This is a genomic window from Hydrotalea sp. (assembly GCF_049968455.1).
In the GTDB taxonomy this organism is placed as follows: Bacteria; Bacteroidota; Bacteroidia; order Chitinophagales; family Chitinophagaceae; genus Hydrotalea.
The window spans coordinates 26,987-84,657 of sequence record NZ_JBMFQT010000012.1 but is presented as its reverse complement, the minus strand read 5'-3'; the positions used below and the strand labels follow the sequence as shown (position 1 = coordinate 84,657).

The window sequence follows — 57,671 nt, the reverse complement described above, 5'->3', positions numbered from 1 at the left end:
TCCATAAAAAAGTTCAATTCACTTTATAATCTTTTATACAATCCCAATCAACATATTTCCATCCTTTCGTTTAATGCATTAAACGTTTACATTTCCCGTTCAGAAAAATTGCCAATTCGGTTTAAGGCTGATATATTAGTGCCTCCTCCCAACGCTTAGTAGGCATATAATCCTGCTTAATGGAATTGTTCTCCAATTATAACCAATGGGGTATGCCATTTTGATGTATGCCTATAAGATTTCGCAACAACCAACATAAACTTTTTTAAAACATTAAAAGTTTTCAATATGAAAACATATTTTCATTCCTTAGGGAAAGATTTCCCTGCTGCTATTGTAGTAGTATTAATCGCTTTGCCATTATGCTTGGGTATAGCTTTGGCTTCCGGTGCGCCTTTATTTTCCGGTATTATTGCCGGTATTGTAGGGGGAATTCTAGTTGGTATATTGAGTGGCTCACAATTAAGTGTAAGTGGTCCGGCTGCCGGATTAACAGTAATAGTTGCTGCATCTATTGCTAAAATTCAATCGTACGAGGGTTTTTTACTGGCAGTGGTTATAGCAGGTTTGTTGCAATTGTTATTCGGTTTTTTAAAAGCCGGTATTTTAGGCGATTATGTGCCAAATGCGGTTATCAAAGGAATGCTTTCAGCTATTGGGTTGTTACTAATATTAAAACAACTACCACATTTAGTGGGTTATGATGCCAACTTCATGGGCAATGAATCATTCAAAGAAAAAAATACAGAAAATACCTTTACTGCATTTGAACATTTTGCTGCCAAAATTAATGAAGGGGCATTATTTATAGGTTTAATTTCATTAACCATTTTAATTATTTGGGATGGATGGGTTACTAAAAAAATTAAAAAAATTCAATTATTGCCCGGTGCATTAATTGCTGTTGTTGTGGCTACTTTTTTAAACGAATATTTTAAAACAGCCATGCCGAGTGTTGCATTGCAGCCAAACCATTTGGTATCATTACCTATAAGCGCTGAAGAAAAAGGCTTTCTTACATTTTTTACATTTCCCGATTTTACATTTATTGGAAATAAGCAAGTTTGGATAGCTGCCGTTACATTGGCTATTGTAGCATCATTAGAAACTTTATTGAGTATTGAAGCTGTTGATAATTTAGATCCCCTAAAAAGAGCAACACCTACCAATCGGGAACTGAAAGCGCAAGGTGTTGGAAATTTTATTTCCGGATTAATAGGTGGAATACCCGTAACCTCGGTAATTGTTCGCAGCTCGGCTAATGTTTATGCGGGTGCAAAATCTAAAACCTCAACTATTTTGCATGGTTGTTTGTTATTATTATTTGTATTGTTTATTCCTCAAATAATTAATCTAATTCCTTTAAGTGCCTTGGCTGCCATTCTAATTTTTACAGGCTATAAATTGGCTAGTATCGGAGTATTCAAGCAATTTTATAAAAAAGGATGGGATCAACTAATACCTTTTGTAGTAACTATTCTTGCTATATTATTAACCGATTTATTGGTGGGTATTTTAATAGGTTGTGTAGTAGCTTTATTCTCTTTAATCAGCAGTAATTTTCGCTCTGCAGTTATTGTAGTAAATGATACCAATAATTATTTAATACGTTTACAAAAAGATGTGTCGTATTTAAATAAGGCCATTATTAAACGTAAGTTGGAAGAAATACCTGAAAACGCATATGTATTAATTGATGTTACACGTGCTGATTTTATTGATAAAGATGTTATTGAAGAAATCAATCATTTTATGCAACATGCGCATCTTAAACAAGTAAAGGTTGAGGTGAAGAAAAGTAGACATAAAAGTATGCATCAGCTATTTAAAACACCTAATATTTCGAAGTTATCAGTTGTGTAATAAATAGTTGAAAAATATTTTTGAATTATTTTATAGGTATTCTTAATACGAACAGGTATTAAAACAATTATGTGTTATAACAATCAATATATATCTTTAACGCAATCATTGTTTCATCCCTTAAAAACATAAGTATATGCAAGCTTACCAACAACTATTACATAATAATGAAAATTGGGCAAAGAAAAGAGTAGAAGATGATCCTGAGTTTTTTTCTCGTTTGGCTCATATACAAAAGCCGGAATTTTTATGGATTGGTTGTAGTGATAGCCGTGTGCCTGCTGATATGATTACCGGAACGCAACCCGGCGAAATATTTGTACATCGGAATATTGCCAATATGGTAATACATACCGATGTAAACTTACTAAGTGTATTGGAATATGCGGTAAACCAATTAAAGGTAAAACATATTATTGTGTGCGGCCATTATGGTTGCGGTGGTGTAAGAGCAGCCATGACAAATCATAGTTTAGGCATCATTAATAAATGGTTGCGTAACATTAAAGACGTGTATAGGTTTCATAGAAATGAGTTAGATGCTATAAATAGTGAAGATGAACGTGCTAACCGACTTACTGAATTAAACGTACGTGAACAGGTAATGAATTTGGCTAAAACTTCTATCATTCAAAAAGCCTGGAAGTATGAACAAAAACCTCATTTGCATGGATGGGTTTATGGTTTAGCCGATGGTATCATACATCCCATTTTTGAAATGCCCGCCGGAACACATATTGATCCGCTATATGAATATGACGATTTGTAAATAAATTAAAAAAGCATGGCAAGCAACGTAAACATTTCAATATTAAGTGCAGTAAAAAAATTTTTTGAAATTTTAAAATTTGATAGAAAAGATATTTCCGCAATTTACTTTTTTGCCATTTTGGGTGGGTTAATTGCACTTTCTTTGCCATTAGGAATACAGTATATTATCACCTTTGTGCAGGCAAATAGTATTTCTGTTTCAATTGTTGTATTAATTACAATTGTACTAATTGGCGTATTTGTAAATGGGTTATTACAAATACGCCAAATGGAAATTATTGAAAAAATTGAACAAAAAATTTTTGTTCGTTATGCCTTTGAATTTGCTGACCGCATTCCTAAGTTTGATGTGGAGCAATTAGATCAATACCATTTACCCGAATTGGTAAACAGAATTTTTGATAGTACCGCATTAATAAAAAGTATCGAAAAAATTTTACTAGACATTCCCGCAGCCATAATTCAAATATTTTTTGGGCTGGTGTTATTGTCGTTTTATCATCCGGTGTTTATTGCATTTGGTGCTGTATTGGTAATTGTATTGGCTATTATAATTAAATATACATCGCCACGAGGTTTTGAAACTAGTTTAACTGCCAGCGACTACAAGTATAGTATTGCAGCTTGGTTGCAGGAAATAGCTGCAGAAATAAAAACTTTTAAGTATGCGAGAAAAACCAATATTCATATTCATAAAACGGATGAAGATGTAACCGGTTATCTTCTTGCTCGTACAAATCATTTTAAAATTTTAGTGATGCAATATTGGAGTTTTATATCCTTTAAAATTATCATTATTGCTACCATGTTAATTGTGGGTTCTATTTTGTTGGTGAACCAACAAATAAATATTGGACAGTTCATTGCATCGGATATTGTAATTATATTAATTATTAATTCAATTGAAAAATTGATTCAATCATTCGATAAAGTATATGACACACTTACATCGGTTGAAAAATTAAGTAAAGTAGTAAATGCACCCATTGAAACCGATGGCTCTGTGCATTTGCCTAATACCAATAAGGGTATGCAAATAGATATGAAGCAGGTTAATTTCCATTATGTTGATGGCAAATTGGCTTTAAAAAATATTAATCTGCATATACCTGCAGGCTCCTTGGTACAACTTTCAGGTGCATCTGGTTCTGGTAAATCATCTTTCTTGCGCTTATTAACAGGTGCTTTTAATAATTATTCGGGAAATGTTTTGGTAGATGATATGCCTATACACAACTATGTGCTGGCCGATTTACGTGGGCAAACAGGTATATTATTCGGACGGCAGGAGGTATTTAAAGGCACATTACTTGAAAACATAGCAATGGGTGATGATAGTATTACGCCACAAAGTATTTTACAGTTAGCAGAACAAATTGGATTTCATACTTACATTAATGATTTGCCTAATGGTTTGTACACACAAATTGATCCAATCGGTAAACGTTTTTCGCAAAAAGTAAGAAAAGACATTTTATTAATGCGTTCGTTAATTGGTAATTCTCGTTTGTTGTTATTGGAAGAGCCATGTTCGCACCGCTCTGAAAAAGAAATACAAATGTTAATTGAATTTTTACGAAATAAAAAACAAAATGCAACCATTATCATTACTACTGAACATGAAGTGATGAAGCATTTATTCGACATGTTTATTGTTTTACAAAATGGTGAAATTGTTTTAAACGAAGTGAAATGAACAATAAAAAATCAACCTACTTAAATATTGAGATAGAACGTGAATTAGCACAACATCCCTTTGAAGCGTTTAATGCTATTTATAAAATTCACAAAAGGAAATATATAAAAAAGTGGATTTTAGGCATTTTAGCCTTTTGTATAATTGTGCTTTTTTTACCGTGGACACAAAATATTCGTACCAAAGGCAAAATCACTACGCTTCGCCAGGAAGCAAGGCCACAACAACTGAATACCATTATATCCGGTAAAATTGTAAAATGGTATGTAAAAGAAGGTGATATGGTTCAGCAGGGCGATACTATTTTGCAATTAGGTGAGGTAAAATCTGAATACTTCGATCCTCAATTGTTGGAACGAACCCAGCAACAAATTATTGCTAAAAAACAAAGTATTGATGCATATAATGAAAAAGCGGCTACCGCTACTACGCAGGCAAATGCTTTACGTGAGGGAATGCAACTAAAGTTGGCTTCGTTGGATAATAAAATAAATCAACAACAACTAAAAATTGTTAGTGATAGTATGGATGTGTTGGCTGCTATCAATGATTTAAATATTTATAAGCGCCAAATAGAAGCCGCTAAAGTAATGTTAGATAGTGGAGTTATTGCCTTAACGGAATTTGAGAAACGTAAAGCCAACTATCAAACTGCACTTGCTAAAAAAACTAGTGCTGAAAATAAATTTTTGCAAAGCAAGCAAGAATTGTTGAATCTTAAAATTGAAAAAAATAGCACTGTACAAGATTACACTGACAAGATTTCGAAAGCAGAAGGAGATAAATTTAGTGCCTTTTCGCAAGCGGCATCAACTCAAGCAGATGTTAGTAAATTAGAAAATATTTACGCAAATTATGATATAAGAAATAAACTGTATTATATAACAGCACCACAGTCTGGGCAAATTACCAAGGCTAAAAAAGCAGGTATTGATGAAGTGGTAAAAGAAGGCGACATGATTGTTGAAATAGTTCCGGCTATTCGGAATTATGCGGTAGAAATGTTTGTATCACCAACAGATATTCCACTTGTTTCTAAAGGACAAGATGTTGCCCTAATTTTTGATGGTTTTCCGGCTATTGTCTTCAGTGGTTGGCCACAATCATCCTATGGAACTTTTACAGGAAAAGTTGCCGCAGTTGAAAACAATATTAATACAAATGGGAATTTCAGGGTTTTAATTGCCCCAGATACAACTAAGCGGAAGTGGCCTGCTCAATTAAAATTGGGAGGTGGTGCCAAGTGTATTGCATTGCTTAAAAATGTACCCGTTTATTATGAATTGTGGCGGACGATTAATGGATTTCCGCCGGAATATTATACCGCTGAAAACAATACCGATAATTATAAAAGTAAGTAGTAGAAAGTAAATGTAGCCGCATGTGTATGAAATCATATTTATTTTGGGTATGTAGTATTATAGTTTCGCCATTGAGTCTTTTGGCGCAAAACGAAACTGTGTTTTCAATAAACGATTATTTACAATCAGTAAAAAAGAATCATCCTTTGGCAAAGGTTGCCTCACTTTCGGTAACCGGAGCGGAAGCAGAAATTACAAGTGCCAGAGGAGAGTTTGATCCTGTTATTCAATACAACAACCATCAAAAAACTTTTAATAATACCAACTATTATTATTATAACAATGCCGAACTAAAAGTGCCCCTACCTATAGGTATGGACATAAAGGCAGGTGCTGAAGATAATGGCGGTAATTACATTACCCGCGAAGTTACTACCGGTCAAACCAGTTATTTAGGGGCAGAAGTAGCTGTTCTAAAAGGAATGTTGATGGATAAGCGAAGAGCCGCTTTACAACAAGCTAAAATTACGGCTAAACAAACACAGCAACAGCGCAATGCTGCTATCAATGATTTGTTGTTGGATGCTGTAAAGCAATACTGGCAATGGTATTCGGCGTTTGCACAAAAAAAATTGTATGAAAAATTTTTGAGCATTGCCAAAAACCGATTGCATTTAATGGTTATTGCTTACCAGCAAGGTGATAAAGCTTTGGCTGATACAATTGAAGCGAATGCGCAAGTACTAAATTATATTGCTTTACTAAATGATGCAGATGTAAAGCTGAATAAAGCAATATTACAACTAACCGATTATTTGTGGGATGAAAACGAAATGCCTTATCTGCTGCCGCAAAATTATGTGCCCGACACTACTGCATTACTCGATTATAATGTTACTATTAATTTACCTGAACTCATTACTGCCGCTATCAATAACCATCCGGAAATTAGAGCATATGCATTTAAGTTAGATGGCTTAGAGGTAGAACGAAAATTAAAATGGCAGAATTTTTTACCTACACTTAACTTAAAAGCAAACTTATTAAATAAAGGTTATAATGCATTATACAAAGTGAATGATGTAGCTTTTTTGGAAAACAACTATAAGTTTGGAATTGATTTTAAAGTACCCTTGTTTTTAAGAAATGCCCGGGGCGATTACAAAAAAACACAAATAAAAATTGAACAAACGCAATTGAATGTAACTGCTAAAAAATGGCAATTGCAAAATAAAATAAGCATGTACTATAACCAAAACCATTTGTATGCAGAACAGTTGCAGCAAATAAATAGTTTGGTAAATAGTTTTGAAATATTACTTCGTAATGAATTATTGAAATTTAATAACGGTGAAAGTTCCTTGTTTTTAATCAATGCTCGTGAGTCTAAATTATTGGAAACCAAACAAAAATTAATTGAACTTCAAACCAAGTTAATTACCTCAAAATATGAAACTGAGTGGGCCGCCGGTATTATTCAATAATGCTATTATTTTTTGTTGTTTTTAAAATGTTGAATGAATTGTTTGGTATGTTCGCTTAATACTAATTTCCCACTAACGGCAGCGCGTTGGTGCAATAGCTCATCCCAATGTGAAGTGCCTTGCCAAAAAATATGTTTCAATTCCTTAATAGCATCAAAATTGCTGTGAGCCAAAAAATTACTTAAGCGATGAATGCTTTCATCCATACCTTCTTTATCGGCATGTAATTCAGCATAAAGCCCTTTTTGTTTGGCCCATTCTGCCGGACGCCAGTTGGTGGCATCAATGGCTAATTGTGAAAAGGCTGATAATCCAATTTTTCTTTCAACAGCCGGCCCAACTACAAAAGGTCCAATGCCAACTGCTAATTCACTTAATTTAACATCAGCACCGGAAGTGGCAATGGCATAATCGGCAGCGGCTGCAATGCCTACTCCTCCACCTACACATTTACCTTGAATGCGGGCAATAATTAATTGCGGTGCTTTACGCATGGCATTAATAACATGTGCAAAGCCACTGAAGAAACGATGGCCGGCTGTTTCATTTTGAACGGCTGCTAATTCTTCAAATGAAGCCCCTGCGCAAAATGCTTTTTCGCCACCGGAACGTAGTACAATTACTTTTATATCTGCATTAATACTTTCGTTATGAATGGCTTCGGCTAACTCATTTAAAAGATGACCGGGCATTGCATTGCTTTGTGGATGAAAAAATTCAATCATGCTAATGCCATTGCTGTGATGTACATGTACATATCCTTGCTCGTTATTCATATAAGCTGTTTTATTGTTCTAATTTTTTTACCATAGTAAGTATTGTAGCAATGCCAATAAGTTCATCATTTTCATCATCAATCATTTCAACCAGCCATTTCACAATGCCACGTGCAATGTCAGTAGGTTCTTTCTTATCCTGACTAATTTTTTCTTTACAAGTAAAGCGAACATGAAAACTCATGCCCGGATATACCGGTTTAGTAAAACGAAGTTCGTCAATTCCATAATTCAACAATACCGGATTTTTTTCATAACTATCTACAAATAAACCAGCCGATAAACTTAATAATAAGTAACCATGTGCAACTTGCTGTGTAAACATTGTTCCTTCAAAATTGGTGTTTCGTAGGTGGGCATAAAAATGATCGCCTGAAAGGTTGGCGAAAGCATCAATTAACTCCGAAGTCATGGTCATGCTTTTGGTAATGAGTTGATACCCTATTTCCAGTTCTTCGAAATGTTTTTTAAAAGGATGAATGGTAGCTGCAATTCCGGTAGCATTGGTTTGATATTGCTGTAATACAGCGGTTAGCATATCGGGTGAGCCTTGTAGGGCAACACGTTGCATATAATGGTGAATACCTCTTAAGCCACCCATCTCTTCGCCACCACCAGCACGACCGGGTCCTCCATGTACCAACATTGGTAACGGTGATCCATGTCCGGTATTTTCTTTTCCGCATTGTTGGTTCAATATTAAAATTCTTCCATGGTAAGTACCGGCTTCTATTACATATTCTCTTGCCGTATTTCGGGAAGCAGTTACAATGGTAGATACCAATGAGCCTTTGCCTAATTTAGTAATGGTAATTGCTTCTTCTAAATTTCGGTAAGGCATTAAAGTGGAAACAGGGCCAAAAGCTTCAATATTATGTACTTCTGAAGTATGTAAAGGTTGGTTATTACGCAATAATAAAGGACTGACAAATGCGCCGGCTTTCGCATTTGCATCTACTATCTCAACTGTTTCTAAATTGCCATATACCAATTCACTTGTTTTCAATAATAGGCTAACTTGTTTTAGTACTTCTGCTTTTTGTGTTTTTCCTGCCAAACTTCCCATTCTCACTTTTTCATTCAGCGGATTGCCTATAACAGTTTGTGATAATGCTTTGGATAAATCATTTTGTACTAAATCTATTTTATTTTCAGGAACCAAAATACGGCGAACACCCGTGCAACGTTGCCCACATTTTAAAGTCATTTCTCTTCTAACTTCTTTAATAAATAAATCCCATTCCGGCATACCGGGTTCAACATCTTCAGCTAGAACAATGGCATTGAGTGAATCGGCTTCCATTGTAAAAGAAACATTGTTTTGCAAAATGGTAGGATTACTTTTTAACTGAAGACCTGTGTGTGCACTACCAGTAAACGTAATGGTATCCTGTGCATTTACTTCATTTAATAAATTGCCTGTACTACCGCATAATAGTTGTAAAGCCCCTTCGGGTAGTATTCCTGAATTCACCATATGCTTTACAACAGCCTGGGTTAAATAGCAGCCCACTGTAGCAGGTTTTACAATAGCAGGTACACCCGCCATAAAATTAACCGCAATTTTTTCCAGCATTCCCCAAACAGGAAAGTTATAGGCATTTATATGTATGGCAACACCCTCTTTAGGCAGTAGCAAATGGTGCCCCATAAAAGTTTTGGCTTTACCTAGCATATGAGCTTCCCCTTCAGGCCAATAAGGTAAATCGGGTAATTTGCGGCGTAATGAAGCATAAGAAAAAAGATTGCCAATACCCCCTTCAATATCAACCCAACTATCGGCTTTGGTTGCTCCTGTTTTATAGCTTAAACTATATAATTCCGGTAAATGTTGCTGTAAATGTAAAGCCAGCGCTTTTAACATTAAGCCACGTTGTTGAAAGGTCATTTTACGTAAAGCTTTATTCCCTTTTTGGCGAGCAAAGTCAAGCAGTTCGCCCATATTAAACCCTTCCGTACTGGCTGAACCAATATATTCTCCTGTAACTGCATGGTATAAAGGTTGGCCTTCCCCTTTGCCTGTTATCCAACGGCCTAAAATATAACTTTCTATTATCATATGAATGATTGAAAAATATAATTAAATGAGTGCTTCAAAAATAAGTAAAAAGCAGTTTGAATACTAATGGATGTTAGTTTGTAAGGGTAAGGAATAAAAAAACCCACTAAAGTTTATTATACTCAAGTGGGTTAGCAGTTGGTTTTGGTAGCCAATATCGTACTACTAAGACAAGCGTTTGTTAATTTCGCTGCACAAACTGTTAAAAATTTCTTCTACAGTTCCTTCACCCTTTACTTCAACTACTTTTTTAAATTTGGTATAATAGTCTTTTACTGCAGCCGTCTTTTTATTGTATTCTTCAATACGTGCTTTAATAATAGCCTCATTGGTATCATCGCTTCTACCACTGGTTAAACCGCGGTTTAATAGGCGTTTTATTAATTCGGCTTCACTTACTTCTAAAGCCAATACAACGTTAATTTGCGTGTGTTTTAGTTGCAATAAAGCATCTAATGCTTCACATTGTGCTTTGGTTCGGGGAAAACCATCAAATAAAAAACCCTTGGCATTGGGGTTTTGCTCTAAAGCGGAACTAATCATTCCAACCACTACTTCATCTGGTACCAATTGGCCCTTATCCATTAAACTTTTCGCTTCTAAACCTAAAGGGGTTTGGGCTGCAATTTCACTTCGTAGTAAATCGCCGGTGCTTAAATGTTTTAATTGGTATTGCGCCACTAATTTTTCACTTTGTGTACCTTTTCCACTACCGGGAGGGCCAAACAGAATAATATTAAACATAGCCTCGCACTCAATTTATTGTGAGGAACAAATATAAGTGTTGCACTTTACATTTCCTTAACAATTGAACAATGATATTGAATAACTGTTATTAAAATTTGCTAAGTATTATACAAAATCCAATACTAATAGCTTTTCGTAACTTTATATACCTTTTGTAAGAAATTGAATGTTGTTTATTTTTTAAAATTTATAAAATGAAGCCCTTTTTATCTTTTGTAGTGTTGTTAGTGCTTTTAACAAGCATGCTGAGTTGTTCAGGGCAACCAAAAACAAAAATTAATCATATGGATAGTGTAACCAACCAATCACAACTTGGAGGCGATTCAAACAATTACAACAAAACCGATGCTGAATGGAAAAAAATTCTTTCGCCGGAAGTATATTACATTGCCCGCCAAAAAGGTACGGAACGTCCTTTCACAAGTAAGTTTGAAAACTTTCATGAAGTGGGCACCTATTATTGTGCTGTTTGTGGTAACCCCTTATTTAGAAGCGATACCAAATTTGATAGTGGTTGTGGATGGCCCAGTTTTTACGAGCCAATCAGTAAAACATCTGTGATATATCTACCCGATAACAGTTATGGCATGAAACGAACTGAAGTGGAATGTGGTCGTTGTAAGTCGCATTTAGGACATGTTTTTGAAGATGGTCCTCCGCCCACCGGTTTACGCTATTGTATTAATGGTGTTGTTCTTGATTTTAAAAAAGCGCAAGAGGCAGAAAAAAAATACAACGCAAACCATTGATAGAGTGAAAAATTAGTGTAAAGGCTCCCATTGTCGGAGCCTTTTTTTATGGCAAAGCGGGATTAAAACCTTAATTTTGCTAACAATTGTAAGCTTTTTTATTTATAAAACAATAGTAATGACAAAAGTGAGTAAACTGGCTGAAAGCCTTATTGGAAGCGAAATAGTTAAGTTGGGAAATGCCATTAGCGAAAGAATGAAGCAAGGCGAAAAAATATACAATTTTACTATTGGCGATTTTGATTCATCCGTATTTCCAATTCCTGCAGAATTGGAACAATTAATTATTGAAAGCTATCAACAAAAATATACCAACTACCCACCAGCAGATGGTATAGCCTCTTTAAGGAAAGCGGTGGCAGCCTTTATTGCTAAGTATGAAGGGATAAATTATCATGATAATGAAATACAAATTGCTTCTGGAGGACGACCATTAATTTATACTTTATTCCAAACATTGGTTGATGCAGGTGATAAGGTAATTTATGGGGTACCCTCATGGAATAACAATCATTATGTGCATTTAACAGGAGGGCAGCATTGTACAATTTATTGTACTCCTGAAAATAATTTTATGCCTACTGCCGATGATATTGCTAAACACATAAAGGGGGCTACGTTACTTTGTTTATGCACTCCTCAAAATCCTACAGGTACAACATTATCAAAGGAAGAACTAGAAAAAATATGTGATTTGGTGATAGCCGAGAATAATAGCAGACCTGCCGATGCAAAAAAATTATACGTAATGTTTGATCAAATGTATTGGACACTTACCTATGGGGCCATTCAACATTATAACCCTGTTACATTAAGGCCTGAAATGCGAAACTATACTATATTTATTGATGGTATTTCAAAAGCATTTGCTGCTACCGGTGTTAGAGTAGGTTGGGCATTTGGTCCTGCTGCCATCATAGCTAAAATGAAAGCTATTTTAAGTCACCTGGGCGCATGGGCACCCATGGCTGAGCAACAAGCTGTTGCCAAGTATTTACTTCAACATGAAGCGATTGAAAAATATTTACAACAATACAAGCAAGCTTTAGCATTAAGGTTAAACCGAATTTATGAAGGAATAAAAAGCCTACAACAAAAAGGGTATACCGTTGATGCAATTGCACCACAAGCCGCCATTTATTTAACAGTTCAAATAAATTTAGTGGGTAAAAAAATGCCTAATGGCGAAGTGTTAAAAAATCAGGAAGCAGTTACCAATTATATTTTGTCGGAGGCTAAAATTGCTATTGTTCCCTTTTATGCTTTTGGTGCAGATGTAAATAGTAATTGGTATAGATTAAGTGTAGGAACCTGTCGTGAAACCGATATTGAACCTATGCTCACCGGTTTAGAAAAAGCACTGGCTTCTCTTCAATAAATGACAAAGTTTGTACCATATAAAAAGGCTGCGATTGTTTGCAGCCTTTTTTGAATTTTTTATGTAAGGAAGATAAGATTTAGCCGTGTAAATGAGTAAAGCAGAACTATTTTTAGTTTTTGTTGCAAATAAATACAAATGGTTTGTGCAAACGATCTTTAATGGCTTGTTGCATTAAATGTTGCGAACGAATAATTTTCGATCGATTAAGATCAATTAATTCGTTGGCTATGCAATAATTCCTAAAGTTTTCGGCACGGTGTAACAATAGGTTTAACTGTGCAACTTCATTGGCAAAGTCATCGGGGCCAATAAATTCACTTTTAGAAAGTACTAAAAGATCTCTGCTGCCGTTTTTCATATTTATCTCATTCGTTTGGGGGGTTAAAAGAAATATTTATACGGGTTTATATACCGGACACATGCAATGCTTTTTATAATTTGATTTGCCTAAAATTCCACACGATGCTAAAGCCATCATCATTATTATTAACAGAACAAGTTGTATTTTGTTGCGCTGTTGAAACATAAGTTAACATCTAGGTGTGAAAAATTAAAAATACGGTATAAATTGGGAAAAAAGAACAGCCTTACCAATTATTCGGTAAAAATTTATGGAAAAAATGTGCTGGTAACCCCACTCGATTGGGGACTTGGCCATGCCACCCGCTGTATTCCCATTATTAAAGCATTGATAATCAATGGATACCATGTAACTGTGGCAGCTTCCGGAAAATCAATTCAATTATTACAAGCCGAATTTCCTGAAATTACAATTGTAGACATCCCCGGTTATTCTGTTCAATATGCAAAAAATGGCTTTATACTTCCTTTTAAATTAATGTTGCAAGTGCCTAAAATATTGAGGGCTATTCGACATGAAAACCAATTGCTTAAAAAACTGGTAAAGCAATACCAAATTAATTGGGTAATTAGTGATAACCGGTTTGGAATGTACCATGCTCAAGTACCTTGTACATTCATCACGCATCAGTTAACTATCATGGCACCCTACAATTGGTTACGTAGTTTGTTACAAAGCATCAATTATAGGTATATTCAAAAGTTTAATGAATGTTGGGTGCCGGATATGGGTTTGAATGGTGGCATTGCTGGTATGCTTTCACATCCTAATCATTTGCCCAGTGTACCTGTCAGTTATATTGGTTTATTGTGTCGGTTTAATTTGACATTGCCTCAGCAACAGAACTATCAATATGATTATTGTTTTTTATTATCTGGACCAGAACCGCAACGTAGTTTGTTGCAGGCAATGATAATTGAGCAAACACAAAACATTCATGCACGAATCGTTATTTTATTAGGGCAGCCTCAAATACCCGGTGCAAAAGTTAAATCAAAACATAGAGTTTTAAACCACGCCTCTGAAAATGAATTGCAACAAATTATACAATCAAGCCGTTTTGTAATTGCCCGAAGTGGTTACACTTCCGTTATGGAATTACTATGCCTTCAAAAAAAATGTTTATTTATTCCTACACCCGGCCAAACAGAACAAATGTATTTGGCGGAAAGATTACACGCATTAAAAATGGGGTTAATGGTGCCTCAACATTCTCTTGAATTAAGTAAACAATTGCCCTTGTTAGAGCAATATGATTTTGCTGCCATTCAGCCTGAAGTATTTGCTCCACAAAAATTAATTGAGCTGCTGCCTACTTAATTGAATAAGCAATACCCTTACCGTTATATTTGCAATATGTTTGTGAACAACAAGTGGAAAGCACAAGGTGCAGTAATTATTACCAATTTGCTATTTGGTGTAAATTATGCTGCTGTTAAACACATAACGCCCCAGTATATTTTACCATTCGGATTGAATTTTGCAAGGGTAATCACGGCATTACTATTATTTTGGTTGTTATACATTATTAAACCTGTAGGAAATGCAGGTATTCAACGTAAGCATGTGCCTTTGTTTATGTTATGCGGACTAACCGGTGTTACAATTAATCAGTTGTTTTTTATAAAAGGGTTATCACTTACTTCTTCCATTCATGCTTCTTTATTAGCACTAGCAACGCCAATATTCATTACATTTATTGCTGCCTGGATATTGCAAGAACGGGTAACTGTTGTTAAAATTTTAGGATTGATTTTAGGAGTTGGTGGCGCTGCCATGTTGATAGTATTAAAACAAAATACACCTAACAAGCAAGATAGTTTGTTAGGCGACATGTATATTCTGATTAATGCAATTTCTTATGCTTTTTATATGGTTTGGGTAAGACCATTAATGCAAAATTATTCTCCATTGCATGTAATGCGTTGGGTATTTACTTTTGGAGCAATTTTTTTAATACCTTTTTGTTGGAACGATTTTTTTAAAACCAATTGGCAATTGTTTGGTGCATTTGAATGGTTGATGTTGACATTAATTTGTGTTGGAGCAACTTTTGTAGCCTACTTGTTTAATGTGTATGGCATTTCTAAAATTGGTGCATCGGCTACCGGTAGTTATATATATACACAACCGGTATTTGCGGCTATAATTGCTGTTTGGTTATTGGGCGAACAGTTTACCTTAATAAAGTTATTGGCCGGCATTTGCATTTTTGCCGGTGTGTTTTTGGTGAATGCTAAAAAAAATATATTTAATTTTTTTGGGGGGCAAGAAAAAACAAAAATTGCTTAGCTGCAGTACCAAAATGCTGCCAACTTTTCGTATTCACTTGAATGCCTACCATACCACATGTTGGTAACGGTACAATGTCATTTCTATAGTTCGAACATTTGTATGCAAACTCTGAGATGCCGGTGTTGTGTGAAAAAAGTGCAATGGATTGTATGTTGTCATCTAATCCTTCTACTACTTCAAAAAATGTGGATACATCAGCATTGTACAGTTCTGGTGCTTCAATGATGGATTGATTTAACAACATTCCATTGTGTTGATATGCCTTTAAAAAATGCTTTGCAGTGCTTAAAGCCCTTAATGCATTACTTGATATGATGGCGTCGAGCTTAATATTTTCATGCAACAATTTTTGCGCCATTTCATCCGCTTCTTTGTGGCCTTTTTCGGTTAATGTTCTTTCAAAATCTGTTGGGGCATCAATGTTGGTTTTTGCATGCCTTACAATGATGAGTTGTTTCATAGTATTGGTGTGGTTTAGTATCCTCGAATGTTTTTACCCTCCATATAATTCATAAATGCTCTATTGCAAACCCTATTTCCACCAGGGGTTGGGTAATTACCGGTAAAGTACCAATCGCCGGTGTTGGTTGGGCATGAATGATGCAAATCTTCAATGGTTTGAAAGATAACTTCAACCGAAAGGTTTAATTCCGGAGGTGTAATTAATTGGGCAATTTCAGCTGATATTTCTTCTGTTGTGAAAGGTTTATATACCTGCCTAACCATATTTTCAGTATGCAATTGATTATTCCTTTCCATTTCTTTGCAGGTATTGAATAATTCTATCAAATTGCTTTCAATACCTCTTTTTTTGTGTAATGAAAGCGCTGCTTTAAACGCAATAAAATCGCCCATTTTGCTCATGTCAATGCCATAGCAATCAGGGTAACGAATTTGTGGAGCTGAAGAAACAACAATAATTTTTTTAGGCTCCAACCTGGCTAACATACGGATAATACTTTCTTTTAAAGTGGTACCTCTAACAATGCTATCATCAATTACAACCAGGGAGTCTTCATTTTTTTTAACAGTGCCGTAAGTAATATCGTAAACGTGTTGCACCATTTCATTCCGGTTATTGTCTTCCGTAATAAAGGTGCGCAGCTTAACATCTTTAATGGCTATTTTTTCCTGGCGAATTTTACGGTTAATCATTTCTTGTAACTTCTCTTCCGTAACATCGGTACCCCAGCTTAAAATGCGTTGTATTTTGATTTGGTTTAAATATTCTTCCATGCCTTTTACCAAACCATAAAAGGCTACTTCAGCAGTATTGGGTATATAGGAAAAAATGGTTTGCTTTAAGTTGTAATCAATAGCTTCTAAAACGGTTTTACTCAAATGGTGACCTAAAGCAATTCTTTCTCTGTAAATTTTTTCATCGCTACCGCGAGAAAAATAAATACGTTCAAACGAACAAGCACGGCGTTCTTTAGGAGGTAAAATTTGGTGAATTTGGAATGCTGCCTCGTTGTTTACTATTAAAGCACAACCGGGCATTAATTCTTTTACTTCATTTTCACCAACATTAAATGTAGTTCGAATGGCTGCTCTTTCACTGGCAGCAACAATAAACTCATCATTGGCAAAATAATAAGCGGGTCTTATGCCATGTGCATCGCGCATTACGAAACTATTGCCATTACCGGTTAAGCCGCCAATGGTATAACCCCCATCAAATAAAGGTGTGGCTTTTTGCAGCACATCTACAATTGATGCATTATTGGGGTTGGCTTCATCTTCTTTTACTAAAAAATGATGCACTACTTCCATCATGGCCGCTAAATCGCTTTGCTTTTGAAATTCGCCGGGCTCAATGTTTAGTAATTGATATAGTTCATCTGTATTGACCAAATTGAAGTTGCCGGCCAAAGCCAGGTTACGACCGGGTATTAAATCGCGTTTTATAAACGGGTGACAAAATTCAACATTGTTTTTCCCCTGTGTGCCATAGCGTAAATGCCCCAACATTAATTCGCCCAGCATAGGCAAATGACCTTTTAATAATTCGGGGTGCTGACTAATGTCTTTCTGGTATTTTTCAAGTTCTTTAACTTCTAAACCTATTTTTTGAAAAATTTCGGCTATTGATTGGGGAATTGCACTGCGCATTCTGTTTAAAAATGCATAACCATTGGGTACATTTAGTTTTACGGAAGCAATGCCGGAACCATCTTGTCCACGGTTATGTTGCTTTTCCATTAAAAGGTACAACTTATTAAGGCCATACAAAGCCGTACCATACTTTTCTAAATAATAAGGCAATGGCTTGCGCAACCGAATAAAAGCCAAGCCACATTCATGTTTTATTTCGTCGCTCATGTAATGCGTATAAAAAGAAGTGGCGAAGTTACAACTCCGCCACTGTATTGAAAGGTTAATTATAGGAAGTTACCTGTTCCGGATGCAAACTTTCTGCTAACCAAAGAAATTCCTTAATGAAAATGTCAATATTTTTCTGGAATGCAGGGTCTAATATTTCGCCTTCGGCACTAAATTTTTGATCAACAAAAGGAGTTACTAATAAATAGGGTGAAGCAATACCAAATAATGCGGCTACTAAAAGTAATAGTTGCTGTGCACTACGCATGCCACCCAACGCACCTGTTGAGGCCGTTACAATACCAAATGGCTTATGTGTTTGCTTAGGAAAATGATCTAATAAATTTTGCAATGCTGCAGAATAACTGCCATTGTATTCCGGTGTAACCAAAATAAACGCATCGGCAGCAAACATACGTTTGGCTAATGGTTTTAAATGTTCCGGTGCGTGTTCTTCAATGGTAAATACTTGTTGCAATAAACCAATTTCCCAATCCTTAACGTCAATAATTTGTACTTGGTGTGCAGTATGAGTACTTAAATAATTTTTTAAGAAAATAGCTAATCGTTGTGTAACGCTGTTTTTTCTTGGGCTGCCTGCTATAATTTCAATATTCATGTTTATAATATATTCATTTTACAACACCAAAGGCACAAAATAGTTGCCTAAAGTGTTGTTGAATTTGGGAAAAAGCGGGATGGTTTTTGGTTGAAATACCTTCATCCCGCTTGAAAATACAACTATGCTTGCTTGGTCAATTCAATATTTAAATGAAGTTTTACTTCATCACTTACAACAATGCCCCCTGTTTCGGTAGTTGCGCTCCAGGTAAGACCAAAATCTTTACGGTTGATTTTACCTTCAATTTCAAAACCTAATTTAGTTTGTCCCCATGGGTCAATAATTTGTCCGCCATAAGTAACTTTTAATGTAACGGGTTTGGTTACATCTCTAATGGTTAGGTTACCAGTTAAATTGTAAGTTTCTTCATCTAATTTTTGAATAGCAGTGCTTTTAAATGTAAGCTTTGGGTATTTTTCTGCAGCAAAAAAGTCATCACTTTTTAAATGTCCATCTCTTTGATCATTACCGGTAGTAATGCTATTTACCAATGCTTCGAAATCAATAGATGCATCAGTAAAATCAGCTTTTTCTGCTGTCATTGATCCATCAAATTCTTTAAATTGCCCTGTTACACTGGCAATCATTAAATGTTTTACTTTAAAAGCTACTTCGCTGTGTGCAGCATCAATTTTGTAAGTTGCCATTTTTTTTGTTTTTAATGTTGAATGAATATTTGTTTAGTTTAATTTGCTTCTTCAATTAATACGCCCATTTTACCCATCTGGTAATCTTTAAAAGCTTGTAAAATTTCTGTTTGGTTATTCATTACAAATGGTCCGTGAGCGTAAATGGGCTCATTTAAAGGCTCGCCACTACCAATGAATAATGCACTATTTTCTAGAGCTTCAATTGTAAACTCGTTGCCTTGCTTTTCCAATAAAGCCATATGCTTTTTATTGATTGTAGTTTCATTGTTGTAAACAACACGCCCATTTAAAACGTAAACAAGTGATTGGTGTTTAGCAGGAATGTGGAAAGTATATTTTCCACCTGCTTTTATGTTTACCATAAAAGTATTTACCGGCGTAAATGTTGGAATAATACCCTTTTTACCCTCCAGCTCACCGGCAGGCACTAAAATCTCTACCAATCCGTCTTCTGTTGTAATAGTTGGGGTATCGGCCTTTGTAGCGGGATAATAATGCGGTTGGTCCATTTTATGAGCGGCCGGGGTATTTACCCAAACTTGCAATAATTCTTGTACACCTCCATGTTCAAAAATGTTAGCGGGTACACGTTCGCTGTGAATAATGCCCATTCCGGCATGAATCCATTGTGTTCCACCTTCATAAACAATGTGGTTATTGCCCCTGCTATCTTGATGATGGACCCCTCCTTTATAAATAAAGCTGATGGCTGAAAATCCGCGGTGGGGGTGAGGGCCAACACCTTGTATATGTGTGGGAATATTGGGATCGGCTTTGGCTATGCCATGGTGAAAAACCAAAAATGGGTCATAAAAGCCTTGCTCATATGGTAATAATTCCTGCACATCAATACTGCCCACTTTAGTGGGTGAACCTGCTATGATGCTTTGTATTTTTTTTATTGACATTTTTTTCGTTTTATTCAGTTATCATGGGTACTTCCATTAATAAAATATGCGAGCCTGCTTCTATTTGAATGGGTATTTCAGAAGCTTCAGTAATGCCCATGGCATCACGGTTATTTAAAGTAGTGTTATTGATTGTTGCACTTCCTTCAATAACAAAAACATAAACACCATTACCAGGTTGGTGAAGTTGATAATTTATGTTAGTTGTAGCATCAAATTTGCCTAAACTGAACCATGCATCCTGGTTAATCCATAAAGCTTTGTCATTATCGGGTGCAACAATAGTAACTAATTGATTTTTTAAACTGTCACTATTCAGTGTTATTTGCTGATAGCGGGGAGTTATATTTAATTCTTTGGGTAAAACCCATATTTGCAAAAATTTTACTTGCCTGTTGTGGTTAGCATTGGTTTCACTGTGCACAATACCGCTGCCTGCACTCATAATTTGTATATCGTTTTCTTTAATTATAGCATCGCGTCCGGTATTGTCTTTGTGGTGCAAGTCGCCAGAAAGTGGAATGGAAATAATTTCCATATTTCGGTGAGGGTGAGCAGAAAAGCCCATTCCGGGTGCAACTGTATCATCATTCAATACCCTCAATGCACCAAAGTGCATTCTTTCAGGGTTGTAATAATCAGCAAAACTAAAAGTATGGCGGCTATACAACCAGCCATGTTGGGCTATGCCTCTTGAATTTGCTGTATGTATTATTGTATTCATGAAATATTATTTAGATTATCGGTGTATATACATATATTTAGTTAAAAAAATTATTTTTCTTTCAATCTTATTTTTTCCAGCAGTGCATTTAGTTGTTGAGCCTCTTCAGTGCTCAATAAAATTTCAGCTTCATGATATGCATCCATTGCTTGCCTGCTTCTTTCCAATAAATCAATACCTAAGGGTGTTAAATGAATAACAGTTTCCCTTTTGTCAATTTGCGACTGGTTGCGTTCTACCAATTTTTTAAGTTCCAAGCGGTCAACAATTCTTGGTACGTTCGAATTTTTTTCTATCATTCGCCCAGCAATGTCGCGAACACACATGGACTTCGGGTGTTTACCCTTTAAAATTCTTAAAACATTAAATTGTTCTTGGGTAATTCCGTATTGTTTTAAAATCGCTGCTCCTTTGGTTTTAAGCCACCAGGCAGTGTATAAAATATTTAATGTTGCCTTATGCACTTCGCTTTTAAAATTTTCACTTTGTATGGCTTGTTCTAGTTTCACAACACAAATGTATGTACATACATGTAATTTTTCAAATTTTTTAAAGGGGTATAAATTTTGGTCTGCAATGGGTAGTTACGACAAGCGGAAAAATCGACATTCTGTTTATACTATTTTGTACAAACAGAAAAAAGCAGTTACCTTTGTAGCTGAATTTGAATTGCATTTCACGAAAAAATAAGCAGAATGAAAGAAGAAATTGATGTGCTGGAGCAGGCCATAGGTTCTGAATACAAGTATGGATTTGTTACAAACATTGAAACGGAAACGGTTCCCAAAGGTTTAAATGAAGATATTGTAAGGCTTATTTCGCAAAAGAAAAACGAGCCGGAATGGATGTTAAATTGGCGCCTTAAAGCATATGCTCATTGGTTAAAAATGGAATCACCCGACTGGGCCAATATTAAATATCCGCCTATTAATTTTCAGGACATAATTTACTATGCCGCTCCCAAAAAAAAGCAGGCTTTAAATAGTTTAGATGAAGTTGACCCAGAGCTTTTGAAAACTTTTGAAAAGTTGGGTATTTCTCTTGCTGAGCAAAAAAGGCTAACCGGTGTGGCGGTTGATGTGGTAATGGATAGCGTTTCGGTAGCTACTTCATTTAAACAACAGCTTGCAGAAGTAGGTATTATTTTCTGCTCCATGAGTGAGGCTATTCAAAATCATCCCGATTTGATACAAAAGTATTTGGGTTCGGTAGTACCTATGACTGATAATTACTTTTCTGCTTTAAATAGTGCCGTTTTTTCTGATGGCTCATTTTGTTACATACCCAAGGGGGTACGTTGCCCAATGGAGCTATCTACTTATTTCCGTATTAATGCTGAAAATACCGGACAATTTGAGCGTACTTTAATTGTTGCAGAAGAAGGCGCCTATGTAAGTTATTTGGAAGGTTGTACAGCGCCCAAACGTGATGAAAACCAATTGCACGCTGCAGTAGTAGAATTGGTGGCACATAAGGATGCAGAAATTAAATATTCAACGGTGCAAAACTGGTATCCTGGTGATGCTAACGGAGAAGGAGGTATTTATAATTTTGTTACCAAACGGGGTATTTGTTTAGGCGAACGTTCAAAAATTTCGTGGTCGCAAGTGGAAACCGGTTCTGCCATTACCTGGAAATACCCAAGCGTAATTTTAAAAGGTGATTATTCTGTTGGGGAATTTTATTCAGTTGCGCTTACCAATCATTTACAGCAAGCCGATACCGGTACCAAGATGATTCACATTGGAAAAAATACCCGCAGCCGAATTGTATCTAAAGGGATTTCTGCAGGCAAAAGTCAAAATAGTTATCGTGGCTTGGTAAAAGTGGCTAAAAATGCAATCAATGCTCGTAACTTTTCACAATGCGACTCCTTGTTATTGGGCGATAAATGTGGTGCCCATACTTTCCCATACATAGAGGCTTCTCATCCCTCTGCTATTATTGAACATGAAGCCACTACTTCTAAAATCGGTGAAGATCAATTGTTTTATTGCCGCCAACGTGGTATTGACACGGAAGCTGCTGTTGCATTAATTGTTACCGGTTTTGCCAAAGAGGTAATGAACCAGTTGCCCATGGAATTTGCTGTGGAAGCACAAAAACTTTTAGCTATTAGTTTGGAGGGAAGTGTAGGTTAAATTAAATTTTTCATTAATTATATTTTATTAATATGTTATCTATTCACAACATTCATGCTGCTATTGAAGGAAAAGAAATTTTAAAGGGAATTAATTTGGAAGTTAAAGCCGGTGAAGTACACGCTATTATGGGTCCCAATGGTTCCGGAAAAAGTACTTTGGCATCAGTTTTAGCCGGTAGGGAAGAATATGAAGTAACGGATGGTTCTATTACTTTTTTGGGAAAAAATATGTTAGACCTATCGCCCGAAGATAGAGCCCGCGAAGGTTTGTTTTTGGCTTTTCAATACCCTGTTGAAATTCCCGGTGTAAGCACTACCAATTTTATTAAAACAGCAGTGAATGAAAAAAGAAAATACCATGGTTTAGAACCTTTGGATGCTGTTTCTTTTTTGAAATTGATGAAAGAGAAAATGCAGTTGGTTGAAATAGATAAAGCCTTACTTACCCGTTCAGTGAATGAAGGTTTTTCGGGTGGTGAAAAAAAGAAAAATGAAATTTTTCAAATGGCCATGCTCGAACCCAAATTAACTATATTAGATGAAACCGATTCGGGTTTGGATATTGATGCTTTACGTATTGTTGCCAGCGGTGTTAATAAATTACGTAGCAGCGAAAATGCCATTATTGTTATTACCCACTACCAGCGTTTGTTGGATTATTTACAGCCTGACTTTGTACACGTATTGTATAATGGACGCATAGTGAAATCGGGTACCAAAGATTTGGCACTTACCTTAGAAGACCAAGGATACGATTACATAAAAGAAGCATTCGGTGCTACCGCTCAATAACATTGATTTTAAATTTTTAAAAGAATATGGCAATTTCAGAATCGGCATATATACAGGAAAAGTTTAGTGCATTGCAAACGCAGCAAGCAGATGCTGTACTAAACGAAATTCGTTTAAAGGCATTTGAAAATTTTCAGGTAAATGGTATTCCTTCTTATAAAAATGAAGAATGGCGTTATACACCTGTTAGCCAGTTGTTCAAAAAGCCCTTCGAATTAAGTGAAAATACTGTTTCAATTGAACAGCAATTTTTGCAACAGATACGTTTGCCTAATAGTAACGAAGTTAATGAGTTGATATTTGTAAATGGTATTTATAATGCTTCACTTTCAAACATTCGCTCAAAAGAGTTGCTGGTGCTGCCGTTGCAAAAAGCACTGTCTGATACAGCATATGCCGAGTTGGTAAAAGCACATTTAGGTAAAAGCAGTTTGTATATTAAAGATGGTGTACATGCTTTAAATACCAGTTTTATCAATGGTGGTGTGTTTGTGTATGTTCCTAAAAATACACAAATAGATTTACCATTTTATGTTTATCATTTGTGTAACACACAAGTAAATCCGGTTTTAGCACAACCGCGTAGTTTGGTATATGTTTCTGAATCTGCTTCATTGAAAATTGTTGAACATTATGCTACCATCGGTAATGCAGATAGTTTTATTAATGAAGTAATGGAAGTAGTAGTGGCTGAAAATGCAAATTTTGAATATTACAAGTTGCAGGCAGATGTTGCTAATGCTAATCAAGTAAATACCACACATATTCGTCAAATTGGTAAAAGCTTTGTACACACGGTAGTAGCTACATTAACCGGGGGTATGTTGCGTAATAATACCAATATTATAATGGAAAAAGCCGGTAATGAAGCGCACATGTATGGTTTGTATTTGTTAAATGGAAGTACACATGCCGACAATCATACCTTGGTAGATAACCGTGAGCCTAACTGTTTTAGTAACGAATTATATAAAGGAATTTTAGACGGTAACAGTACCGGTGTCTTTAGTGGTAAAATATATGTAAGACCTCAGGCACAAAAAACCAATGCTTACCAGAGTAATAAAAATATTTTGCTAAGTGATTATGCTTCGGTAAACACTAAGCCACAATTAGAAATTTTTGCTGATGATGTAAAATGTTCACACGGATGTACTGTGGGAAGATTAGATGAGGAAGCTTTATTTTATTTACGTTCACGTGGAATTGATACCGCACAGGCAAAAGCCATGTTGTTGTTGGCATTTGCCAATGATGTAATTGATAAAATAAACATTGAATCATTGCGTGAGCATATTGAAGATATTATTGTAAACAGGCTGGCTGTGCAAACCAGTTAATATGATTATGGAAACCGCAAGTGCAATATTAAATACTTTACCTGTAAGTGAAGTTCGTTCACAATTTCCTTTATTACAGCGTACTATAAACAATAAGCCCATCGTTTATTTAGATAATGCGGCAACTACACAAAAGCCTTGGCCAGTAATTAATGCTTTGCGCGATTTTTATGTGAATACAAATGCCAACATACATCGTGGCATACACACTTTGGCTGAAGAAGCTACCACAGCTTATGAAGCTACCCGTTTAGCGGTTCAATCTTTTATTGGTGCAGCAGCACCCGAGGAAATTATTTTTACCCGTGGCACAACTGAGTCAATTAATTTGGTTGCCAATACTTGGGGTAAGCAAAATATACATGAAGGAGATGAAATAATAATTTCTGCTATGGAACACCACTCTAATATTGTTCCATGGCAAATTTTATGTGCTGAAAAAAAAGCTGTTTTAAAAGTAGTTCCCGTAAATGATGCCGGTGAACTAATTATGGAAGAATTTGAAAAGCTGTTATCGCCTAAAACAAAACTGGTAGCAATTACTTATGTGTCTAATAGCTTAGGTACTATAAATCCCATAAGCGATATTATAACTATGGCACATAACGTAGGTGCATTGGTGTTAGTTGATGGTGCACAAGCAACTGTTCACTTAAATATTCAGGTGCAGCATCTAAATTGCGATTTCTATGCTTTTTCAGGCCATAAAATTTACGGGCCAACCGGAGTGGGTGTACTATACGGCAAACAAGCATTACTTGAAAGCATGCCGGTTTTTATGGGCGGTGGGGAAATGATTAAGGAAGTGAGTTTTGAAAAAACTACTTATGCTGTTCTGCCCTACAAATATGAGGCCGGTACGCCTAATATTGCTGACACCGTTGCTTTGAAAGCCGCTATTGATTTTATGCAGCAAACCGGTATTGAAAAAATTCAAGCGCACGAAAATGCTTTATTGGCTTATGCCACCGATAAGTTGTTGCAAATAGATGCTTTACATATTTATGGCACTGCCAAAAATAAAACCGGCGTAATATCATTTTTGATAAAAAATATACACCCACAGGATATGGGGGTTTTATTAGATAATCAGGCAATTGCAGTTCGTACTGGTCATCATTGTACACAACCATTAATGCATCGATTTGGGATACCCGGCACGGTTCGTGCTTCATTTGCCATGTATAATACTTTTGAAGAAGTGGATGCTTTAGTAAAAGGAATTGAAAAATCAAAAAAAATGCTTTTATAGTATGAGTGAATCCAATACCATAGCGGCCAGAGAAGCAGAGATTGTTGAAGCTTTTTCGTTGTTAGACAGCTGGGAAGAAAAATATGAATATATTATAGAGTTAGGTAAACAACTGCCACCCCTTGATTCAAAATACAAACTGGAAGAAAATATAATTAAAGGTTGTCAGTCAACTGTTTGGTTAGTGGCCAACTTTGAAAATGGTAAAGTGTATTTTAAAGCGGATAGTGATGCCGTTATTGTAAAAGGTTTGGTAAGCTTGTTAATTAAAGTATTATCGGGACTTACACCTGATGAAATTTTACAAGCTAAGTTGGGCTTTTTGCAAGATATTGGTATGATGTCGCATTTGGCACAAACTCGTTCAAACGGGTTAAGGGCTATGATTCAGCAAATGAAAAATTATGCTTTGGCTTTTCAATCTATACATTCTTAAAATTGTATACACATGGAACCTGAAGTATTGCGGGAAAAAGTAATTGAAGTACTCCATCAAATTTATGATCCGGAAATTCCGGTGGATATATATGAGCTGGGATTGATTTATGAGGTGAAAGTATTGCCGATTAATAATGTTCAAATTGTAATGACATTAACAGCACCAAGTTGCCCTGCTGCACAGGAATTGCCTATTGAAGTTGACCAAAAAGTGAGAGCAATTGAGGGTGTAAATGATGTACATGTTTCTGTGGTTTGGAATCCACCATGGGATAAAAGCATGATGAGCGAAGCAGCCCAATTAACACTGGGTTTCTTATAATTTTGATTATTTAGCCATAAAAGTATTCTGTTAATTGAAAAATTAAATCAATCAATCAACATGAAAATAACCGCACAGGAAGAATATGGTTTAAGAATATTAATACGTATTGCCCGTTGCAAAGACAATGAGGGCCTAAGCATTCTTGCGTTAAGCCAGGCAGAAGGCTTAACGAAAGCATATATAGCAAAGCTAACCCGTTTGTTACGGAAAGCCGGTTACATAAATAGTACACCTGGTAACGTAGGTGGCTATGTGTTAGCACGACCTGCTAAAGAAATTAATGTTAACCAGGTACTTAAATCCCTGGGGGGTGCCTTATTTTCAAAAGAGTTTTGTGGCGACTATAGTGGTGCCATGCGCTTTTGTAATAATTCGGTTGATTGTTCTGTTCGTTCATTGTGGCAAATGGTACAGTTTTCAATTGATCAATTATTAGATAAAGTGAGCTTACAAGATTTAATTGGAAGTGAACAAAGCTCAGAAAACCTACTCAATAATCTTTTTCAAGCACATTTGCAATTATTGAAAGAGGCAGAACCCGCTTAGTTTATTTAATCAATATAAACAACGGTAACACACTTGTATATTCAGCATTTTACTGTGCTGTTTAAATCAAAATATTTCAAGTAAAAAAAGAGGCTGTATATAGTTTATACAGCCTCTTTATATTTTCAACAAAACAAATACAGCAAAAATGATTCATGCTGTTTGTTTACTGCACTAAACTATATCACCATTAAATCAACAAACTCATTTACGTGGGTATTGATAAGCGTGTTGTAGTTTAATGCAATGTTCAAAATGTTTTGCTGTTGTTTCTCAGGGAATTTGCGTGCCAAATTAATTTTAAACTTTTTCAATAATTCAGGAATACCTTCTTCTCTTCTGCGCTTATGGCCTATGGGGTATTCTACCACAACTTCATTTAATTTGGTTCCATCATTTAATTCAACTCTAAGTGCATTTGCAATTGACCGTTTTTCCGGATCGTGGTAGTCTTTAGTAAATTGAGGATCTTCAACACAAGTAATTTTTTCGCGCAAAGCATCAATTCTGCTATCAGCAGCTACATTGTCTTCATAATCGGCAGCTGTTAGGCGGCCAAAAATAAGTGGAATGGCAACCATGTACTGAATACAGTGGTCTCGATCGGCCGGATTATTCAATGGGCCTTTTTTATCAATAATGCGAATGGCAGCTTCATGTGTACGAATTGTTATTTGTTTTATATCATTGGATGATTTGCCCATTGCGTTTAACTGTTTGTGAATAGTCATTGCCGCTTCAACCGCAGTTTGGGAATGGAATTCAGCAGGAAATGATATTTTAAATAAAACATTTTCCATTACATAAGAACCATAGTCGCGTTGAAATTGGAATGTATTTCCTTTGAATAGAACGTCATAAAAACCCCATTTGGGCGCGGTAAGTACAGAAGGATATCCCATTTCTCCCGTTTTAGCAATTAGTGCCAAACGTACAGCCCTTGACGTAGCGTCACCGGCTGCCCATGATTTACGACTTCCGGTATTGGGAGCATGGCGATAGGTGCGTAAAGAATGACCATCGAGAAATGCATTGGAAATGGCGTTGATTAATTCATCACGAGTTAAACCAATAAGTTTACCCACTACAGCAGTAGAAGCCACTTTCACCAATAAAACATGATCTAAGCCTACTTTGTTGAAAGAATTTTCTAACGCCAAAACTCCCTGAATTTCGTGGGCTCTAATCATGGCATCCAATACATCTTTCATTAATAAAGCAGGTTTACCTGCTGCAACATAAGTGCGAGAAAGCCAATCGGCTGTTGCCAAAATACCTCCTAAATTATCAGATGGGTGTCCCCATTCTGCAGCTAGCCAGGTATCATTAAAATCGAGCCAACGTATCATGGCACCAATATTAAATGCTGCTTGAACCGGATCTAATTGAAATTGAGTTCCCGGAACTTTTGCACCGTTGGGTACAATTGTACCATGTACAATAGGGCCTAATAGTTTAGTACAGGCAGGATAAGTAAGTGCTTCAAATCCACAACCTAAAGTATCTAGTAAACAATAATGAGCAGTTTTCCAAGCAAGCTCATTTTTAATTTCATAATTCAATACATAATCTACTATATCGGTTAATACCTTATCAGGTTGCGGACGTTCATTACTAATATGTTGTGACATTCTATAATTATTTTATTTATTACGAATAGGATTAACGTTTTTCTATGGTTACAAAATCTCTGTTTTCAGGGCCTGTATAATTGGCACTTGGACGAATGATTTTTCCATCTTGCCTTTGTTCAATAATATGTGCGCTCCAACCGGTAACTCTTGCAACAACGAACAAAGGGGTAAACATGGCAGTAGGTACGCCCATTAAATGATAAGATACTGCAGAAAACCAATCGAGATTGGGGAACATTTTTTTCTCATTCCACATTATGGTTTCAATGCGTTCAGCAACCTGATATAGCTGCATGTCATTGGCTTCTTTTGAAAGGTCGTGTGCAATTTTTTTAATCACCACATTGCGCGGGTCGGAAATGGTGTAAACAGGGTGGCCAAAGCCAATAATCACTTCTTTATTTTCCAATCTTTTTTTTATGTCTTGTTCTGCTTCATCGGCTGATGAATAGCGGCTTTGAATATCATAAGCTACTTCATTCGCACCACCATGTTTGGGTCCACGTAATGCGCCAATGGCTCCTGTAATGGCCGAATAAAAATCAGAGGCAGTTCCAGCAATTACGCGTCCGGTAAAAGTAGATGCATTGAATTCGTGTTCGGCATATAAAATTAATGAAGTATGCATTGCTCTTTCCCAATATTTACTTGGTTTTTTGCCATGTAATAAATGTAAAAAATGTGCACCGATGCTATCATCATCTGTTTCTACATCAATTTGTTTACCGTTGTGTGAAAAGTGGTACCAGTATAATAATGCAGAGCTAAGTGATGCTAGCAATTTATCAGCAATATCTTTTGCGCCTGCTACGTTGTGGTCTTCTTTTTCGGGTAATACGGTTCCCATAACGGACACGGCTGTTCGTAATACATCCATTGGGTGTGAAGACGCAGGAATTTGTTGCAATATTTGTTTTACAACTACAGGTAAACCTCTTAACGATTTTAATTTAATTTTATAGGCGGCCAATTGTGCTTTATTTGGTAATTCACCATAAATCAGCAAATAAGCTACTTCTTCGAATTCTGCTTTTTCGGCTAAGTCAAGAATATTATAGCCACGGTAATGCAGATCGTTTCCACTTTTACCAACTGTGCAAAGAGCCGTATTACCGGCAACAATACCAGAAAGCGCTACGCTTTTTTTGGGTTTTGGTGTAGGTGTTGTATTGTCTGTCATTGTTTATTTTTTTTAAAAAGGTTATCAATTTTTTGTTCATATTCATAATAGCCAATGCTTTTATACAGTTCATCTCGGGTTTGCATGGTATCTAAAACATTTTTCTGTGTGCCATCGGTACGAATATGTTGGTATACGTTTAAAGCTGCTTTATTAGCAGCTCTAAATGCAGATAACGGATACAATACCAATCCAACGCCGGCATCACGCAATTCCTGTACTGTATATAATGGTGTCATTCCAAACTCTGTCATATTGGCTAATACCGGAATACCGGTTGCATCAACAAATTTCTGATAATAACTAACATTCGTTATTGCTTCGGCAAAAATAAAATCGGCCCCTGCTTCTTTATAAGCAACAGCTCTTTCTAAAGTTTTTTCTAAGCCTTCATTGGCTAAAGCATCTGTACGGGCACCAATTACAAAGTGTTCATCGGTTTTTGCATCCACTGCAGCCTTTATACGGTCAACCATTTCTTCTTTACTCACCACTTCTTTACCGGGTCTGTGTCCGCAACGTTTAGCACCTACCTGGTCTTCAATATGCAATGCAGCGGCTCCTGCTTTTATAAGCGATTTCACTGTTCGTGCAATATTAAAAGCAGATGATCCAAATCCTGTATCAACATCTACTAATAATGGTGTATTGGTAACATTGGTTATTCTGTTTATATCAATTAAAACATCTTCTAATGTAGTAATGCCTAAATCGGGAATACCCAAAGAACCGGCTGCTACACCACCACCTGACAAATAAATAGCTTTAAATCCGCTTTGGGTAGCCAATAAAGCATGGTTAGCATTAATGGTGCCTACAATTTGAAGCGGTTTTTCGTTTTGCATAGCTTCTTTAAACCTAAAGCCGGGCGAACCTGATACAATTGACTGCTGCATGATGAAAAGTTTAAAAAAAATTGTATTAAGCAATAAGCACAAAATAATATTTTATGCAGCCACAAAAGTACAGCCTGATGCTCTTATAAAGTTTTGACAGGGAATATTTATTTACCTATTTTTTATTTAAAATTTTATCTATTTGTTTGGCCTTTTTCTTTTTCATTAATAAGCGGATAAGGAATGTTTTAGTAGGGTGATGTGTTAGCTAAATAAAGCATGGTATACCTTTTCCGTGCCAATGAAATAATATTTTTTAAGGTAAAACGGTTAGTTAATGCAATAAAAAAGCCCCTATTTCTTAGAATGAGGGGCTTTTTAAAATAACAATACGGATTTAATTTTTAGCAGCATATTTCCACCATTCATCTAGTGATTTGCAGCCTTTAAATTCTTTATCAATGGTAATATAGAATGAAGGTAAATGATCATTGAACCATTGTTCCAATTTTTGTTGTTTTTTATCTTCAAGGGCTTGTTGCGCAATTTTATTATAGTCTTCCTTTAAATTTTCACGATGCGGTTCAGTTCTAGTTTTTAAATATACCAAACGTACCATTTTTCTACCTCTATCATCTGTGTATACTTGTGGTTTAGAAATGTCGCCTGGTTTCAAATTTTTAAGTAAAGGAATGAGTTCTTTGTCAGGTAATTGGTCAATGGTAATGTATGAGCTTCCATCTCTTCCTTGAATTTGGCCACCGGTGAATTTGCTATTTTCGTCATCGCTAAAGCGGTTAACAGCTTCACCAAAAGTAATTTGTTTGGTTTCTATTAAATTTCTAATAGAATCTAATTTGTCTACCGCTAAATTAATTTCGGTTTGTGTAACTGGAGGAATTTTTAAAATATGGCGAACTACTGCATCATCACCAGAACGGCTAACCAACTGAATAATGTGTAATCCAAATTTTGATTTGATAACCGGAGAAATTTGTCCTTCTTTCAGTTTAAATACAGTTGAAAGGAATGTTGGGTCCCAGAATTTATCGTTTCTATTTAAATGTAATAAGCCACCTTGTTTTTCTGTTTCTACGTCGTCGGAGTATAATTTAGCCAATTGATCAAATCGTTTTTGACCGGTTTCTACCTGATTTTTATAACTATATAAATCTTTCGATACATAATCTTCCACCTCCTTATTGGCTTTAGGTTGAATTAGAATCTGGCTAACTTCTATTTCGCTTTCAAAGAAGGGTAAGCTATCTTTTGGAATTTTATCGAAATAGGCTTTTACTTCATTAGGAGTAACTTTTACGTTATCCAAAATTTTGTTGCGCATTTGGTCGGCCAATTTACGATCGCGGAAAGCAGGTCTAAAATCTTCTTTAATTTGATAAATGGTTTTACCGGCGATTTCTTCCAATACTTCTTTAGAACCATATTCGCGGATAAAGCCTCTAATTTGGTTATCCAATGCAGCATCCAAATCTTCATCTGATACAGTCAGTGAGTCTTTTTCTGCTTGCAAAACCAATGCTTTTTGTATAAGTTGTGCTTCTAAAAATGCGCATTCCGGATGAGGAGGTAAGGAAGCCTCTTGTCCTTGTCTTTTGGCATCGGAAATAGCATTCATCACATCAGAGCGTAAAATAATTTTATCGCCTACTTGCGCCACAATTTTATCTGCTACAACCTTTTGAACCTGTGCGTTTAATGCGGTTAAGGATGTGCATACAATCAAACTAAAAATTAAAAAATGTTTCATAAGTTAAATATGCTTGTAATCTGCAATAAAGCCGAAGGAAATTCCTTTTAAAGGCCCAATCACTTTTTACAAAAAAGTATTTCAAATGTACTTCTAAACTTTTGCAAACTTTAAGCCGAATAAGCTTTTAACAAAAAAATTTGCTTCAGGGGGGGTGTTCAATAACCTATTCTGAAGCAAATTTTTTATTTGGGTTTATTTATAGTGTACGTTTAATTTCTAATTCTTCGTAAGCTACTATGGTGTCTCCAACTGCCAAATCGGCGTAGTTTTTAATGGTTAAACCGCATTCCATGTTTGAGGGTACTTCTTTTACATCATCTTTATAGCGTTTTAAACTTCCTAATTCTGCAAAAGCTCCTTCTTGGCGTGGGTAAATAAGAATACCATCTCTAAACAAGCGTATTTTAGCATCGCGTTTTATGCGGCCTTCTACTACAAAACAGCCAGCAACGGTTGCTTTATCGAATTTAAATACTTCACGTACTTCAACCGTAGCCACCTCTTTTTCCTGAATTTTAGGCTCCAGCATACCTTCCATAGCGCTTTTAACTTCCTCAATGGCATTGTAAATAATAGAGTACATTTTTATTTCAACGCCTTCGTTCTGAGCTAATCTAGCTGCTTGTGCTGATGGGCGAACATTGAAGCCAATTAAAATAGCATCGGAAGCGGTAGCCAATAGTACATCACTTTCAGAAATTTGTCCTACTGCTTTGTGAACCACATTTACAGCAATTTCATCAGTAGATAGTTTTTGTAATGAATCGCTTAACGCCTCTATTGAACCATCCACGTCACCTTTAATAATAATGTTAAGTTCTTTGAAATTTCCTAATGCAAGGCGGCGGCCAATTTCATCTAAAGTGATGTGTTTACGCGTTCTTAATCCTTGTTCACGCATTAATTGAGCTCGTTTATTAGCTGCTTCTTTTGCTTCAGATTCATCTTGGTATACCTTGAATTTTTCGCCGGCTTGCGGTGCACCATTCAATCCCAATATTACTGCGGGAGTAGAAGGAGGGGCTTCATTTATTCGCTGATTGCGTTCATTAAACATAGCCTTTACGCGTCCATGGTATTGTGCACTTACAATAATATCACCTTGTCTTAAAGTTCCATTTTGTACTAAAATAGTGGCAACATAACCACGGCCTTTATCCAAAGTGGCTTCAATAATTGAACCGGATGCTTCTTTTTTAGGATTAGCTTTTAAGTCGAGCAGTTCAGCTTCCAGCAATATTTTTTCAAGTAATAAATTAACATTCAATCCTTGTTTGGCACTTATTTCTTGGCTTTGATATTTACCACCCCATTCTTCCACCAAAATATTCATTTGCGATAGTTGCTCATAAATTTTTTGAGGGTTAGCGCCTTCTTTATCAACTTTATTAATAGCAAATATCATGGGTACGTTTGCCGCTTGTGCGTGGCTTATTGCTTCTTTGGTTTGAGGCATCACTGCATCATCTGCAGCAATTACAATTACCGCTATATCGGTAACTTTTGCACCACGAGCACGCATGGCTGTAAAAGCTTCGTGACCTGGAGTATCTAAGAAGGTAATATGTTTTCCACTTTCAGGCAAAGTAACTTCATAAGCACCAATGTGTTGAGTAATACCTCCGGCCTCACCTGCCACTACGTTGGCATTTCTAATATAGTCTAGTAAAGAAGTCTTACCATGGTCAACGTGTCCCATTATAGTAACAATGGGTGGGCGGCTTTCCATGTTTTGACTATCTTCTTCTTCCTCTTCTTCATTTAGTTCCTCTACATCATCCACACCAATAAATTCAACTTCATATCCAAACTCACTGGCTACTAATTCAATTACTTCCGCATCAAGGCGTTGGTTTATAGATACCATGATGCCTAAGTTCATACACTTAGCAATTACATCGGCAAAACTTACATCCATTAAGTTGGCCAATTCGCTTACGCTAATAAATTCAGTAACCTGTAACTTGTTGTTTTCAGTGGCTTCGCCCATTGATTCGGCTACTTCATCGCGTTTAGCACGGCGGTATTTGGCTTTTAAACTTTTGCCTCTGCCACCGGCTCCGGCCAATTTGGCTTGTGTTTCCTTTATTTTTTCCTGAATATCTTTTGCGTCAATTTCTTTCTCTTCTTTTCTATGATCGCGACCACCATGTTTTGGATGTGGCGCATTGCGGAAATTATTTCGGTTGCCCCCTGCATGTTGGCCTTGGCCACTTTGCTGTTGGTTATTGCGGTTATTGGCAGGCTGTACGGGTCTGTTAGGACCGGTAAGCGGAGCATTACCTCCGGGTGCATTGTTACCATGGCGTTGTTGTGGATTGCCGGCCTTCGGTTCACGGTTAAACTGACCGCCAGGTTGATTACCACCTACCTTATTTAAAGGGATGCGTTTGCGTTGTTTGCGGTTTTCTTCGCGAGAAGTTGGTTTCGGTCTTGTATCGCTGTCAATGGGCAATTGAATTTTACCTAATATTTTAGGCCCGGTTAACTTTTCAACTTCAATATTTTCTATAATTGGGTTGCCATTATCTTGTTGGGTAATGCTTTCCGGTAAAGTTTCTGTATGCAATTCCTGAGGTTCAATGTTGGATGGAGTGTTTTCCGGTGTAGTTTCAGCCGCAGGTGCTACCACTTCGGGTGCCGGTGTTGCTGTTGTAGAAGGGCCGTTTTCATCTTCTAATTTTGCTGCCGTTGGTTCTTCTTTTTTCTTAACCTGTTTTTTAGGACGAGTTGAATTTTCTATGGCATCAATATCAATTTTGGCAATTATTTTTGGTCCTTCAATTTCCGGAACTTCTAGTTTAATAAACTCAGGTTCAGCAGGAGTTGCAGGAGGTGTTGTATTTTCGGGCTCAACAAATTTCTCTGCAACAGTAGGTTCGGTAATGTCATTGGGTTGTTGTGCAATAGCCTGATCTTCTTTTTCAATAATAGCAGTTGGTTCATTTGTTGCTGCTATCATTTCCGGTTCTTGTACTATTTCTTTTATCTCTTCTTTTGGGGCTTTTTTATCCTCTTTTTTAGCAGTAGCTTCTTCTTCTTCTTTATCCTTTCTTTTACGGGCATCAGGTGGTACAATTTTTGGAATTTCAACCTGATCGGCTTTGTTTTTAGCCTGTTTATCACTTTGAAATTCTGCCTGAAGCGCTAGGTACATTTCGGCTGTAAGTTTGGCTGTAGGTTTTAATTCATCTTTATTAAAACCTTTCTTGCCTAAAAATTCAATAATGGTTTCTTGGCCAACATTAAACTCTTTTGCGGCTGCTAATAATCTTGGTAATTTCAGTTCTGACATTCCGTTTTATTTAATCCATCTGTTCCCTTCGTTTAAAGGCAACGCTCAAATGTATACATAAGACTGTTTATAGCCTAATATATTGCTTTAAAATACCCCTTGTTTTTATTTAAACTTTGTTTGTTGGCATAAATGGGGTTGTTTATGCTTTTATTCATTATCGAATTCAGCTTGCAAAATTTGTCTAACTTCTTCAATGGTTTCTTTTTCCAAGTCGGTTCTTCTTTCCAATTCATCATTGCTTAGGTTAAGCACGCTGCGGGCAGTGTCGCATCCAACTTTTTTAAATGCTTCAATTACCCAAGGTTCAATTTCATCGCTAAATTCTTCCAAGTCAATATCAAACTCATCAGTTTTTTCTTCATCTTCTCTAAATACATCCAAAGTGTAACCGGTAAGTTCAGATGCTAATTTAATATTCACGCCTCTGCGACCTATGGCTAGTGAAACCTGATCGGCCTTCAAATAAACATCGGCTTGTTTCTTTTCAGAGTCAATGTTCATGAAGCTGATTTTAGCAGGTGTTAAAGAGCGTTGAATTAATAATTGAATATTGTTGGTGTAATTAATTACGTCAATATTTTCATTTTTTAATTCGCGAACTATGCCATGAATACGGCTACCTTTCATACCCACACAAGCACCAACCGGATCAATTCTATCGTCGTATGATTCAACAGCTACTTTGGCTCTTTCACCCGGTTCACGAACAATTTTTTTAATAGAAATTAATCCATCAAAAATTTCCGGTACTTCTATCTCTAACAATTTAGCCAAAAACAACGGGCTGGTGCGAGAAAGAATGATAACGGGTGAATTGTTTTTTAAATCAACTCTTGCTACTACAGCACGAACGGTTTCGCCTTTGCGAAAGAAGTCTTGCGGAATTTGTTCTGATTTGGGTAGAATTAACTCATTACCTTCCTCGTCCATTAATAAAACTTCTTTTTTCCAAACCTGGTGTACATCGGCAGAAATGATTTCGCCAATACGGTCGCTGTATTTTTTTACAAGAATATTCTTTTTTAAATCGTTAATACGGCTGGCTAAGGTTTGTTTAGCGGCTAAAATGGCGCGGCGTCCAAAGTCAAGCATATCAACTTCTTCATATAATTCTTCGCCTACTTCAAAGTCGGGTTCAATTTTAACAGCTTCAGTGTAGCTAATTTCGGCAAGTGGATCGTTTACTTCTCCATCTTCTACAATCATTCTGCGACGAATAATTTCTAAGTCGCCTTTTTCTGCATTTACAATAACGTCAAAATTTTCGTCGCTACCATATTTTTTGCGTAGTAAGGTTTTAAAAACATCTTCTACCACTTTCATTAACGTGGGTCTGTCAAGGTTTTCAGTGTCTTTAAATTCCTGAAATGCGTCAATGAGGTTAATACTTGCCATAATTCAATGATTTTGTCTTGCTTCAGGCAATAAGCCTTTATGCCCGATGGTGGTTAAAATTTAATTTGAACGGTTGTTGTTTTTATATTATTAAATGGTATTAAAACCTGCTGGGTTGTTGCTTTTTTGCCTTTCCCAATGGTTTGTTCTATTAAAATATCATTATCTGTAACTGCCAGCAAAGTGCCGGTTTTCATGGTATCATCTTTAAAAACAACTTCTACTTTTCTGCCAATATTTTTTACATATTGCCGATGTAATTGTAGCGGCTCACCAACGCCGGGCGAGGAAACCTCCAAACTAAATTCGCCTTCCGGATAAATGCCGGCTTCAGTTATTAACTGATAAAGTTTTCTATTGAAATAAACGCATTTTTCAATGGGTAATCCGTTATCGCCATCTAAAAATACTTTTATGTTTTGTGTGGGTTTAATTTTAACCGATACACAAAAATAGCCTGGTTCCGATTCCAGCATTTGGTTTACAATGCCGGTAATTTGTTCTATGGGTGATTCTGTTAACATACCTATAAAGCAGAAGGGAACGTGCTCGTTCCCTTCCTTTTGTTTTTTTTCCAATGCAAATGTAATGAATAAAATGTTTATTCACCAAATAAGTATCCGTTAAAATGGAAATGGTTAAAAAATGCCGGTGTTTTTATACTTTTCAATCATTCGTGTAATTTTGTCATTATGCTTAAAATTATTCTTTGGGGCTGTGTACTTTATTTGCTGTACAAATTTGTTTTTGATTTAGTTGTTCCCATCGGCAAAGCAACATCACAAATGAAACAAAAAATTAATGCTATGCAACAGGAAGAACAGCAATTTAGTTCGAACAACCACCCATCTACTTCTAGTACTAAAAATAATGCCTCCAATGAGGAGGGAGATTATATTGACTTTGAAGAACTAAAAAAATAGGCCAAGGTTAATCTTTATTTTTAAGTTATTAACCAATTCAGCAAAATCTTCCCGCTAATATGAAAAAATATATTGCCGCCATAGCAGTTTCTGTTTCTTGCTTATTGGCCATCCATACACAAGCACAAGTAGAAAATAATAAAGAATCTGCTTCGCCCAAATGGTGGAAGAGTGCTATTGTTTACCAAATTTATCCTCGTAGCTTCAAGGATAGTAATGGTGACGGCATTGGCGATTTAAAGGGAATTATTTCAGAATTAGATTATATAAAAAGTTTGGGCATTAATGTGGTTTGGTTAAATCCCATATATCAATCACCTAATTTTGATAATGGCTATGATGTTAGTGATTACCGAAAAATAGATACGGAGTATGGTACCATGGCCGATTTTGATTCTTTATTAAATGGGATGCATCGCCGTGGTATTAAATTGGTGATGGATTTAGTAGTAAACCATAGTAGCAGCGAACATGAGTGGTTTAAAAAAAGCCGCAGTTCGCGTAAAAGCCCCTATCGTAATTATTATCATTGGTGGAATGCAGAAAATGGAAAGCCTCCCTATCGCTTTAGTTTGTTTGATATTAACCATGATGCATGGAAATATGATTCGTTAACCAATGCATATTACTTACATTACTTTTCTGACAAGCAGCCCGACTTAAATTGGGAAAATCCGGAAGTGCGTGAGGAAGTATATGATATTATGCGCTTTTGGGCCGATAAAGGTATAGATGGTTTTCGGTTAGATGCTTTTCAGTTTGTGGCAAAAGATACCACCTTCCCAATGTTTCCCAAAGGGTTTGAAAAAGACTTTAACCGTTATTATGCCATGCAGGGAAATTTGCACGGATATCTGCAACAAATGAATCAACAAATTTTTAGCAAGTATGATGTAATGAGTGTTGCTGAGGGAGCCGGTAATACATTTGAAGATGCACATAACTTGGTAGATAGCAATCGTCACGAATTGAATTTAGCTTATGCTTTTAATGGAGTAGATATTGCAAAACCCAACGGATATAGCTTGCTGCATTTTAAAACCGTTTTTTCACAATGGGATAGTGCTTTTGAACATAGCGGTTGGTTAGCGGTATTTTTAGCCAATCACGACCAAGCAAGAATGGTTAGTCGTTTTGGTAATGATGCTCCAGCCTTTCGTGCGCATTCTTCACAAATGTTATCAACCTTTATTTTAACCATGCGGGGAACACCTTTCTATTATAACGGGGATGAACTGGGCATGACGAATCCTAATTTTACTTCCATCAATGACTATCGCGATAAAGTAATTTTAGATGCATACAAGCATACAGTGTTAACCGGAGGAAATGTACAAGCTTTGTTAAAAAATTTTGCCTTTGGTGCCCGTGATAACGGCAGAACACCTTTTCAGTGGAATACTTCATCTAATGCAGGCTTTACTACCGGTACACCTTGGATTAAGGTAAATCCAAATTACAAAACCATAAATGTTGCTGTTGAAGAAAAAGATCCTAACAGTTGTTTGAATTATTTTAAAAAGCTGGTACAGCTTCGAAACACACATACAACTTTGATATATGGAAAATATACTTTATTGGATAAAAACAATGACCAAGTATATGCGTATACTCGTGAGGATGGTGCCGGTAAATTTTTAATACTACTAAATTTTTCAACCAAGAATGCTACGTTTAATAACAACCATATGAAAGGGCAGGGAAAAGTGGCTTTAGCTAATTATACCGATGTTGGAAAAACAATAACATTACAGCCTAAGATAAGCTTACGTCCATATGAAGCAATGGTTATAGAATTATAAACGCAAATCCAATACCGTTTGTGGTGCTGTTAAATGAATGGTTTGAAAGCCCAAAGCATTAGCAGTATTAATATTGGCTAATGTATCATCAATAAACAAAGTTTCTTCGGGTTTTAAATTGTTTTGTTGCAAAATATATTCAAAACCATCTACATCGGGTTTTCGCATGCCCATTTCATGGGAATAATAGGCTTTTACAAACTGCTCATTAAAGTTCTGCATTCCAATATCGCGTTGAAACAACTGCATAAAACTATTGTAGTGAATAATATTGGTGTTTGAAAACAGATAAACGGGATATTGTTTGTTTATTTTATTCAGCCATTCAATTCTTTCCGGTGGGAAGTTTAAGAGCATGGCATTCCATGCCTCAGTTATGGTTTGATTGTCGGCATTAATACCGGTTGTTTTTCTAAGCGACTCAAAAAATTCATTTGGTGTAATTTTGCCGGTTTCTAAAGCTATAAACAATTCATTAGAATGATTTTGTGAAAAAAAATGTTGGAAGTTTTGAATACCTAATTGTTGAAAAGCTTGTGTTGTTTTCTGAAAATCAAGATTAATAAAAACACCTCCCAAATCGAAAATAATATTATGCACTTTTTTCATGCTACAATATTACAATAAATTAACCGCTTCGTTAATTGTTAGCAATTTGGAAATTAAGCAGCCTTTTCAATAGCCATAAAGTTGACCAATTTTCCACGTGTATCAAAAATTGGGAAACCTTCAATATGACAAGTATACTTGCTGCCATTTTTTTTGTAATTGATAATACTGGTATTAAAAGGCTGTAATGCTTCAATTGCCATTTTAATTGTTTTGCGGGTTTCTACTGAGGTTTCGGGGCCTTGAAAAATGGCGGGACGTTTGCCAACAACTTCCAATGGATGATAGCCATTCATAGCCAATAAATTTTCCGTAGCGTAAATGATTTGTAGTTGGGTATTGGTAACAATAATGGTTTTATTTTCCCAAATTAATGCCTCATGGTAAGCAAACTGAATATGACTCCAGTTATTCAGCCGATGTATTTTTCTCAAAGCTTGTAAATCTTTGTGTAATTGACTGCGGCGTGCCATACCCTCTACTACTATATCCCAGCATAATAATGGATGCGCTGCGTTAGAATAATTCATTGCTTACAATTTGATGCAAGTAAAGTTGCTTGATGTTTTTCTATTCTGTATGCTTTGTTTGTACTAAACAAGCTAAATATTTGAAATGATTGAACAAAAGAAGTGATAAAAACAAAAAACCCGCTGTAGTAATTACAACGGGCTTTTATTATTCGCAAAATTTTATTTTAAGAACCACAGGTAATACAACCTTCTTGCATAGTGCATACGGCACCTTCTGTTACAGTAGCTGTAACATCTGATTCAGCTGGATTTTCTTGAACAGGAATAACAGGTTGAGCAGTTACTTCGGCCTGTTTTTCTACGGTAAACTGAACAGCTTGTGTGGCTGCTTGAGAACGCAAATAGTACATGCCTGTCTTCAATCCTTTTTTCCATGCATAGAAGTGCATAGAAGTTAACTTCGCCATATTCGGTGCATCCACAAACAAATTAAGCGATTGTGATTGGCAAATAAAAGCGCCACGGTCGGCAGCCATATCAATAATAGTGCGTTGTTTTATTTCCCAAACGGTTTTATACAACTCTTTTATATTTGTCGGAATTTCAGGTATGTTTTGAATAGAACCGTTATTGGCAATTATTTTATTCTTCATGGTGTTGTTCCACAAACCCAATTGTATTAAATCCTTCAACAAATGCTTGTTTACAATAATGTATTCGCCACTTAAAACCCTGCGGGTATAAATGTTAGAAGTATAAGGTTCAAAACATTCATTGTTTCCTAATATTTGTGAAGTAGAGGCTGTAGGCATGGGCGCTACCAGTAAAGAGTTGCGAACACCATGTTGTTTAACCTGTAGCCTTAGTTCTTCCCAATTCCAACGGTTAGAAGGTGTAACATTCCACATATCGAATTGGAAAATCCCTTTTGATAGTGGTGATCCTTCATAAGTGGCATAAGTACCTTCTTTAATAGCCAGATCCTTACTAGCCGTCATGGCTGCAAAATAAATAGTTTCAAAAATTTCTTTATTTAATTTTTTTGCTTCTTCACTTTCAAAAGGTAATCGTAATAAAATAAATACATCGGCCAAACCTTGCACACCTAAACCAATGGGGCGGTGTTTTAAATTGGAATTACGGGCTTCTTCAACGGGGTAATAATTATGGTCAATAATTCTGTTTAAGTTAACAGTGGCGGTATAAGTAACTTCAAATAATTTATCGTGGTTAAACTGCCCATCTTCTACAAAACGTGGTAAGGCTAATGAGGCAAGGTTACAAACAGCAACTTCATCTGGTGAAGTATATTCAATAATTTCTGTGCATAGGTTGCTGCTTTTAATGGTGCCTAAATTTTGTTGATTGCTTTTACGGTTGGCAGCATCTTTATATAACATATAAGGAGTGCCGGTTTCAATTTGCGACTCCATTATTTTAAACCATAATTCCTGTGCTTTTACGGTTTTACGTGCACGGCCTTCTGCCTCATATTGGGTATATAATTTTTCAAATTCCTCTCCCCAGCAATCGCATAAACCAGGGGCTTCATTGGGGCAGAATAAACTCCAATCTTCATTGGCTTCTACGCGTTTCATGAATAAATCTGAAATCCAAAGGGCATAAAACAAATCGCGGGCTCTTAGTTCTTCTTTACCATGATTTTTCTTTAATTCTAAAAACTCAAACACATCGGCATGCCAAGGTTCTAAATATATGGCAAATGCCCCTTTTCTTTTACCACCACCTTGGTCAACATAACGGGCTGTATCATTAAACACCCTAAGCATGGGAACAATGCCATTGCTGGTACCATTAGTGCCACCAATATAACTTCCGGTAGCGCGAATGTTGTGAATGGCCAACCCAATACCTCCGGCACTTTGTGAAATTTTTGCTGTTTGTTTCAAAGTATCGTAAATGCCATCAATGCTATCTTCTTTCATGGTTAGCAAAAAGCACGAACTCATTTGAGGTTTGGGAGTGCCGGCATTAAATAATGTAGGTGTTGCATGGGTAAACCAACGTTCACTTAATAAATGATAAGTTTTAATAGCACTTTCTACATCATTTTTATGAATGCCCAAAGCAACACGCATATACATGTGTTGAGGACGTTCAGCAATTTTACCGTTTATTTTTAACAGGTATGATTTTTCTAATGTTTTAAAGCCAAAATAATCAAAAGCGAAATCTCTATCATATATTATTGTACTATCTAACAATTCAGCATTGGCTTCAATTACTTCCATAACATCATCAGCAATCAATGGCATTCTTTTGCCGGAGTGACTATCAGTGTAATTGTACAATAAACGCATTGTAGCCGAAAAGCTTTTAATGGTATTCTTGTGTAAGTTACTTACAGCAATGCGTGAAGCTAAAATTGCATAATCAGGATGTGTAATGGTAAGCGATGCGGCTGTTTCGGCAGCTAAATTGTCTAACTCTTCTGTTCTTACACCATCATAAATACCTTCAATAGTTTTTTTGGCCACATCAATTACATTCACCATAGGACTAAGGCTATAGGAAAGTTTTTGGATGCGGGCTGTTACTTTATCAAACTTAACTGTTTCTCTTCTTCCGTCTCTTTTAATTACATGCATATATATAATATTTTAATTATTTTCAAAAGGATATTAAAAATCTTCATCTAACTTGAAAGCTTGAGCATTGATGTTGCTGCTCATAACACCGGCTTTTTGATAATCACCTACTCTTTTTTCAAAAAAGTTAGTTTTGCCTTGTAGTGAAATCATTTCCATAAAATCGAAGGGGTTGGTGGCATTGTAAACTTTTGAATAGCCTAATTCAACCAACCATCTATCGGCAACAAATTCAATGTATTGTTGCATTAGTTTGGCATTCATTCCAATTAAATCAACCGGTAAGGCATCGGTAATAAATTCTTTTTCAATGGTTACGGCATCGGTTATAATATTTTTTACTTGTTGTTCGGTTAATTTGTTGGTAAGCATTTTGTATAACAAACAGGCAAATTCGCAGTGTAAGCCCTCATCGCGTGATATTAATTCATTACTGAAGGTTAAGCCCGGCATTAGTCCGCGTTTTTTTAACCAGAAAATAGAGCAGAAGCTGCCACTAAAGAAAATACCTTCAACTGCTGCAAAAGCAACTAACCTTTCAGCAAAACTGCCATTGGTAATCCAACGTAGTGCCCATTCTGCTTTTTTCTTTACGGCAGGTACGGTATCAATGGCATGAAATAAACGGTTTTTTTCTTCCGGGTTTTTAATGTAGGTGTCAATTAACAAAGCATAGGTTTCAGAATGAATATTTTCCATCATAATTTGAAAACCATAAAAACATCTTGCTTCAGGCAATTGTACCTCACTCATAAAATTTACAGCCAGGTTCTCATTTACAATACCATCACTGGCAGCAAAAAAGGCTAATACATGCGATATGAAATGTCTTTCACCATCATTTAAACTATCCCAATCTTTTAAATCGGCACTTAGGTCAATTTCTTCTGCAGTCCAAAAACTGGCTTCATGTTGTTTATATTTTTCCCAAATAGTAGGGTAGTTAATGGGTAAAATAACAAACCGGTCTTTGTTTTCTTTCAATAACACTTCATTACTATTGTCCATAGCATTCAATTTTTTAAATAATACAATAACATATTTTATATTAGGGCTGAAGAGGGGAAGCGTATATTACTTTTTTGTAGTATACTTGGCTACACCCGCTTTTCGCCCGAAAGCGTTTTGTTTCATTGGTAAAAGGCAGGTCTTCTGACTTCCCATGAATTGGCAACCTTCCCATTTTTTTAAAACAGTGGTTTTAAAACGCCAAAGCATGTTTAATTGGGTAACAGCTACGGGGATAGTTCAGGATTTACACCTGATTCCCTTTTCATTCCATATCAAAGGAAACCTTAAACCGGGCAGCAAAATAATTAAGGTTTTGCATGAAGTACAAAATTGTTATTAACCCTATGTTGAAAACATATTTTTTTCAGTAATGAAAAAAATACTCTTAAGTTTTTTTGTTAAATGATAATCATACTAATGAATGAATTTTATTCAACATTGCGTAATTGTGGGTGTTTTGTGAAAAAAAACAGTATACTTTTTTAAGGTACTAATTAAAAAAGGGTGTATATAAAGGATTAAGAAGGTATACAAAATTCTAATGCACTAATTATTTGTTTCATTTCATGAATATCAATGTGTTTTGCTGACATTTGAATTAATAACCTTTCGTTGTTAAAAAATGTTAATTCATGCTGATTCAATTTTTTTTGATAAGATGCTATGGCTTTTTGACCGAATAAGTCAAATTGTTTGGTATAGCCATCATTTGTTTCAGATTGAATATTTAACCGGGTTAAATATTGTAAGTAGTAAATGTTGGCTCCTGTTTCGCCGGCGCAATCAATAACTGTTAATTGAAATGCTTTGTTTTGATTGGTATTGTAAAAAGTGAATTTTGCGGTTGAGTAACCGTTTTGATTAGTAATCTCAAAATTAGTTTGATGATATTGTAATAATTGCTTGGGTAAAATGCTCTTTAATTGTGCAGGAGAAAAAGGCGTTAATTTTTTTAATGCTGCTACTCTATCAAACACAGATGGCTGAACTTGTTGTGCTTCATCAGTAGGAATGGTATTGGCTATAGTATCTAAATCAATCGCTTTTATTTGTTGTGATTGGTTATTGCAGGAATAAAGCAATAATAAAATGTAGATAATCAATATTTTTTTACTGCCCATAATTACCGGCCATGATTCTATTTCAAAAGTACGCCAATAAAGTAACGTTGTAGGCTTAGTAAAACAATTTACAACTTTTGGGCTATAAGCCTAAGTACATCAGCAGTGCCATTGTGAAATTTTCCTTCTGACAATTGAATTTGTTTTTGGCCGCAACTTATAATGTGTAATAATTGAAAGTCGGCGCATAAGGATGGTGCATCATATAATAAAGCAGGATCTGCAGGGCCGCCACTTTTAAATTGAATTTGTTCTTTGCTAAACGCTTCTAAAACCAAGTAGCCGCCCGGCTTTATAGCGTTTACTATTTTGCTGTGAAAAGCTTTTCGAAGCGGTTCGGGTAAATGCACGTAAATAAGAGCCACTGCATCATATTGTTTTGTTGGTTCAAAATCGGCAATATCTTTTACTTCGTAATGAATATTAGATAATCCCAACGCTTCAGCCTTTTTTAGTGCTTTATTGCGCGCCACTTCGCTATAATCAAAGGCGTCAACGGTATACCCTTTTTGTGCGGCATAAATGGCGTTTCTGCCTTCCCCTTCGGCGGGTAATAATATTGTGCCCGGTTTGTTTGTATCGATAAATGATTTAAAAAATAAATTGGGTTCATCACCATATACAGTTTCATTTTCACTATAACGTTGATCCCAAAAATTTTTTATCATAGCTTAACTGTTTAAACGAATGCTTAAATACAAATAAATGTCGGGCACAATGGTTATTAATCAACCGGGTTTTTGCTTGCTATTTTTCTGCTTGTGTTACAGGTAATAATTCTTCATCAATTACCTGTTTAAATACTTTTTTAGGTAATGCGCCTGGCTGCATCATGGGCTGACCTTGTGCAGGAATGAATAAAAAAGTAGGAATACTTTGAATGCCGAATACTGCGGCTAATTCTTGTTCCTTTTCAGTATCCACTTTAAATATATTCAATTTTCCGGCATATTCATCTGATAATTCTTCCAATACAGGTGCTACCATTTTACAAGGACCGCACCAATCGGCATAAAAATCAATAATTGCAGGTAATGTTCCTTGGTATTTCCATTCCTGCTCTTTTGTATAATCAAAAATTTGATCTTTAAATTCTTGAGTGGTTAGGTGTTTTGTTGCCATTGTATCAATTTTAAGCAAAATTACTTCATTTCATACTATGCTTTAGTGATGTTTATCACATAAGCCCAATTGTTGCATTGTTGAATAATTATTGGGGTTTAAGGGTGATATATGTCACAGTACAGGCTAATTGCGCAGAATAATTTTGCAATAAATTTTAACGCAATGCTAAGATTGAACAGAATGAAGTACTTATTAAATGCCTTTATTGGTCTATGTTTTCTTTTATTTCAGCAAACGGTATTGGCACAGGATAGCACACAGCTGCTAACACTTACCGATGCTATTGCACGGGCTGAAGCCAACAATAAAGCTATACAACTGGCCGGTATTGACGAACAAATTGCTCAAAGTAATTATAAGCAAACTTCGGCCATTTTTTTACCTCAGGTTGGCTTATCCTATACAGCTATGAGCACCAATAATCCTTTAAATGCCTTTGGTTTTAAGTTACAACAAAAAACCATTACGCAAGCTGATTTTAATCCGGATTTATTGAATCATCCTTCCGGCACACCCGATTTTTCTACGCAATTATCTGTGCAGCAGCCATTGGTAAATTTAGATATGCTTTATATGCGTAAAGGTGCCGAAAAGCAAACAGAACTTTATCAGTTTAAAACAAAGCGCACTAAAGAATATATTGCTTTTGAAGTGCAAAAAGCCTATTTGCAATTACAATTGGCATACGATGCCGTAAAAGTGTTGAAAGAAGCGGAGCAAACGGCGCATGCTATGTACCAATTAACACAAAACTATTTTAATCAGGGATTGGTACAAAAGTCTGATTTGTTGAATGCACAGGTACATGAAAACATGGTAACTACACAATTGGCTAATGCTAAAAGCAATATTAAAAATGCCAGCGATTATCTTAGTTTTTTAATGGGCGCCCCAACCGGAACTACCTATACCATTGGTAAAGTTGTATTTGATAATACATTATCCGGTGATTCTATTACTAAAGTTCCTGAAGCACGTGCCGATTTTATGGCCATGCAAACTGCTATTGAAGCAAGTAACCTGATGATTAAAAGCAGTAAAATGAGTTATTTGCCAAAACTAAATGCATTTGGTAATTATCAACTTAATGACAAAAGTATGTTTGGTTTTGGTGCCAATGCTTATTTAGCCGGTGTGCAATTATCATGGAATTTATTTAATGGTAACCGAACTAAAAATACTATAGTAACACAAACACTTGAACGTAATAAGTTGCAACAACAATTATCTCAACAAAAAGAACAAAGCCAACTTGAGTTGAACAAAACTTATCGCGACTTGCATGATGCAGGCTATCAAATTTCTCAACAACAATCTGCCATACAACAAGCAAGTGAGGCTTTGCGAATTTTACAAAATCGCTATGAACAAGGATTGGTAAAGACTACTGATGTGCTAATGGCTGAAACGCAGTTGGCACAACAAAAATTAGGCTTAGCCCAAGCACAGTTTAATTATCAAACTACGCAAGCTTATTTACAATTTTTAACCCAAACTTCCAATAACACTAAAAATTAATCAACAATTAAACCTGCCTGACAATAAAATATACAATCAGGTTTTATACAATCAGGTTTTATACAATTAAAAAATTATGCAGATGAATAAAAATGTAAAAACCACTACCGTTATGTTGGCATTAACAGGTATATTATTAACTGCCTGTTCTTCCAATGAAAAAAAAGCTGAAACAACTACTGTTGTTACTCCTATTGAGGTAAAACTTTCTATGCCTAATGCTGCAACACAAAATGCATTAAGCTTAGGCGGACAAATTGAAGCGGTACAAAGTGCCAATATTAGCACAAGGGTAATGGGGTACATTACATCCATGCGTGTAAAAGTGGGCGACCATGTTTCACAAGGTCAATTACTTGCTACCATTAGTAATCAGGATATATTGGCTAAACGTGCACAAGCCGATGCTATGATTGCCGAAGCTGAAGCTGCGTTGCGTAATGCCCAAAAAGATTACGATCGTTTTACTGCTTTATACCAACAACAAAGTGCATCTGCAAAAGAATTGGATAATGTAACCCTGCAATACAATGCTGCAAAATCAAGAGTAGATGCTGCTAAGCAAATGCGTAATGAAGTAAATGCCATGTTGGCTTATACCAATTTAACTGCACCTTTTAGTGGTGTGGTAACTCAAAAAATGGCTGATGCCGGAAGTATGGCAAACCCCGGAATGCCTTTGCTTACTATTGAAAAATCAGGCAGTTTCCAAGTTAGTATTGCAGTTCCCGAATCGCAAATTAATTATGTAAAAATGGGTAACGTAGTACCATTATACATTCAAGCCATTAATAAAAGTATTAAAGGTACAGTAACACAAATCAGTGAAAGTGCGCAATACACTGGTGGTCAATATATGGTTAAGGTAGCTATACCCGAAAATGAGAAAGCAGGTTTATATGCCGGTATGTATGTTACTGCACAGTTACCGATCAAAGGTAATGTTTCTGTTGTTAATACCGGCAGTGATGCGGTTATGGTGCCTGTATCTGCTATTGTAACAAAAGATGAATTAACCGGCTTATATACCGTTTCCGCCAATCACACTGCTTTATTGCGTTGGGTTCGTTTAGGTAAACAAATGGGGAATGAAGTTGAGGTGTTGTCAGGTTTAAGCAAAGATGAACCCTTTATTCTATCTGCCAACGGCAAATTAGCCGATGGTGTTCCGGTAAAAGAAATTAAATAACAATTGAGCAATCATTGAATAGTTTTTTAAATTATTAAATATTATTATGGAAAAAGGATTTGCGGGAAATATTGCCAAAGCATTCATACAGAGTAAGCTAACTATTCTGTTAATGATTGCATTTTTATTGATAGGGGCTTACAGTACCTATTTAATACCGCGGGAAGAAGAACCCCAAATTGAAGTGCCAATGGCTGATGTGTTGGTGGGTTTCCCCGGTGCTGAACCTAAAGAAGTTGAAACAAAAGTAACTGCCCCTTTAGAAAAAATTATTTCGAATGTAAAAGGAGTGGAATATGTTTATTCAACTACCATGCAGGGTAGGGCTATGCTGATTGTTCAGTTTTATGTGGGTGAAGATGTAGAGCGCTCATTAGTAAAATTGTATAATGAGTTAATGAAGAATATGGACAAGTTGCCGCAAGGTGTAACACTGCCGTTGGTAAAAACTCGTGCCATAGATGATGTGCCTGTGTTAGGGCTAACCTTGTGGAGCAATAAGTATGATGATTATGCACTACGACAAATGGGTGAGGTTTTAACCAATGAAATAAAAAAGATACCTGATGTGTCTGCTGTTAATATTATTGGCGGACGTAGCCGTGAGGTGAAAGTACTGTTGAACAAAGATAAAATGGCGGAATACCATGTTGACTTTTTAAGTATTGCCAAACAAATGCAGGGTAATAATGCACAATTAGCTTCCGGCAGCCTACTAAAAAGCGATACTGCATTCGCAGTTGAAACAGGTAATTTTTTAACCAATGCTGATGATGTTGCGAATTTAATTATTGGCACTAATCAACAGCAACCTGTTTTCTTACGTCAGGTAGCAAAAGTTGTGGATGGTCCGGAAACCCCCAGTCAGTATGTGTATTTTGGTTATGGCAAGGCTGATACGTCAAAAGATACCCGTTATGCTTCCGCTTATCCTGCTGTAACACTTTCTATTGCCAAGAAAAAGGGCGCTGATGCTATGCAGATTTCAGAAGAAATTCTTTCTAAAATAAATCACATCAAGTCTGAGGTAATTCCTGCCGATGTGCATATTACCACTACTCGTAACTATGGCGAAACCGCTTCAGAAAAAGTATCTGAATTATTGTTTCACTTGTTTATTGCCATAGTAGTCGTTACTTTATTTGTAATGCTGGCCATGGGCTGGAGAGGTGGTTTAGTAGTATTTTTATCTGTACCTGTAACTTTTGCGTTAACCCTGTTTGCTTATTACTTTTTACATTATACATTAAACCGTATTACTTTATTTGCGCTGGTGTTTATTACCGGTATTGTAGTAGATGATTCTATTATTATTGCTGAAAATATGCACCGCCATTTTAAAATGAAGCGTCTGCCCCCTTTGCAAGCTGCTATTTATGCTATTAATGAAGTAGGTAACCCAACTATATTGGCCACTTTTACAGTAATTGCAGCAGTATTGCCAATGGCTTTCGTATCAGGATTAATGGGTCCGTACATGAGCCCCATGCCAATTGGTGCTTCTATTGCCATGATGCTTTCATTAATTGTAGCCTTAACCTTAACACCTTACCTTGGTTATTTATTCTTACGTGAAAAGGAAAAGCATGGAAAAGAAAAACCACCGGTAGTATTGGAAAAAACAGGCATTTATAAAATTTATAAATCCTTTATTAACCCCATGCTGCAAAGCCGTTGGAAGCGTTGGGCATTCATGATTAGCATTGTGGTAATATTAATGGCATCCATGATGATGTTCTACACAAAGGCAGTAGCCGTTAAGATGTTACCGTTTGATAATAAGAATGAATTTCAGATTGTAATTGATATGCCTGAAGGTTCAACCTTAGAAAAAACTGCAGCAGTTACTAAAGAAATAGCTGAATATGTTTCCCAACAACCTATGGTTGAGAATTATCAAGAGTACATCGGTACCTCCGGCCCTATTAGCTTTAACGGATTAGTGCGCCATTACGACTTTAGAAGAGGCGATAACATGGCTGATATTCAGGTGAACTTAATTAAGAAAGAAGATAGGAAAGAGCAAAGCCATGCTATAGCTAAAAGTATGCGCCCCGGTATTCAGGAAATTGCCAAGAAGTACAATGCTAATGTTAAAGTAGTTGAAGTTCCACCCGGACCACCGGTATTATCTACTTTGGTTGCAGAGGTTTATGGACCCGATTACAGGCAGCAAATTGAAATTGCTCGTCAAATTAAAAAGCTATTTACTCAAACGCCCGATGTAGTTGATGTTGATTGGAGAGTAGAACATGACCAAACTGAATATAAGTTTGATGTTGATAAAGAAAAAGCTATGCGTTATGGTATTGCGCCTGCACAGGTAGTAGCTACCATGCATGCTGCACTTTCAAACAGCAATGTGGGTACCTTACATGTTCCGGCAAGCTATGATCCTGTTAATATTTCATTGCAGTTAAGTGATGCTGATAAATCGGATATTAATGCATTAAAAAATTTAAAAATCATCAATCAACAGGGTATGGCAATTCCTGTGGGTGATTTGGTAACTATTACTCGCGGCATTAAAGAAAAAAGCATTTACAGAAAAAATCAAAAGCGCGTTGTTTATGTAACGGCTGATATGGCAGGAAAATTAGAAAGTCCTTCCTATGCAATGAGTGATATTTCTGACAAGCTAAACGGTATTAAACTCCCTGCAGGCTATACATTGAAAGAAGAATATACCCATGCGCCTAAGTTAGAAGATCATTTCTCACTAAAGTGGGATGGTGAGTGGCAGATTACCTATGAAGTGTTCCGCGATTTAGGTATTGCATTTGTGGTAGTAATTATCATTATTTATATGCTAATAGTAGGATGGTTCCAAAACTTTACGGTACCTATTATTATGTTGGCTGCCATACCTTTATCATTAATCGGAATTATTATTGGACACTGGATGATGGGCGCCTTCTTTACTGCAACATCTATGATTGGCTTTATTGCCTTAGCGGGTGTAATGGTGCGGAATTCGGTATTGTTAATTGACTTTATTAATATTCGTTTACGTGAAGGTATTCCGTTAAAGCAAGCTATTATTGAAGCAGGTGCTGTGCGTACTACGCCAATTTTATTAACTGCAGGTGCAGTTGCTTTAGGTGCTATAGTTATTTTGTTTGATCCTATTTTCCAAGGTTTGGCCATTTCATTAATGGGCGGAACCATTACATCAACTTTCTTAACTTTATTAGTAGTGCCTTTGTTGTATTATAAAATGATGCGTAAAAAATATCCTGAACCTATTAACCCCAATCAACAACCTGATGGCGAAAATACCATCACACAATAATCACCTTTAAAACAATGGTATATGAAAATGTTAGTCATCACAAGTATTAAAGAGGATTTACTGGCTGTAACCCATATCCTCGAAAAAGCCAAAGTGCCGGTATTTAGTGTTACCGATACCATTGGCCATAAATCAGAACACAATAATTATGTATTAAATAATTGGTTTGCCAGTGGCGATGCACAAACCAGTGCACTCTTCTTTTTCAGTTTTACTGATGATGATAAAGCACAACAGGCATTAGACTTAGTAAAGAAGTTTAATAATGAAACGCCCAGTGCATTTCCCATCCGTGCATTTATTGTACCGGTTGAGGTCAGCAGTTATTAATTTTCTAATTTAAAAAATATAAAAAATGAGAGAACGTATTGTTCGCGCCGTTGCAGGCAGTTTAGTATTATTGAGTGTTGTACTAATTTACTTTGTATCCATTAACTGGATATGGTTAACTGTTTTTGTAGGGGTTAATTTGCTACAATCTTCCTTTACCCGTTTTTGCCCCTTAGAAAAAATATTAGATGGTTTTGGTGTACCCTCTAATAATGGAAAATGTTGTTGAGTTAGAGAGTAATGTGGTTGATGGTAAGGCTAACAGTGTGGTTGCTGTTAGCCTTTTTGCATTAAAAACGTTTTCCAACTGAAAAGCCCAACCAGGGTACAAATCCATAACGATTAATAACCGGGGTGAAACTTATTCGCCATAGCATGTTTTGCGTGGTATGTCTTCTGTAACCAAAACTTGGAATAAAGTTTACAAAATGGTCATCAGCAATGGTTTTCTTTTCCCAAAATAATTTAGCATTTTCACGGGCAAAGGTGGTACCTACACCAACATCAATAAATCCTTTAGGATTGTTGGTGGTGAATAAATAATTAATGCCGATGGGTATAGCTAAATAAAATGCATTCTCTGAATACATACCCACCCCAACACGAACGCCTAAGCCGGGCTGCTTGGTTAATTGTCTTTCATAGTTAATGCCTGTAAACAAACTATTGCCACCCGCTTCTAAATAAATATCATTTCTTTTAAAAGAATTCTGTGAAAAGCAAGGCAATGTAAAAGCAATTAGTAGAATAATGAAGAGTGTTGGTTTCATTGTTTGTTTTTAAAAATGCTTAAATTTTTTTTCTTTTTTGAAGAGAAATATTTCTGTGCATCTGCTTTAATGAAAAGAAGAGATTACATATAAACTAAAGTAATTATTTTTGGTTCATTTTACTTTGGGTTTACATTGTAAATAACTTTTTGGTTTGGTGGATTTATCATAGTGTTACAAAACATCACTTCATCTGAGTTACTCAAATTTCTCATTTGAAAATTTATTTTTATACCTGATAATTTAAATTGAGTGGGTAGTGTAAGAGTAGATAAGCTATCTTCTGTGTTGTTTAGATTTATATACTTAATAATAAATACATACCCAGTACTACCTGAGCAGCCGTTTATATTGCGATCTACAATACCATTAAAAAATTCAGGAGAATTTTTGCGACATGAAAAAGATGATAGCAAAAATGCGGAAATAAAAAAGAAAAATTTCATAATGAATTATTTTTAAGCCATGTAAAATTTGGTCTAAATAGTGGATTATGTTAATCCTTAAAAACTGTATTCATAAGGGAAAAATTTTTTAGTTGCATATAAGATAATTTTATACTGCAATCATAAATAATTATTTTAAATAATCCTAAATTGTTTTAAGTTTTTTTTAAAATACCGTTTTTTGACGGGTCTTTTTACTGCGAAGTTTTTAAAATAAATAATAATGAATGAAATATAAATAAAAATAAAAAAATATATTGAGTTATCTTTCCTTTTCAAATATGCTTTGTTATGAAAAATACTTTACACTTTTAATAATGATTGGGGATATCAAATTGCTTGTTTTGGTTCAAATAAGCAAAACAAAAAAGGCTGCCGATGAAGGCAGCCTTTTTACATATGCCAATATTATTCCATTACAATTGTGCGGTACGCATTAAATAATCGGCCAATTGTTGAATGGCGGCAGCATCTACTTTAATTTGTTCTTCTGCTTCATTCCAGTTGCGTTGTTCAATAGCTTCGCGAATGCCCGGCATGGTTTTAACACCATAGCCGGTATAAAAGCCCGGTGCATATAAAGTGTGTTTATACCAAGGGCGGCGTGGTAAGCCATTAGTACTTAATAATTGTTGTTCTGCACGGTATAATGCCTCATTAAATTTTGCCTGCATGCCAGGATTATTCAGCATTTTTTCCCAGGTTTTGGCCAGGCTATCACTTCCGTTTTTTAAGGCAACAATAGCATTTTGTATGGGCGAAAAATCTATGTAGGGTACAGCTGGTTTTTCAGTAGGGAAAACCATTTTCTTAGTGGGGTCGGCCGCTAATTGAAATTGTCGGGTAGTAATCATTTTATTTTCCACCATCGTACTCATGCGCATTTGCTGCATGTTTTGCATTAATTCGTTAATGTACCCATCAACTGTTTTGTGTAAACTTCTAAAATCAAAAGGCAATACATCTGCTTCGGCCATACGTAAAGCGGCTCTGCCTGCGGTTTGCGCCAGGGCCACACCGTAGGCAAATGTAGGATCTTTAAAACGGCGGTACATATCCCATGAATCATAAATGGAATGGTATTCGCCGCCTGCATCTTCCCCCCCAAAACCTAAGTCTAAACAAGGCACACCTAAATGCTGAATAAATGAAGAATAATCAGAACCTGAACCCATGGCGCCTAATTCTAATGTATGTTCTTTCATTAACGCCTGTTTCTTTTCATCGGAAGTGGCATGTACAATTTGCTCGGCCAATCTTCTTTTAAAAATGCTTACTCCGGTTTCCGGATCTTTTACTGTTTCACTAATTTGGTACATAAAATTATTCAGTGCATGTGAGCCTTCAGCATTCAGAAAGCCTCTACCGTTACCATCAGAGTTAATGTATACTACTGCTTTTTGTTGCAATTCTTTTCCATGATCTTCTGCCCATTCTGTGCTTCCTAATAAGCCGGGTTCTTCTCCATCCCAAGCACAATACACCAATGTTCTTTTCGGTTGCCATCCTTTTTTAACCAATTCGCCAATGGCCTTTGCTTCTTCCAACAAAGCTGATTGCCCGCTGATTGGATCATTTGCACCATTTACCCAAGCGTCATGGTGGTTACCTCTAATTACCCACTCATCGGGATATGTACTACCTTTCATTTTGGCAATTACATCATAAGCCGGACGTATCTTCCAATCAAAGGCTAATTTTAAATGTACAATGGCATTGCCGGGGCCAACATGGTAGGTAATGGGTAATCCACCTGTCCAATCGGCTGGCGCAACTGGTCCATCAAGTGCCGCTAATAAGGGTTGTGCATCGTGATAACTTATGGGTAATACCGGGATTTTTAAGATTGTAGTTGCATCTTTTCTGTCTAAGCGTTGCGCATTTTCAGTAGCGCCAACACCGGGTGTTAAAGGATCTCCGGGGTATAAAACCATGTCCATTACGCTACCACGTTGTACGCCATATTCATTTTTAAAAGGGCCTTTGGGGTATACATCACCACGGCTATAACCATCATCTTTAGGATCAGAATAAATAATACAACCCACTGCGCCATGTTCGTATGCTACCTTAGGTTTAATACCTCGCCAGCTGCGGCCATATTTTGCAATTACGATTTTTCCTTTTACATCAACACCCATTTTAGCCAATGTTTCATAATCGCTGGGTAAACCATAATTTACAAATACTAATGGGGCTGTAACATCACCATCCGCACTCCAGGCATTGTAAGTAGGTAATTGACCATCCTGTCCACTTGTAGCATCTTCTTTTAAAGCAGGCTCTTTTAAAATAGCGGTATACTTTGTGGGCGAAGTCATTTCTAATACCCTTGTAATAGGTGTAGGAAATAGTACCTGATAGGTCTCAATGTTCGCATCCCAACCCCATGATTTGTATTTGGCTAAAATAGCTTCTGCAACGGCTTTACTGCCGGGTGATCCAATTTCATGTGGTTTGGCTGATAATTCCTTAATTGTGTTGCCTACATTTTGCGCACTTAATAACCCATCAAATTGTTGTTCTAAAGCTTGTTGTTTGGCACTGCTTTCTTTAGTAAAGCCACTAATGATGCCGGTTTGCGAAAAAACAGGATGCTGTAAACTACATAAGCCAATGCCAAGTAGCAGAAGTGTTTTTCTCATGTTGGTTGTTTTGTGTGTTGAAGAAATAATTACCTGTAGCAATTTAACTTTTTTTACCCGAAAAAGGGGTGTCTAATTGATAGATGGTGTTGATTAAAGTGTTTTTTAATGCTGATGGTACAGGGTTTAGTTTCCAACCTTCTCAAAAG

General features: G+C 36.1%; 52 protein-coding genes and 1 riboswitch (1 of these 53 cut by a window edge). Of the genes, 24 read left to right on the top strand and 28 right to left on the bottom strand.

All coding sequences use genetic code 11. From position 1 onward, the window contains the following. From ACP5P5_RS09915 to ACP5P5_RS09890, 6 genes are all read left to right on the top strand, one after another. Positions 1-159, top strand: partial view of a hypothetical protein gene (locus tag ACP5P5_RS09915; protein WP_428285949.1) — the 3' portion only. 138 nt of this gene lie to the left of the window's left edge; 159 of the gene's 297 nt are visible here — the last part of the coding sequence; the start codon falls outside the window, past its left edge; it ends in the stop codon at positions 157-159. Positions 160-288: 129 nt separating this feature from the next. Beyond that, positions 289-1,863, top strand: coding sequence for a SulP family inorganic anion transporter (locus ACP5P5_RS09910; RefSeq protein ID WP_428285948.1), 1,575 nt, complete (start codon positions 289-291; stop codon positions 1,861-1,863). 136 nt (positions 1,864-1,999) lie between these two features. After that, the gene (can, locus tag ACP5P5_RS09905) at positions 2,000-2,632 is read left to right on the top strand and encodes a carbonate dehydratase (protein WP_428285947.1); all 633 of its coding nucleotides are present in this window, start codon (positions 2,000-2,002) and stop codon (positions 2,630-2,632) included. 15 nt (positions 2,633-2,647) lie between these two features. Then, entirely contained in the window at positions 2,648-4,330 is a 1,683-nt protein-coding gene (locus tag ACP5P5_RS09900) for an ATP-binding cassette domain-containing protein (protein ID WP_428285946.1), read from the top strand. Next, a complete protein-coding gene (locus ACP5P5_RS09895; RefSeq protein WP_428285945.1) occupies positions 4,327-5,691 on the top strand; it encodes an HlyD family secretion protein in 1,365 nt (454 codons plus the stop codon). Before ACP5P5_RS09900 ends, ACP5P5_RS09895 begins: the two co-directional genes overlap by 4 nt. A 26-nt stretch (positions 5,692-5,717) precedes the next feature. Beyond that, on the top strand, positions 5,718-7,115 hold the full coding sequence (locus tag ACP5P5_RS09890) for a TolC family protein (RefSeq protein ID WP_428285944.1): 1,398 nt from the start codon (positions 5,718-5,720) through the stop codon (positions 7,113-7,115). A 5-nt stretch (positions 7,116-7,120) separates the two neighbouring features. On the opposite strand, the gene ACP5P5_RS09885 is transcribed toward ACP5P5_RS09890, so the two are convergent. From ACP5P5_RS09885 to ACP5P5_RS09875, 3 genes are all read right to left on the bottom strand, one after another. After that, entirely contained in the window at positions 7,121-7,891 is a 771-nt protein-coding gene (locus ACP5P5_RS09885) for an enoyl-CoA hydratase/isomerase family protein (RefSeq protein WP_428285943.1), read from the bottom strand. A gap of 10 nt (positions 7,892-7,901) precedes the next feature. Beyond that, entirely contained in the window at positions 7,902-9,950 is a 2,049-nt protein-coding gene (gene paaZ, locus ACP5P5_RS09880) for a phenylacetic acid degradation bifunctional protein PaaZ (RefSeq protein ID WP_428285942.1), read from the bottom strand. A 165-nt stretch (positions 9,951-10,115) separates the two neighbouring features. Beyond that, positions 10,116-10,694 carry an adenylate kinase gene (locus ACP5P5_RS09875; protein ID WP_428285941.1) on the bottom strand — a complete coding sequence of 193 codons (579 nt, stop codon included), beginning with the start codon at positions 10,692-10,694 and terminating at the stop codon, positions 10,116-10,118. Between the two features lie 287 nt (positions 10,695-10,981). Between ACP5P5_RS09875 and msrB the strand changes: the two genes are divergently transcribed. Both msrB and ACP5P5_RS09865 read left to right on the top strand, forming a co-directional pair. Beyond that, complete coding sequence (msrB, locus tag ACP5P5_RS09870; RefSeq protein WP_428285940.1) at positions 10,982-11,446, top strand: peptide-methionine (R)-S-oxide reductase MsrB; 465 nt, start codon at positions 10,982-10,984, stop codon at positions 11,444-11,446. Between the two features lie 118 nt (positions 11,447-11,564). Beyond that, positions 11,565-12,824 (top strand): pyridoxal phosphate-dependent aminotransferase, encoded by a 1,260-nt coding sequence (locus tag ACP5P5_RS09865; RefSeq protein ID WP_428285939.1) that lies wholly within the window; start codon positions 11,565-11,567, stop codon positions 12,822-12,824. 112 nt (positions 12,825-12,936) lie between these two features. Here the strand turns inward: ACP5P5_RS09865 and ACP5P5_RS09860 are convergent, their stop codons facing one another. Further along, positions 12,937-13,185, bottom strand: a complete 249-nt coding sequence (locus tag ACP5P5_RS09860) for a hypothetical protein (RefSeq protein WP_111296923.1) — start codon at positions 13,183-13,185, stop codon at positions 12,937-12,939. A gap of 210 nt (positions 13,186-13,395) precedes the next feature. Between ACP5P5_RS09860 and ACP5P5_RS09855 the strand changes: the two genes are divergently transcribed. Both ACP5P5_RS09855 and ACP5P5_RS09850 read left to right on the top strand, forming a co-directional pair. Further along, positions 13,396-14,508 carry a glycosyltransferase family protein gene (locus ACP5P5_RS09855; protein ID WP_428285938.1) on the top strand — a complete coding sequence of 371 codons (1,113 nt, stop codon included), beginning with the start codon at positions 13,396-13,398 and terminating at the stop codon, positions 14,506-14,508. A gap of 36 nt (positions 14,509-14,544) precedes the next feature. Continuing rightward, positions 14,545-15,480 (top strand): DMT family transporter, encoded by a 936-nt coding sequence (locus tag ACP5P5_RS09850; protein WP_428285937.1) that lies wholly within the window; start codon positions 14,545-14,547, stop codon positions 15,478-15,480. Here ACP5P5_RS09850 and ACP5P5_RS09845 read toward each other — a convergent pair. From ACP5P5_RS09845 to ACP5P5_RS09815, 7 genes are all read right to left on the bottom strand, one after another. Beyond that, the gene (locus tag ACP5P5_RS09845; protein ID WP_428285936.1) at positions 15,440-15,943 is read right to left on the bottom strand and encodes a SixA phosphatase family protein; all 504 of its coding nucleotides are present in this window, start codon (positions 15,941-15,943) and stop codon (positions 15,440-15,442) included. The two genes, ACP5P5_RS09850 and ACP5P5_RS09845, sit on opposite strands and share 41 nt — an antisense overlap. Positions 15,944-15,957: 14 nt before the next feature. After that, positions 15,958-17,805, bottom strand: a complete 1,848-nt coding sequence (locus tag ACP5P5_RS09840) for an amidophosphoribosyltransferase (protein WP_428285935.1) — start codon at positions 17,803-17,805, stop codon at positions 15,958-15,960. A 55-nt stretch (positions 17,806-17,860) separates the two neighbouring features. Beyond that, positions 17,861-18,424, bottom strand: a complete 564-nt coding sequence (locus ACP5P5_RS09835) for an NADPH-dependent FMN reductase (RefSeq protein WP_428285934.1) — start codon at positions 18,422-18,424, stop codon at positions 17,861-17,863. 122 nt (positions 18,425-18,546) lie between these two features. Next, positions 18,547-19,074: a YceI family protein gene (locus ACP5P5_RS09830; protein WP_428285933.1), complete on the bottom strand. Its 528-nt coding sequence runs from the start codon at positions 19,072-19,074 to the stop codon at positions 18,547-18,549. Between the two features lie 38 nt (positions 19,075-19,112). Then, positions 19,113-19,985, bottom strand: coding sequence for a pirin family protein (locus ACP5P5_RS09825; protein ID WP_428285932.1), 873 nt, complete (start codon positions 19,983-19,985; stop codon positions 19,113-19,115). 10 nt (positions 19,986-19,995) lie between these two features. After that, a complete protein-coding gene (locus tag ACP5P5_RS09820) occupies positions 19,996-20,709 on the bottom strand; it encodes a pirin family protein (protein WP_428285931.1) in 714 nt (237 codons plus the stop codon). A gap of 50 nt (positions 20,710-20,759) precedes the next feature. Next, positions 20,760-21,218 carry a MarR family winged helix-turn-helix transcriptional regulator gene (locus ACP5P5_RS09815; protein ID WP_428285930.1) on the bottom strand — a complete coding sequence of 153 codons (459 nt, stop codon included), beginning with the start codon at positions 21,216-21,218 and terminating at the stop codon, positions 20,760-20,762. Between the two features lie 186 nt (positions 21,219-21,404). Here ACP5P5_RS09815 and sufB point away from each other — a divergent pair, with 186 nt between their 5' ends. Genes sufB through ACP5P5_RS09780 form a run of 7 tightly spaced genes read left to right on the top strand, consistent with a single transcriptional unit; the run spans position 21,405 to position 27,545 of the window. Beyond that, complete coding sequence (sufB, locus tag ACP5P5_RS09810) at positions 21,405-22,850, top strand: Fe-S cluster assembly protein SufB (RefSeq protein ID WP_428285929.1); 1,446 nt, start codon at positions 21,405-21,407, stop codon at positions 22,848-22,850. Positions 22,851-22,882: 32 nt separating this feature from the next. Next, positions 22,883-23,644, top strand: coding sequence for a Fe-S cluster assembly ATPase SufC (gene sufC / locus ACP5P5_RS09805; RefSeq protein WP_428285928.1), 762 nt, complete (start codon positions 22,883-22,885; stop codon positions 23,642-23,644). A gap of 26 nt (positions 23,645-23,670) precedes the next feature. Then, positions 23,671-24,984 (top strand): Fe-S cluster assembly protein SufD, encoded by a 1,314-nt coding sequence (gene sufD, locus ACP5P5_RS09800; RefSeq protein WP_428285927.1) that lies wholly within the window; start codon positions 23,671-23,673, stop codon positions 24,982-24,984. A 1-nt stretch (position 24,985) separates the two neighbouring features. After that, on the top strand, positions 24,986-26,236 hold the full coding sequence (locus ACP5P5_RS09795) for a cysteine desulfurase (RefSeq protein WP_428285926.1): 1,251 nt from the start codon (positions 24,986-24,988) through the stop codon (positions 26,234-26,236). A 1-nt stretch (position 26,237) separates the two neighbouring features. After that, the gene (locus tag ACP5P5_RS09790) at positions 26,238-26,672 is read left to right on the top strand and encodes a SufE family protein (RefSeq protein ID WP_428285925.1); all 435 of its coding nucleotides are present in this window, start codon (positions 26,238-26,240) and stop codon (positions 26,670-26,672) included. 12 nt (positions 26,673-26,684) lie between these two features. Next, positions 26,685-26,996 carry an iron-sulfur cluster assembly protein gene (locus ACP5P5_RS09785; protein WP_111296900.1) on the top strand — a complete coding sequence of 104 codons (312 nt, stop codon included), beginning with the start codon at positions 26,685-26,687 and terminating at the stop codon, positions 26,994-26,996. A 60-nt stretch (positions 26,997-27,056) separates the two neighbouring features. Next, positions 27,057-27,545: an RrF2 family transcriptional regulator gene (locus ACP5P5_RS09780; RefSeq protein WP_428285924.1), complete on the top strand. Its 489-nt coding sequence runs from the start codon at positions 27,057-27,059 to the stop codon at positions 27,543-27,545. Positions 27,546-27,724: 179 nt separating this feature from the next. On the opposite strand, the gene ACP5P5_RS09775 is transcribed toward ACP5P5_RS09780, so the two are convergent. The 7 genes from ACP5P5_RS09775 to ACP5P5_RS09745 form a co-directional block, all read right to left on the bottom strand. Beyond that, positions 27,725-29,176: a bifunctional 2-methylcitrate dehydratase/aconitate hydratase gene (locus tag ACP5P5_RS09775; protein WP_428285923.1), complete on the bottom strand. Its 1,452-nt coding sequence runs from the start codon at positions 29,174-29,176 to the stop codon at positions 27,725-27,727. Between the two features lie 31 nt (positions 29,177-29,207). Beyond that, complete coding sequence (gene prpC, locus ACP5P5_RS09770) at positions 29,208-30,359, bottom strand: bifunctional 2-methylcitrate synthase/citrate synthase (protein ID WP_428285922.1); 1,152 nt, start codon at positions 30,357-30,359, stop codon at positions 29,208-29,210. Further along, positions 30,356-31,255, bottom strand: coding sequence for a methylisocitrate lyase (prpB, locus tag ACP5P5_RS09765; RefSeq protein WP_428285921.1), 900 nt, complete (start codon positions 31,253-31,255; stop codon positions 30,356-30,358). The genes prpC and prpB overlap by 4 nt, the downstream gene beginning before the upstream one ends. 337 nt (positions 31,256-31,592) lie before the next feature. Continuing rightward, the gene (locus ACP5P5_RS09760) at positions 31,593-32,963 is read right to left on the bottom strand and encodes a peptidylprolyl isomerase (RefSeq protein WP_428285920.1); all 1,371 of its coding nucleotides are present in this window, start codon (positions 32,961-32,963) and stop codon (positions 31,593-31,595) included. A 199-nt stretch (positions 32,964-33,162) separates the two neighbouring features. Next, on the bottom strand, positions 33,163-36,261 hold the full coding sequence (infB, locus tag ACP5P5_RS09755) for a translation initiation factor IF-2 (protein ID WP_428285919.1): 3,099 nt from the start codon (positions 36,259-36,261) through the stop codon (positions 33,163-33,165). Between the two features lie 150 nt (positions 36,262-36,411). Then, positions 36,412-37,659 (bottom strand): transcription termination factor NusA, encoded by a 1,248-nt coding sequence (gene nusA, locus ACP5P5_RS09750; protein ID WP_428285918.1) that lies wholly within the window; start codon positions 37,657-37,659, stop codon positions 36,412-36,414. Between the two features lie 53 nt (positions 37,660-37,712). After that, positions 37,713-38,183: a ribosome maturation factor gene (locus tag ACP5P5_RS09745; protein ID WP_428285917.1), complete on the bottom strand. Its 471-nt coding sequence runs from the start codon at positions 38,181-38,183 to the stop codon at positions 37,713-37,715. 168 nt (positions 38,184-38,351) lie between these two features. Here ACP5P5_RS09745 and ACP5P5_RS09740 point away from each other — a divergent pair, with 168 nt between their 5' ends. Then, positions 38,352-38,582 carry a hypothetical protein gene (locus ACP5P5_RS09740; protein WP_428285916.1) on the top strand — a complete coding sequence of 77 codons (231 nt, stop codon included), beginning with the start codon at positions 38,352-38,354 and terminating at the stop codon, positions 38,580-38,582. Positions 38,583-38,641: 59 nt separating this feature from the next. After that, entirely contained in the window at positions 38,642-40,384 is a 1,743-nt protein-coding gene (locus tag ACP5P5_RS09735; RefSeq protein WP_428285915.1) for a glycoside hydrolase family 13 protein, read from the top strand. Here ACP5P5_RS09735 and ACP5P5_RS09730 read toward each other — a convergent pair. The 7 genes from ACP5P5_RS09730 to trxA form a co-directional block, all read right to left on the bottom strand. Further along, on the bottom strand, positions 40,379-40,993 hold the full coding sequence (locus tag ACP5P5_RS09730) for an HAD family hydrolase (protein WP_428285914.1): 615 nt from the start codon (positions 40,991-40,993) through the stop codon (positions 40,379-40,381). The two genes, ACP5P5_RS09735 and ACP5P5_RS09730, sit on opposite strands and share 6 nt — an antisense overlap. A gap of 53 nt (positions 40,994-41,046) precedes the next feature. Continuing rightward, entirely contained in the window at positions 41,047-41,523 is a 477-nt protein-coding gene (locus ACP5P5_RS09725) for a PAS domain-containing protein (protein WP_428285913.1), read from the bottom strand. 167 nt (positions 41,524-41,690) lie between these two features. Continuing rightward, positions 41,691-44,075: a ribonucleoside-diphosphate reductase subunit alpha gene (locus ACP5P5_RS09720; protein WP_428285912.1), complete on the bottom strand. Its 2,385-nt coding sequence runs from the start codon at positions 44,073-44,075 to the stop codon at positions 41,691-41,693. Between the two features lie 33 nt (positions 44,076-44,108). Beyond that, on the bottom strand, positions 44,109-45,083 hold the full coding sequence (locus ACP5P5_RS09715) for a ribonucleoside-diphosphate reductase small subunit (RefSeq protein ID WP_428285911.1): 975 nt from the start codon (positions 45,081-45,083) through the stop codon (positions 44,109-44,111). Positions 45,084-45,200: 117 nt separating this feature from the next. Beyond that, positions 45,201-45,388, bottom strand: a riboswitch (cobalamin riboswitch). Positions 45,389-45,604: 216 nt separating this feature from the next. Then, positions 45,605-46,189 carry a hypothetical protein gene (locus ACP5P5_RS09710; RefSeq protein WP_428285910.1) on the bottom strand — a complete coding sequence of 195 codons (585 nt, stop codon included), beginning with the start codon at positions 46,187-46,189 and terminating at the stop codon, positions 45,605-45,607. Between the two features lie 86 nt (positions 46,190-46,275). Then, positions 46,276-46,875: a class I SAM-dependent methyltransferase gene (locus ACP5P5_RS09705; RefSeq protein ID WP_428285909.1), complete on the bottom strand. Its 600-nt coding sequence runs from the start codon at positions 46,873-46,875 to the stop codon at positions 46,276-46,278. 79 nt (positions 46,876-46,954) lie between these two features. Continuing rightward, positions 46,955-47,329: a thioredoxin gene (gene trxA / locus ACP5P5_RS09700; protein ID WP_428285908.1), complete on the bottom strand. Its 375-nt coding sequence runs from the start codon at positions 47,327-47,329 to the stop codon at positions 46,955-46,957. Between the two features lie 165 nt (positions 47,330-47,494). On the opposite strand from trxA, the gene ACP5P5_RS09695 reads away from it, so the two are divergent. From ACP5P5_RS09695 to ACP5P5_RS09675, 5 genes are all read left to right on the top strand, one after another. Beyond that, the gene (locus tag ACP5P5_RS09695) at positions 47,495-48,850 is read left to right on the top strand and encodes a TolC family protein (protein WP_428285907.1); all 1,356 of its coding nucleotides are present in this window, start codon (positions 47,495-47,497) and stop codon (positions 48,848-48,850) included. Between the two features lie 76 nt (positions 48,851-48,926). Beyond that, complete coding sequence (locus ACP5P5_RS09690) at positions 48,927-50,039, top strand: efflux RND transporter periplasmic adaptor subunit (protein WP_428285906.1); 1,113 nt, start codon at positions 48,927-48,929, stop codon at positions 50,037-50,039. Between the two features lie 46 nt (positions 50,040-50,085). Continuing rightward, entirely contained in the window at positions 50,086-53,331 is a 3,246-nt protein-coding gene (locus tag ACP5P5_RS09685) for an efflux RND transporter permease subunit (RefSeq protein ID WP_428285905.1), read from the top strand. A 21-nt stretch (positions 53,332-53,352) separates the two neighbouring features. Beyond that, entirely contained in the window at positions 53,353-53,661 is a 309-nt protein-coding gene (locus ACP5P5_RS09680; protein ID WP_428285904.1) for a hypothetical protein, read from the top strand. 25 nt (positions 53,662-53,686) lie between these two features. Then, on the top strand, positions 53,687-53,890 hold the full coding sequence (locus ACP5P5_RS09675) for a YgaP family membrane protein (RefSeq protein ID WP_428285903.1): 204 nt from the start codon (positions 53,687-53,689) through the stop codon (positions 53,888-53,890). Positions 53,891-53,951: 61 nt separating this feature from the next. Here ACP5P5_RS09675 and ACP5P5_RS09670 read toward each other — a convergent pair whose 3' ends face one another. The 3 genes from ACP5P5_RS09670 to ACP5P5_RS09660 all read right to left on the bottom strand — a co-directional run bounded on the left by ACP5P5_RS09670 (position 53,952) and on the right by ACP5P5_RS09660 (position 57,522). Next, positions 53,952-54,431 carry a hypothetical protein gene (locus ACP5P5_RS09670; protein ID WP_428285902.1) on the bottom strand — a complete coding sequence of 160 codons (480 nt, stop codon included), beginning with the start codon at positions 54,429-54,431 and terminating at the stop codon, positions 53,952-53,954. 119 nt (positions 54,432-54,550) lie between these two features. After that, positions 54,551-54,877: a hypothetical protein gene (locus tag ACP5P5_RS09665; RefSeq protein ID WP_428285901.1), complete on the bottom strand. Its 327-nt coding sequence runs from the start codon at positions 54,875-54,877 to the stop codon at positions 54,551-54,553. A 416-nt stretch (positions 54,878-55,293) separates the two neighbouring features. Next, on the bottom strand, positions 55,294-57,522 hold the full coding sequence (locus ACP5P5_RS09660; RefSeq protein ID WP_428285900.1) for a transferrin receptor-like dimerization domain-containing protein: 2,229 nt from the start codon (positions 57,520-57,522) through the stop codon (positions 55,294-55,296). Positions 57,523-57,671: the final 149 nt, after the last annotated feature.

Excerpts from the sequence above, each read along its gene's own strand:
- ACP5P5_RS09820 (WP_428285931.1), bottom strand. The coding sequence starts at position 20,709 with ATGAATACAATAATACATACAGCAAATTCAAGAGGCATAGCCCAACAT.
- ACP5P5_RS09740 (WP_428285916.1), top strand. The coding sequence starts at position 38,352 with ATGCTTAAAATTATTCTTTGGGGCTGTGTACTTTATTTGCTGTACAAA.
- sufD (WP_428285927.1), top strand. The coding sequence starts at position 23,671 with ATGGCAATTTCAGAATCGGCATATATACAGGAAAAGTTTAGTGCATTG.
- nusA (WP_428285918.1), bottom strand. The coding sequence starts at position 37,659 with ATGGCAAGTATTAACCTCATTGACGCATTTCAGGAATTTAAAGACACT.
- ACP5P5_RS09865 (WP_428285939.1), top strand. The coding sequence starts at position 11,565 with ATGACAAAAGTGAGTAAACTGGCTGAAAGCCTTATTGGAAGCGAAATA.
- infB (WP_428285919.1), bottom strand. The coding sequence starts at position 36,261 with ATGTCAGAACTGAAATTACCAAGATTATTAGCAGCCGCAAAAGAGTTT.
- ACP5P5_RS09835 (WP_428285934.1), bottom strand. The coding sequence starts at position 18,424 with ATGAATATTGAAATTATAGCAGGCAGCCCAAGAAAAAACAGCGTTACA.
- ACP5P5_RS09675 (WP_428285903.1), top strand. The coding sequence starts at position 53,687 with ATGAGAGAACGTATTGTTCGCGCCGTTGCAGGCAGTTTAGTATTATTG.
- ACP5P5_RS09720 (WP_428285912.1), bottom strand. The coding sequence starts at position 44,075 with ATGCATGTAATTAAAAGAGACGGAAGAAGAGAAACAGTTAAGTTTGAT.
- msrB (WP_428285940.1), top strand. The coding sequence starts at position 10,982 with ATGGATAGTGTAACCAACCAATCACAACTTGGAGGCGATTCAAACAAT.
- ACP5P5_RS09840 (WP_428285935.1), bottom strand. The coding sequence starts at position 17,805 with ATGAGCGACGAAATAAAACATGAATGTGGCTTGGCTTTTATTCGGTTG.
- ACP5P5_RS09725 (WP_428285913.1), bottom strand. The coding sequence starts at position 41,523 with ATGAATTATTCTAACGCAGCGCATCCATTATTATGCTGGGATATAGTA.
- ACP5P5_RS09780 (WP_428285924.1), top strand. The coding sequence starts at position 27,057 with ATGAAAATAACCGCACAGGAAGAATATGGTTTAAGAATATTAATACGT.
- ACP5P5_RS09875 (WP_428285941.1), bottom strand. The coding sequence starts at position 10,694 with ATGTTTAATATTATTCTGTTTGGCCCTCCCGGTAGTGGAAAAGGTACA.
- ACP5P5_RS09785 (WP_111296900.1), top strand. The coding sequence starts at position 26,685 with ATGGAACCTGAAGTATTGCGGGAAAAAGTAATTGAAGTACTCCATCAA.
- ACP5P5_RS09900 (WP_428285946.1), top strand. The coding sequence starts at position 2,648 with ATGGCAAGCAACGTAAACATTTCAATATTAAGTGCAGTAAAAAAATTT.
- can (WP_428285947.1), top strand. The coding sequence starts at position 2,000 with ATGCAAGCTTACCAACAACTATTACATAATAATGAAAATTGGGCAAAG.
- ACP5P5_RS09895 (WP_428285945.1), top strand. The coding sequence starts at position 4,327 with ATGAACAATAAAAAATCAACCTACTTAAATATTGAGATAGAACGTGAA.
- ACP5P5_RS09890 (WP_428285944.1), top strand. The coding sequence starts at position 5,718 with ATGAAATCATATTTATTTTGGGTATGTAGTATTATAGTTTCGCCATTG.
- ACP5P5_RS09680 (WP_428285904.1), top strand. The coding sequence starts at position 53,353 with ATGAAAATGTTAGTCATCACAAGTATTAAAGAGGATTTACTGGCTGTA.
- trxA (WP_428285908.1), bottom strand. The coding sequence starts at position 47,329 with ATGGCAACAAAACACCTAACCACTCAAGAATTTAAAGATCAAATTTTT.
- ACP5P5_RS09715 (WP_428285911.1), bottom strand. The coding sequence starts at position 45,083 with ATGGACAATAGTAATGAAGTGTTATTGAAAGAAAACAAAGACCGGTTT.
- sufB (WP_428285929.1), top strand. The coding sequence starts at position 21,405 with ATGAAAGAAGAAATTGATGTGCTGGAGCAGGCCATAGGTTCTGAATAC.
- ACP5P5_RS09730 (WP_428285914.1), bottom strand. The coding sequence starts at position 40,993 with ATGAAAAAAGTGCATAATATTATTTTCGATTTGGGAGGTGTTTTTATT.
- prpC (WP_428285922.1), bottom strand. The coding sequence starts at position 30,359 with ATGACAGACAATACAACACCTACACCAAAACCCAAAAAAAGCGTAGCG.
- ACP5P5_RS09735 (WP_428285915.1), top strand. The coding sequence starts at position 38,642 with ATGAAAAAATATATTGCCGCCATAGCAGTTTCTGTTTCTTGCTTATTG.
- prpB (WP_428285921.1), bottom strand. The coding sequence starts at position 31,255 with ATGCAGCAGTCAATTGTATCAGGTTCGCCCGGCTTTAGGTTTAAAGAA.
- ACP5P5_RS09670 (WP_428285902.1), bottom strand. The coding sequence starts at position 54,431 with ATGAAACCAACACTCTTCATTATTCTACTAATTGCTTTTACATTGCCT.
- ACP5P5_RS09850 (WP_428285937.1), top strand. The coding sequence starts at position 14,545 with ATGTTTGTGAACAACAAGTGGAAAGCACAAGGTGCAGTAATTATTACC.
- ACP5P5_RS09660 (WP_428285900.1), bottom strand. The coding sequence starts at position 57,522 with ATGAGAAAAACACTTCTGCTACTTGGCATTGGCTTATGTAGTTTACAG.
- ACP5P5_RS09830 (WP_428285933.1), bottom strand. The coding sequence starts at position 19,074 with ATGGCAACTTACAAAATTGATGCTGCACACAGCGAAGTAGCTTTTAAA.
- ACP5P5_RS09690 (WP_428285906.1), top strand. The coding sequence starts at position 48,927 with ATGCAGATGAATAAAAATGTAAAAACCACTACCGTTATGTTGGCATTA.
- ACP5P5_RS09885 (WP_428285943.1), bottom strand. The coding sequence starts at position 7,891 with ATGAATAACGAGCAAGGATATGTACATGTACATCACAGCAATGGCATT.
- ACP5P5_RS09825 (WP_428285932.1), bottom strand. The coding sequence starts at position 19,985 with ATGTCAATAAAAAAAATACAAAGCATCATAGCAGGTTCACCCACTAAA.
- ACP5P5_RS09790 (WP_428285925.1), top strand. The coding sequence starts at position 26,238 with ATGAGTGAATCCAATACCATAGCGGCCAGAGAAGCAGAGATTGTTGAA.
- paaZ (WP_428285942.1), bottom strand. The coding sequence starts at position 9,950 with ATGATAATAGAAAGTTATATTTTAGGCCGTTGGATAACAGGCAAAGGG.
- ACP5P5_RS09745 (WP_428285917.1), bottom strand. The coding sequence starts at position 38,183 with ATGTTAACAGAATCACCCATAGAACAAATTACCGGCATTGTAAACCAA.
- ACP5P5_RS09910 (WP_428285948.1), top strand. The coding sequence starts at position 289 with ATGAAAACATATTTTCATTCCTTAGGGAAAGATTTCCCTGCTGCTATT.
- ACP5P5_RS09795 (WP_428285926.1), top strand. The coding sequence starts at position 24,986 with ATGATTATGGAAACCGCAAGTGCAATATTAAATACTTTACCTGTAAGT.
- ACP5P5_RS09705 (WP_428285909.1), bottom strand. The coding sequence starts at position 46,875 with ATGATAAAAAATTTTTGGGATCAACGTTATAGTGAAAATGAAACTGTA.
- ACP5P5_RS09775 (WP_428285923.1), bottom strand. The coding sequence starts at position 29,176 with ATGTCACAACATATTAGTAATGAACGTCCGCAACCTGATAAGGTATTA.
- ACP5P5_RS09760 (WP_428285920.1), bottom strand. The coding sequence starts at position 32,963 with ATGAAACATTTTTTAATTTTTAGTTTGATTGTATGCACATCCTTAACC.
- ACP5P5_RS09845 (WP_428285936.1), bottom strand. The coding sequence starts at position 15,943 with ATGAAACAACTCATCATTGTAAGGCATGCAAAAACCAACATTGATGCC.
- sufC (WP_428285928.1), top strand. The coding sequence starts at position 22,883 with ATGTTATCTATTCACAACATTCATGCTGCTATTGAAGGAAAAGAAATT.
- ACP5P5_RS09665 (WP_428285901.1), bottom strand. The coding sequence starts at position 54,877 with ATGAAATTTTTCTTTTTTATTTCCGCATTTTTGCTATCATCTTTTTCA.
- ACP5P5_RS09860 (WP_111296923.1), bottom strand. The coding sequence starts at position 13,185 with ATGAAAAACGGCAGCAGAGATCTTTTAGTACTTTCTAAAAGTGAATTT.
- ACP5P5_RS09685 (WP_428285905.1), top strand. The coding sequence starts at position 50,086 with ATGGAAAAAGGATTTGCGGGAAATATTGCCAAAGCATTCATACAGAGT.
- ACP5P5_RS09695 (WP_428285907.1), top strand. The coding sequence starts at position 47,495 with ATGCTAAGATTGAACAGAATGAAGTACTTATTAAATGCCTTTATTGGT.